Source organism: Brevundimonas sp. (assembly GCF_030704825.1).
Taxonomy (GTDB): Bacteria; Pseudomonadota; Alphaproteobacteria; order Caulobacterales; family Caulobacteraceae; genus Brevundimonas.
Genome location: NZ_JAUYNX010000014.1, coordinates 447039 through 504709, shown reverse-complemented (window position 1 = coordinate 504709; position 57671 = coordinate 447039). Strand labels below are relative to the sequence as shown.

50 protein-coding genes (1 of these 50 only partly in view) are annotated in these 57671 nt (G+C 68.5%); 17 read left to right on the top strand and 33 right to left on the bottom strand.

Features of this window, described 5'->3' with window-relative positions; genetic code table 11:
• Positions 1-60: 60 nt before the first annotated feature.
• The 6 genes from Q8Q71_RS07810 to Q8Q71_RS07785 all read right to left on the bottom strand — a co-directional run bounded on the left by Q8Q71_RS07810 (position 61) and on the right by Q8Q71_RS07785 (position 9021).
• Positions 61-537, bottom strand: coding sequence for a GcrA family cell cycle regulator (locus tag Q8Q71_RS07810; protein WP_292062229.1), 477 nt, complete (start codon positions 535-537; stop codon positions 61-63).
• A gap of 126 nt (positions 538-663) precedes the next feature.
• Positions 664-1083, bottom strand: coding sequence for a single-stranded DNA-binding protein (locus tag Q8Q71_RS07805; RefSeq protein ID WP_305759008.1), 420 nt, complete (start codon positions 1081-1083; stop codon positions 664-666).
• 34 nt (positions 1084-1117) lie between these two features.
• Positions 1118-1474, bottom strand: coding sequence for a hypothetical protein (locus Q8Q71_RS07800; protein WP_305759007.1), 357 nt, complete (start codon positions 1472-1474; stop codon positions 1118-1120).
• A 131-nt stretch (positions 1475-1605) separates the two neighbouring features.
• On the bottom strand, positions 1606-5868 hold the full coding sequence (locus Q8Q71_RS07795) for a strawberry notch family protein (protein ID WP_305759006.1): 4263 nt from the start codon (positions 5866-5868) through the stop codon (positions 1606-1608).
• Between the two features lie 156 nt (positions 5869-6024).
• The gene (locus tag Q8Q71_RS07790; RefSeq protein ID WP_305759005.1) at positions 6025-8067 is read right to left on the bottom strand and encodes a ParB N-terminal domain-containing protein; all 2043 of its coding nucleotides are present in this window, start codon (positions 8065-8067) and stop codon (positions 6025-6027) included.
• 51 nt (positions 8068-8118) lie between these two features.
• Positions 8119-9021, bottom strand: coding sequence for a toprim domain-containing protein (locus tag Q8Q71_RS07785; RefSeq protein ID WP_154726856.1), 903 nt, complete (start codon positions 9019-9021; stop codon positions 8119-8121).
• Between the two features lie 303 nt (positions 9022-9324).
• Between Q8Q71_RS07785 and Q8Q71_RS07780 the strand changes: the two genes are divergently transcribed.
• Positions 9325-11385 (top strand): TonB-dependent siderophore receptor, encoded by a 2061-nt coding sequence (locus tag Q8Q71_RS07780; RefSeq protein WP_305759004.1) that lies wholly within the window; start codon positions 9325-9327, stop codon positions 11383-11385.
• Between the two features lie 161 nt (positions 11386-11546).
• Here the strand turns inward: Q8Q71_RS07780 and radC are convergent, their stop codons facing one another.
• Positions 11547-12257, bottom strand: a complete 711-nt coding sequence (gene radC / locus Q8Q71_RS07775) for a DNA repair protein RadC (protein ID WP_292129805.1) — start codon at positions 12255-12257, stop codon at positions 11547-11549.
• 103 nt (positions 12258-12360) lie between these two features.
• Between radC and Q8Q71_RS07770 the strand changes: the two genes are divergently transcribed.
• Positions 12361-12768, top strand: a complete 408-nt coding sequence (locus Q8Q71_RS07770; RefSeq protein WP_154726936.1) for a nuclease — start codon at positions 12361-12363, stop codon at positions 12766-12768.
• Between the two features lie 499 nt (positions 12769-13267).
• On the opposite strand, the gene Q8Q71_RS07765 is transcribed toward Q8Q71_RS07770, so the two are convergent.
• Positions 13268-13852, bottom strand: a complete 585-nt coding sequence (locus Q8Q71_RS07765; protein ID WP_154726937.1) for a general stress protein — start codon at positions 13850-13852, stop codon at positions 13268-13270.
• 96 nt (positions 13853-13948) lie between these two features.
• Positions 13949-15229 (bottom strand): cyclopropane-fatty-acyl-phospholipid synthase family protein, encoded by a 1281-nt coding sequence (locus tag Q8Q71_RS07760; protein WP_305759003.1) that lies wholly within the window; start codon positions 15227-15229, stop codon positions 13949-13951.
• Positions 15230-15430: 201 nt separating this feature from the next.
• On the opposite strand from Q8Q71_RS07760, the gene Q8Q71_RS07755 reads away from it, so the two are divergent.
• Together Q8Q71_RS07755 and Q8Q71_RS07750 are read left to right on the top strand one after the other, a co-directional pair.
• The gene (locus Q8Q71_RS07755) at positions 15431-16210 is read left to right on the top strand and encodes a 1-acyl-sn-glycerol-3-phosphate acyltransferase (RefSeq protein ID WP_305759002.1); all 780 of its coding nucleotides are present in this window, start codon (positions 15431-15433) and stop codon (positions 16208-16210) included.
• The gene (locus tag Q8Q71_RS07750) at positions 16207-17313 is read left to right on the top strand and encodes a glycosyltransferase family 4 protein (protein WP_305759001.1); all 1107 of its coding nucleotides are present in this window, start codon (positions 16207-16209) and stop codon (positions 17311-17313) included. The genes Q8Q71_RS07755 and Q8Q71_RS07750 overlap by 4 nt, the downstream gene beginning before the upstream one ends.
• 384 nt (positions 17314-17697) lie before the next feature.
• Here the strand turns inward: Q8Q71_RS07750 and Q8Q71_RS07745 are convergent, their stop codons facing one another.
• A complete protein-coding gene (locus Q8Q71_RS07745) occupies positions 17698-18354 on the bottom strand; it encodes a DUF6629 family protein (RefSeq protein ID WP_154726941.1) in 657 nt (218 codons plus the stop codon).
• A gap of 339 nt (positions 18355-18693) precedes the next feature.
• Here Q8Q71_RS07745 and Q8Q71_RS17235 point away from each other — a divergent pair, with 339 nt between their 5' ends.
• From Q8Q71_RS17235 to Q8Q71_RS07730, 4 genes are all read left to right on the top strand, one after another.
• Entirely contained in the window at positions 18694-18873 is a 180-nt protein-coding gene (locus Q8Q71_RS17235; protein WP_371315938.1) for a DUF2933 domain-containing protein, read from the top strand.
• 51 nt (positions 18874-18924) lie between these two features.
• Positions 18925-19182 carry a DUF5676 family membrane protein gene (locus tag Q8Q71_RS07740; protein WP_292100470.1) on the top strand — a complete coding sequence of 86 codons (258 nt, stop codon included), beginning with the start codon at positions 18925-18927 and terminating at the stop codon, positions 19180-19182.
• 262 nt (positions 19183-19444) lie between these two features.
• Positions 19445-19738, top strand: a complete 294-nt coding sequence (locus Q8Q71_RS07735) for a hypothetical protein (protein WP_292026928.1) — start codon at positions 19445-19447, stop codon at positions 19736-19738.
• A 246-nt stretch (positions 19739-19984) separates the two neighbouring features.
• Positions 19985-20491 (top strand): hypothetical protein, encoded by a 507-nt coding sequence (locus Q8Q71_RS07730; protein WP_305759000.1) that lies wholly within the window; start codon positions 19985-19987, stop codon positions 20489-20491.
• Here the strand turns inward: Q8Q71_RS07730 and Q8Q71_RS07725 are convergent.
• Both Q8Q71_RS07725 and Q8Q71_RS07720 read right to left on the bottom strand, forming a co-directional pair.
• On the bottom strand, positions 20476-21834 hold the full coding sequence (locus tag Q8Q71_RS07725; protein WP_305758999.1) for a hypothetical protein: 1359 nt from the start codon (positions 21832-21834) through the stop codon (positions 20476-20478). The two genes, Q8Q71_RS07730 and Q8Q71_RS07725, sit on opposite strands and share 16 nt — an antisense overlap.
• A gap of 49 nt (positions 21835-21883) precedes the next feature.
• A complete protein-coding gene (locus tag Q8Q71_RS07720) occupies positions 21884-23098 on the bottom strand; it encodes an acetate/propionate family kinase (protein ID WP_305758998.1) in 1215 nt (404 codons plus the stop codon).
• 152 nt (positions 23099-23250) lie between these two features.
• On the opposite strand from Q8Q71_RS07720, the gene Q8Q71_RS07715 reads away from it, so the two are divergent.
• The 3 genes from Q8Q71_RS07715 (at position 23251) to Q8Q71_RS07705 (ending at position 25127) form a co-directional block, all read left to right on the top strand.
• Positions 23251-23490: a DUF2933 domain-containing protein gene (locus Q8Q71_RS07715; protein WP_183197577.1), complete on the top strand. Its 240-nt coding sequence runs from the start codon at positions 23251-23253 to the stop codon at positions 23488-23490.
• A gap of 11 nt (positions 23491-23501) precedes the next feature.
• The gene (locus tag Q8Q71_RS07710) at positions 23502-24161 is read left to right on the top strand and encodes an isoprenylcysteine carboxylmethyltransferase family protein (RefSeq protein WP_292072560.1); all 660 of its coding nucleotides are present in this window, start codon (positions 23502-23504) and stop codon (positions 24159-24161) included.
• Positions 24162-24542: 381 nt separating this feature from the next.
• Positions 24543-25127, top strand: a complete 585-nt coding sequence (locus Q8Q71_RS07705; RefSeq protein WP_196066340.1) for an RNA polymerase sigma factor — start codon at positions 24543-24545, stop codon at positions 25125-25127.
• On the opposite strand, the gene Q8Q71_RS07700 is transcribed toward Q8Q71_RS07705, so the two are convergent.
• The 9 genes from Q8Q71_RS07700 to Q8Q71_RS07660 form a co-directional block, all read right to left on the bottom strand.
• A complete protein-coding gene (locus Q8Q71_RS07700) occupies positions 25085-26611 on the bottom strand; it encodes a thymidine phosphorylase family protein (protein WP_230307568.1) in 1527 nt (508 codons plus the stop codon). The genes Q8Q71_RS07705 and Q8Q71_RS07700 overlap by 43 nt on opposite strands.
• Complete coding sequence (locus Q8Q71_RS07695; protein WP_154725713.1) at positions 26608-27966, bottom strand: MBL fold metallo-hydrolase RNA specificity domain-containing protein; 1359 nt, start codon at positions 27964-27966, stop codon at positions 26608-26610. The genes Q8Q71_RS07700 and Q8Q71_RS07695 overlap by 4 nt, the downstream gene beginning before the upstream one ends.
• Positions 27963-30344 carry a xylulose 5-phosphate 3-epimerase gene (locus tag Q8Q71_RS07690; protein ID WP_305758997.1) on the bottom strand — a complete coding sequence of 794 codons (2382 nt, stop codon included), beginning with the start codon at positions 30342-30344 and terminating at the stop codon, positions 27963-27965. The genes Q8Q71_RS07695 and Q8Q71_RS07690 overlap by 4 nt, the downstream gene beginning before the upstream one ends.
• Positions 30345-30540: 196 nt before the next feature.
• Complete coding sequence (locus Q8Q71_RS07685; RefSeq protein WP_230307566.1) at positions 30541-30990, bottom strand: hypothetical protein; 450 nt, start codon at positions 30988-30990, stop codon at positions 30541-30543.
• The gene (locus tag Q8Q71_RS07680) at positions 30987-31481 is read right to left on the bottom strand and encodes a pyridoxamine 5'-phosphate oxidase family protein (RefSeq protein ID WP_305758996.1); all 495 of its coding nucleotides are present in this window, start codon (positions 31479-31481) and stop codon (positions 30987-30989) included. The genes Q8Q71_RS07685 and Q8Q71_RS07680 overlap by 4 nt, the downstream gene beginning before the upstream one ends.
• Positions 31482-31561: 80 nt before the next feature.
• Positions 31562-32023: a DUF305 domain-containing protein gene (locus Q8Q71_RS07675; RefSeq protein WP_230307565.1), complete on the bottom strand. Its 462-nt coding sequence runs from the start codon at positions 32021-32023 to the stop codon at positions 31562-31564.
• A 93-nt stretch (positions 32024-32116) separates the two neighbouring features.
• Positions 32117-33340 carry an MFS transporter gene (locus tag Q8Q71_RS07670; RefSeq protein ID WP_221205260.1) on the bottom strand — a complete coding sequence of 408 codons (1224 nt, stop codon included), beginning with the start codon at positions 33338-33340 and terminating at the stop codon, positions 32117-32119.
• 47 nt (positions 33341-33387) lie between these two features.
• Positions 33388-33747: a heavy-metal-associated domain-containing protein gene (locus tag Q8Q71_RS07665; protein ID WP_154725711.1), complete on the bottom strand. Its 360-nt coding sequence runs from the start codon at positions 33745-33747 to the stop codon at positions 33388-33390.
• A 122-nt stretch (positions 33748-33869) separates the two neighbouring features.
• The gene (locus Q8Q71_RS07660; protein WP_154725710.1) at positions 33870-34919 is read right to left on the bottom strand and encodes a type II glyceraldehyde-3-phosphate dehydrogenase; all 1050 of its coding nucleotides are present in this window, start codon (positions 34917-34919) and stop codon (positions 33870-33872) included.
• A gap of 78 nt (positions 34920-34997) precedes the next feature.
• Here Q8Q71_RS07660 and Q8Q71_RS07655 point away from each other — a divergent pair, with 78 nt between their 5' ends.
• On the top strand, positions 34998-35783 hold the full coding sequence (locus Q8Q71_RS07655) for an HAD family phosphatase (protein ID WP_305758995.1): 786 nt from the start codon (positions 34998-35000) through the stop codon (positions 35781-35783).
• A gap of 14 nt (positions 35784-35797) precedes the next feature.
• Positions 35798-38098 (top strand): glycoside hydrolase family 65 protein, encoded by a 2301-nt coding sequence (locus Q8Q71_RS07650; RefSeq protein ID WP_305758994.1) that lies wholly within the window; start codon positions 35798-35800, stop codon positions 38096-38098.
• Positions 38099-38196: 98 nt separating this feature from the next.
• Here the strand turns inward: Q8Q71_RS07650 and Q8Q71_RS07645 are convergent, their stop codons facing one another.
• The 11 genes from Q8Q71_RS07645 to Q8Q71_RS07595 all read right to left on the bottom strand — a co-directional run bounded on the left by Q8Q71_RS07645 (position 38197) and on the right by Q8Q71_RS07595 (position 52890).
• Complete coding sequence (locus Q8Q71_RS07645; RefSeq protein ID WP_292128226.1) at positions 38197-38658, bottom strand: cytochrome c; 462 nt, start codon at positions 38656-38658, stop codon at positions 38197-38199.
• A 365-nt stretch (positions 38659-39023) separates the two neighbouring features.
• The gene (locus Q8Q71_RS07640; protein WP_305758993.1) at positions 39024-39401 is read right to left on the bottom strand and encodes a copper-binding protein; all 378 of its coding nucleotides are present in this window, start codon (positions 39399-39401) and stop codon (positions 39024-39026) included.
• Positions 39398-42547: an efflux RND transporter permease subunit gene (locus Q8Q71_RS07635; protein ID WP_305758992.1), complete on the bottom strand. Its 3150-nt coding sequence runs from the start codon at positions 42545-42547 to the stop codon at positions 39398-39400. The genes Q8Q71_RS07640 and Q8Q71_RS07635 overlap by 4 nt, the downstream gene beginning before the upstream one ends.
• Complete coding sequence (locus tag Q8Q71_RS07630) at positions 42544-43857, bottom strand: efflux RND transporter periplasmic adaptor subunit (RefSeq protein WP_305758991.1); 1314 nt, start codon at positions 43855-43857, stop codon at positions 42544-42546. The genes Q8Q71_RS07635 and Q8Q71_RS07630 overlap by 4 nt, the downstream gene beginning before the upstream one ends.
• A complete protein-coding gene (locus tag Q8Q71_RS07625; protein WP_305758990.1) occupies positions 43854-45086 on the bottom strand; it encodes a TolC family protein in 1233 nt (410 codons plus the stop codon). Before Q8Q71_RS07625 ends, Q8Q71_RS07630 begins: the two co-directional genes overlap by 4 nt.
• A 770-nt stretch (positions 45087-45856) precedes the next feature.
• Positions 45857-46801 (bottom strand): ribose-phosphate pyrophosphokinase, encoded by a 945-nt coding sequence (locus Q8Q71_RS07620; protein ID WP_154725704.1) that lies wholly within the window; start codon positions 46799-46801, stop codon positions 45857-45859.
• A gap of 157 nt (positions 46802-46958) precedes the next feature.
• On the bottom strand, positions 46959-47996 hold the full coding sequence (locus Q8Q71_RS07615; RefSeq protein WP_154725703.1) for an NAD(P)-dependent oxidoreductase: 1038 nt from the start codon (positions 47994-47996) through the stop codon (positions 46959-46961).
• Positions 47997-48013: 17 nt separating this feature from the next.
• A complete protein-coding gene (locus Q8Q71_RS07610) occupies positions 48014-49117 on the bottom strand; it encodes an ABC transporter permease (protein WP_154725702.1) in 1104 nt (367 codons plus the stop codon).
• Positions 49117-50211: an ABC transporter permease gene (locus tag Q8Q71_RS07605; protein WP_154725701.1), complete on the bottom strand. Its 1095-nt coding sequence runs from the start codon at positions 50209-50211 to the stop codon at positions 49117-49119. Before Q8Q71_RS07605 ends, Q8Q71_RS07610 begins: the two co-directional genes overlap by 1 nt.
• The gene (locus tag Q8Q71_RS07600; protein ID WP_305758989.1) at positions 50208-51914 is read right to left on the bottom strand and encodes an ATP-binding cassette domain-containing protein; all 1707 of its coding nucleotides are present in this window, start codon (positions 51912-51914) and stop codon (positions 50208-50210) included. Before Q8Q71_RS07600 ends, Q8Q71_RS07605 begins: the two co-directional genes overlap by 4 nt.
• A 4-nt stretch (positions 51915-51918) precedes the next feature.
• Positions 51919-52890 (bottom strand): HlyD family secretion protein, encoded by a 972-nt coding sequence (locus Q8Q71_RS07595; protein WP_292072298.1) that lies wholly within the window; start codon positions 52888-52890, stop codon positions 51919-51921.
• Between the two features lie 632 nt (positions 52891-53522).
• Between Q8Q71_RS07595 and Q8Q71_RS07590 the strand changes: the two genes are divergently transcribed.
• From Q8Q71_RS07590 to Q8Q71_RS07580, 3 genes are all read left to right on the top strand, one after another.
• Positions 53523-53729: an isoprenylcysteine carboxylmethyltransferase family protein gene (locus Q8Q71_RS07590; RefSeq protein ID WP_305758988.1), complete on the top strand. Its 207-nt coding sequence runs from the start codon at positions 53523-53525 to the stop codon at positions 53727-53729.
• 21 nt (positions 53730-53750) lie between these two features.
• Positions 53751-56129: a cation-translocating P-type ATPase gene (locus tag Q8Q71_RS07585; protein ID WP_154725698.1), complete on the top strand. Its 2379-nt coding sequence runs from the start codon at positions 53751-53753 to the stop codon at positions 56127-56129.
• 366 nt (positions 56130-56495) lie between these two features.
• Positions 56496-57194, top strand: a complete 699-nt coding sequence (locus Q8Q71_RS07580; protein WP_305758987.1) for an RNA polymerase sigma factor — start codon at positions 56496-56498, stop codon at positions 57192-57194.
• Here the strand turns inward: Q8Q71_RS07580 and Q8Q71_RS07575 are convergent.
• Positions 57152-57388 (bottom strand): hypothetical protein, encoded by a 237-nt coding sequence (locus Q8Q71_RS07575; protein WP_154725696.1) that lies wholly within the window; start codon positions 57386-57388, stop codon positions 57152-57154. The genes Q8Q71_RS07580 and Q8Q71_RS07575 overlap by 43 nt on opposite strands.
• A gap of 281 nt (positions 57389-57669) precedes the next feature.
• On the opposite strand from Q8Q71_RS07575, the gene Q8Q71_RS07570 reads away from it, so the two are divergent.
• On the top strand, positions 57670-57671 hold a 2-nt sliver of the coding sequence (locus Q8Q71_RS07570) for a type II restriction endonuclease (protein ID WP_305758986.1). It continues 1270 nt past the right edge of the window; only 2 of the gene's 1272 nt are visible here; its start codon straddles the right edge of the window (only 2 of its three bases are visible, at positions 57670-57671); the stop codon falls past the right edge of the window.

Below are 57671 nucleotides of genomic sequence, written 5' to 3'. Positions count from 1 at the left end.
GCCTCGGGTGTCGAGGCCGCCGTGATGGCGCCGGACTGGGGAGTTCAGCAACGCGGCGTCTCAGTCCAGACCCGCGAGGGCCATCAGACTCTCGGCGCTCTGGCGGACGGGACGGTAGCCGATCTCCGCATGCGCGGCGCAGAAGGCCCCCCTCGCGATCCGCCTGCCGCACAGGGCGAAGCCGGGGTCTCCGGGATCGCCGTAGGGCCAGCGGCAATCGCGCCGACGCACGGACAGGATGGTCGCCGTCCCATGAGACGGCGCATCCACCCGGCGCGGTGGGCACGACGCCGGACCCGGCGGCGGCGCGGGCCGGGCCGGCCAGGGCCGACGCGCGACCGGGGGCGCGGCGAGGCCGGCGGACCTTGAGGCCGGCGGCCGAGCGGCCGACAGGCCCAGGCGATAGACCTTGCCCAGGACCGCGCTTCTTGTGAGGCCGTGATCCAGATCGCGCGCGATCTGTGCGGCGCTACGGCCTTCGAGCCAGAGGGTCTTGAGACGACCGACGCGGTCGTCGGTCCAGGCGGAGGCGGTCATGGCGGAACTCCGGTGTCAGCGAGCCCAATCGGCTCGCCCGCGCCCGGCCTCGCTTCATCCTCCCGGTCCCCACACAGAAACGGCCCGACGCTCGCGCGCCGGGCCGTTCCGCCTTTCGCCGACGGATCAGAACGGGATGTTGTCGTTCAGATCGTATCCGCTCGCCGGCTCCTGCACCTGCCGGTCGGCGGCGCCGTCGTCCGCCGACGGCCGGTCGCGCCGGTTCTTCAGACGAATGTCGCCGACGATCAGACGCAGATCGTAGTGTTCGACCCCGTCCTTGCCGGTCCAGGTGTCGTTCTCGACGTGGCCCTGGATCACGACCCGGCTGCCCTTGCGGGCGAACGGCTCGATATATTTCCCGGCCGTGGCCTCGTTGAAGCAGATGCAGTTGAAGCCGGTGGTGCGCTCGCCCGGCGTGCCGTCGGCGCGCCGGAAGCGGGTGGTCTCCAGCACGCGGAAGCTCGCGCGCTTCTTGCCCGAGCCCTGGGCCGACAGGATGGACGGGTCGGCGGCCAGATAGCCTTCGAGGGTGAGGGTTTGCATGGTCAGTCTCCTGAAGATGGGATTCGGTTGAGGATCAGGCGGCGGCGCGATCGGTTTCGCGGGCGTCGACGGTGTCGGGGTCGCGGGCCTCGGCCCAGTCGAGGACGGTGAGCCGGTTCACCACCAGTTCCTTGGCGGTGCGTTCGGTCCCGTCCTTGGCGGCGTAGGCCGTGTCGATGAAGGCGCCGACGACGACGGCTTCGCAGCCTTGGGCCAGTCCGCGGGCGATAACCTTCTCGTTGAGCCCCTTCGACCAACTGACGCAATTGACCCCGACGAGCCGGTCCTTGCCGGCGGCATCGACGCCGCGCTTTTCGAGCAGCCGGAACACCGCCTTGGCAAAGTCCGGGCTGATCTGGGGGTCGGCCGCCAACCGGCCGGTGAACACCATGGTCTGCATGTCAGTCTCCTGTTGATCCGAAGCGCCGGGGAGCCGATCTCCCCAATGCCGCTTCACCCGGGACCTCCCTTCCTCCGTCCTCTCCTGCCCGGACGGGGCCTCCGCCCCGCCCGGCGCATGTCTCAGGCGGCCGCTCCGTCGAGGACGGTCTGGACGGGATGGCGGCGCAGCACCGCCTCCACCACCTCAGGCCGATCCGTCGGCGCGAACACCCGGGGCGTAAAGGCGATGATCTCGACGAAGCACCCGAGCGCGACCAGGGCGTCGCGGTCCGTCCGCCCACCGACCACCTCGATCCGCCAGCGGTCCATGACCCGCGACCGCTTGAGCCACAGGCCGCCTTCCAGCGAGAGCTGGACGTTGCGATCCAGCAAGGTGGCGGCGGTCCTCGCCCCGTCCGACCACGCCTCGCCGACATCGGTCAGGCCGAGGCTCGCCTTGAGGCTCCGGGCCTGGACCTGGTCCAGCACACGCCCCAGCCAGCGCCGGCCGTCCGGCGCCCTGACCCGACGCACAGAACAGCCGCGCGCGGGCATCCGACCCCAGATCGGCAGCAGCAGACCGGTCGCGAGCGTGAGCTCGCGCGTCCGCCAGGGGTCGGCTCCCGCCACCTCCTCATCCCAGACGCGGCGCCATTCGTCGGTCGCCGCGGGCTTCCAGGCCGATTCCTCGAAGGTCCTCTCCGGCAGGGTCTGACGTCCATCCGGCCGGACCAGGCGAACGGCGGCGACCAGCCGGTCCTCGTCCGTGGCGGTGGTCAGGCCGAGTTCGGCGACCGCCGCCCGGCCGGATTTGGCGTTTACGACCAGCTGATGGGCGACGTCGGCGGCCCGGGCCAGCGCGTCATGGGAGAGCAGGATGTCGCGACGAACCCTGAGCGAGAAGGTGACCAGGGCGGTTTCAGCGCCGGTCGAGACATCGGTCCGGATGGTTTCCTGGTGCAGAACCGCCAGTTCCTCCGCCTCGATGTCTTCAAGTCCACGGTCCAGATCCCCCGACGCGGCGGCGCGCTCAAGGATGCCCGAGAGAATGCGGTCGAAGTCCTCGAACAAGGCGTTCTGGTCGGCGATCCTGAGCGCCAGCAGGCGGTTGAGGAAGGTGTGGATCGGCGGCAGGTCGTCGGACGGCTTGAGTCCGCCGTCGGCGTCGAGCAGCTTGAGACCCGTCCTGGTCATGAAGGTCTGGAGCGTCATCGCAGCGAGTTCACCGAACGCCAGGGCCCCGTAGAAGACCAGCAGGGCCCGGCGCGCCCATGGGCTTTCCAGATTGTCCTCGGCCCGGAAGAGGCCCGCCCCGGCCGTTCGGCGCTCGCCGCGCGTGAGCGCGCCGAGCGTGTCCAGACGGCGGGCGATGGTCGAGGTGAAGCGTTTTTCGCCCTGGATGTCCGTCGTGACCGGCCGGAACAGCGGGGCCGAGGCCTGGTGGGTGCGGTGGCTGCGACCCAGCCCCTGGATGGCGGCGTCGGCCCGCCAGCCCGGTTCGACCAGATAGTGGACCCGGCGCTGCCGGTTCGCCGCCGACAGGTCCGCGTGATAGCTGCGTCCGGTGCCTCCGGCGTCGGAGAAGATCAGCACCCGCTTGCGGCCGCTCATGAAGGCGTCGGTCTCGGCGCGCGCCGCCGAGGCGCCGCGCCGTTCCACCAGCCTGCGTCCGTCGCGCACGACCACCCGCCGGGACCGCCCGGTGATCTCGGCGACGGCGTCCGCGCCGAGGGCCTCCAACAGGGCGTCGAGCACCCCCGGCACGGCGGGCAGGCAGGCCATCTGTTCGATCAGGCTCTCGCGCCGGGCCAGCGCCTCCTGGCTGACGGCCGGACGGCCGTCGTCCATGACCGGAACCAGGGTGACCTCGCCGCTCTCCCCCTCGACCGCCTCCATCAGGTGGATCGGGAATGCCTCGCGCAGGTAGTCGAGGACATATTCACGCGGGGTCATGTCTATCGAAAGGTTGTTCCATTCCTCGGGCGGGACGGACGCCAGCCGCCGCTCCATCACCGCCTCATTGGTCGAGACGATCTGGACCACGGCCGAGCGATCGTGGCCCAGATCCTCCCGGATCGACGCCACCAGGCTCGGCGCCTTCAGCCCCGCGAGCAGATGGCCGAAGAAGCGCAGCTTGGCGCCCTCGAAGGCGGAATGGGCCGCCGACGCGGCCTGGCCGCTCCTGGGCTTGCCCGTCTCGTCGTTGACGCCGACGGCCTTCAAGGCCTCGGCGAGATTGGCGTGGATCAGCTGGAAGGCGTCGGCCCAGGCGTCCCAGATCGCGATGTCGTCGGACGTCAGGGGATGGACCAGCGGCTGGTATTCGACCCCTTCGAACGACAGGCTCCGCGCCACATAGAGGCCGAGCGCCTTGAGTTCGCGCGCCACCAGCTCCATCGCCGCCACCCCGCCCCGGTCCATGGCGTCCAGGAAATCCGCCCGCGACATGAAGGGCGCCTCCGGCCCGCCCCACAGGCCCAGCCGGGCGGCATAGGCCAGGTTCTCGGCGGTGGTGGCGCCGGTCGCCGAGACATAGAGGACCCGCGCATCGGGCAGTCGGTTCTGCAGCGCCAGACCGGCCATCCCCTGCAGCGACGCCTTCTTCGTTCCCCGCGCGCCCTTGCCGCCACCCGCGGCGTTGGCCATCGCATGGGCCTCGTCGAAGGCGATGACGCCGTCGAAATCCGCGCCGAGCCAGGCGATGATCTGGTCGAGCCGCGATTGACGGGCGCCCCGCGCCGGTTGGCGAAGCGTCGCATAGGTCGTGAACAGAATGCCCCGGTCGAGCCGGATGGCGTCCCCCTGTTTCCAGCTCGAAAGGGGCACGATGTCATGAGCGCCGCCGCCGATCGCCGCCCAGTCGCGCCGCGCGTCCTCCAGCAAGGCGTCGTTCCGTGACAGCCATAGCGCGCGCACCCGGCCCTGGCTCATGTTGTCGGCGATGACGGCGGCGATCTGGCGGCCTTTGCCGCAGCCGGTGCCATCGCCCAGGAAGAAGCCGCGCCGCAGCTGGACGGCGTCCTCCTGGTCCTCGGGCGCGAGCACCATATGGTGGGGCGCCGTGTCCAGCCGCCACTGTCCGGGCAGATGCGCGGCGTGGGCCTCGCCGGCGTAGATGACCATCTCGGTCTGGGCGTCCGAGATCCAGCCCTGGTCGCGCATGGCCGGAGGGAGGACCGGTCGATAGGTCGGCGCCGGCGGCGCCACCGAGGCCATGGGCCCGGACTCGACCAGAGGCGACGGATGCAGGCGGGGCTCGGGCAGAACGATCCGCCCCAGGGCGTGGGCCTGGTATAGCCCGACATCGCGACCCTCCCCCGTCCAGGCGCGAACCTCATAGGTCAGGGCCGCAGCCCCACCCAGAAAGGCCAGCCGGCCGGAGGGCAAGGCCAGGCCTCGCGCGCGTGGTCCCAGCAGGGCGTCTATCGTCACCGGCAGGCGCGTTCGCGGCCTGGCGCCGATCCGCGGCGAAATCGCCCCTGTCATCCGGGCCGCGCTCTGCAGGTCATCAGCGCTCTGGAGCGGCGCGGCGCCCGCGGGACCTTCGGCGCGGTCGATCACCAGCAGACCGGTCTCAACGGAGGTCCCATGTCTGGCGAAACCGCCGGACGGCAAGGCGATGCGGCTCACGACGGCGCCGACCTCGCAGAGGCGGCGAAGCAGCGCGGCGTCCGTCAGGGCGTTCAGGGGGACGATCGCGGCCAACCGGCCATGGTCGGCCAGGGCCTTCAGGGCCGCCGTCAGATGGGCGGCCAGGTTCGAGAACGGCGGATTGCACACCACCACGTCGAATTCGCCCGAGCCCGCGGACAGGTCATGGATATGGCGTCCGTCGTGGCGCGTCCGGTCCGCGCCCGGAAAGAGCCCGTCGAGGAGGTCGGCCCGACCGGTCGCGAGCTCGTTCAGGCTCAGCAGCCCACCGCAGGCCTCCGCGACCGAGGCGATGAGGCCCGTTCCGGCCGAGGGCTCGAGGACGCGGTCGCCGGGACGCACCTGGGCGGCCAGGACGGCGAGCGCGGCCAGATGAGGCGGCGTCGAGAATTGATCGAACGCGACCTGCGCCTCGCTGCGCCGGGACTGGGTCAGCCCGAGCGCCGAGACGGCCGCCAGCAGGGCGGTGATCTCCGCCGGCGCATCTTCCAGGCGGCCGACCTGGGGCGCGAGACGCCGGACCTGCAGGACCGTCGCCGCCTCTATCGCGTCATAGGCGTCGCGCCAGGCCCAGACGCCCTCGGCGTCGGACCCGCCGAACGCGGTCGTCATGATGGCGGCGACGAGCTTGCGGTCGAGCGGACGGGACCGCGCCAGATGCGCCGCCAGCGCCCGGGCGGCAGCGAGGATATTGGCGGCGGCATCGCCGGCGGCCGGATCGGCGAACAGGGACAGGTTGGGGGTCGAGGACATGGCGAAGGCTCCGGCAGCCTGGAGCGGAGGGCGCCTCCCTCCCGGTCCTGCAGGCTCGCCTCGCCCCGCCCTTTCCTCGCCTTTTCCGCGCCAGGGATTCGCACGACTACGCCGCCCCGGCTGAGCCGGGGCGGCGTCCGTCAGGAAGACTGGCGGTCAGGCGGCGGCGGGATCGAGCGCGGCCTCACCGGCCGGGGTGACGGCGAACGCCCCGACCCCGTCGTCGTCGAACGCAGGGTCTTGCTCGTCGATGGGCCGGTCGTCAGCTTCGTCGGCATCGTCCTGCGGCGAGCCCGCCCAGGACAGGCCGGCCGGCGCCCAGGTCCGCGACGCCGCCTGTTCGGCGACCCAGTCGACCAATTCGGCCTTCTTCAGCGACCTGGCGCGGTCGTCCTCGGCCCCCATGGCCTCGAGCATCCCCAGCAGCAGCCCCTTGGAGTGAAGCTGAAGGAAGGGCGCGTCAGGCGTCCAGTGCAGGGTGATGTCCGCCGCGCAGAGCGCGGCCAGTTCAGCCGCTTCCGCGCGGGCGCTGCGCCGGATCAGGGTCGTGCGTTCCTCGCGGACGTCGAGGCTGATCGCGGTCAGTTCGGCCAGCAGACCCATCTTCTCGCCATGCGGCAGCGCATGAACCCAGGCGATGACGGTCTCGCCCGAAGCCTGCCAGGTCGCGCGGCGATCGTCGAGCCGCTGGCGCACCTCTCCGTCCAGGGGTTCGATCACCCGCCCGCCGGCCGGATTGAAGCCGGTGGCGAGGATGGCCAGAGCCGAGTCCGGGCGCGCCACATGGGTGCGCAGCACCAGAACGGTGAACAGGCGCGCGATCAGGGCGGTCAGGGCGGCGCCCGGGTCATCGGCCAGGGCGCGGATCAGTCCCCGCGTCGCGACGTCGGTGCGCACGCCGTGCAGGGCATGGTTGACGCCGTCGATCTCCGGCACGGGCGTCGCCACTTCGGGAGGAACATAGGCCGGCGGCGCGGACGCCTGGTCCGGTGAACCGCTCCCGGTCGAACCGTCCTCCTCGATCTCGGGTTCCTCGGGCGTGTAGCAGCGAACGTCGACGCCCGTGCCGGCGGCGGGCCACATCACCATGGTCGTCACCACCCGCCCGCCGCAGCCGGTCTGGTCCGCCGTCACCCGGGCGCGGATCATGGCGATGATGGCGGCATCCAGGGTCTCGGGGTCGCCCGCCTCCGAGAGAATCCGCCGGGCCGCCTCCGCCCGTTCATTGAACACCTCCCGCTGGGCCCGGTAGCGCGCCATGTCTTCAGCCGGAAGCTGGCCGCCATAGACATAGCCCAGCGCTTCCAGGTCGTCGGGCAGCTCCGGCTCGGGTCCGGCGGTGACATGCACCGCGATCCCCTCGGTCTCGAACACGGCGGCGATGCCGCGCGCCCGTCGGATCCACAGGTCGGTCAGGATGTCCGGATCGAGCAACACCGGCGCCAGCTCCCCGAACAGATCCGCCTCGGTGCGGCCGCCCGCTTCGCCATAGCGGACCGAATCCACAAGGGCGCAGCGGCGGTCCCGGGCGGTGACCCGCCCTTCGTCGAGCCGTTCCGTGATGCGCCAGTCCTGGAATCCATGCCCGTCCAGCGCCGCCTCGGCGAGCTCGGCCTGTTCCGCCTTGTCCGGCAGACGGGCCAGCAGCTTGGCCTGTTTGAGGGTCATGCGCCCGGCCTTCAGGGCCGCGAGGGCGGCCGGGGGTAGTCCGGCCAGGGCGGCCAAGCGCTTGACGTCGACCTCGGCGTAACCGAGGGCCCGGGCGATCACGGACACCGTCAGCCTGGATTTCAGCATCCGGCCGATGGCGGCGATGATATCGGCGACATGGACGGGCACGGCCGTGTTGGTCAACAGGACGGCCGCCGCCTGGCGAGCCGGATCGGTCTCGACATAGACCGTGACCGGGTAGGTCTCGTCGATCTCCCCCGCGTCCAGCAGCAAGCCCAGGGCCAGGCGACGACGGCGGCCGTCCAATGCCATCCAGGGCTCCTCTTTTCTGCCGCGGCCGGGGCGGACGGTGAGGCGCTGCAGCTGGCCGGCGGCCTTCATCGTGGCGGCCAGGGTCGGGATGTCGTCATCCGGCGGCTCATTGAATCGCAGATTCTCGCGGGCGATGCCGATGTCGCCGAGGCGGACGGTGCGTTCGTCGCGCGCGACGACGACCGCGGGCATGCTGACAGGAACAAGGTCGGTCATGGGGACTCTCCTGCCGGGCATCGGGGCCCATCCCCGCCGCTCCGGCGCCCATCAAGACCCTCGCTCCTCTCCTTTCGCCGCGGCGACGGCCACCTCGTTCCAGTCGCCGAACGGCGGGTCTGGAAGGACGATACGGACCTCCAGACCGCCGGGCACGAGGCGGCGTCGAAGCCGCGCCGCGCAGCCCTCGCCCGCGGCTCCCCGGTCGGCGGCGATCAGCACGCGGCGCACCCGCGCGGGCGGCGTCCAGGCCGCGAGGTTGTTCGCCGCCATCAGGGCCCAACCCGGAAGTTGGAAGCGGTCCATGGCGCACAGGGTCGTGACAACGCCTTCCCCGACCAGCATCTCCGCAGCCGCCGAAGCCAGGCGAACGGCGGCGCCGGCCGGAACCAGACCGACCGTCTTTCGCGTCAGTCGCAGGCCCGAGGCGAGACGCCCGTTCCGGTCCAGATAGGTCAGCTCCACCGCCGTCAGCCGGTCCTCTCTGTCGCTGATCCGCGCGATCAGGGCGGGGCGACCCCGGCCGCTGGGTCGGTAGACAGAGATCGGCGTTTCCGGATGGAAGCCGAGGTTCGACGCGGCGGCGACGGCTTGAACGGCGCGCCGATGCAGGTAGCGATCGGCGGGGCCGCCCCCATCCAGCCCCCGACAACCGGCCCAGAGATCCGAGGCCGTCTGGAGACGAAGACGAGGATCGGGCCTTGGGACCGGCGGACCCGGCGGCCCACCGCCGGTCAATCGGCCGGCGACGTCGATGAAGCCCCGGTCGTGCAACTGATCGCGGACGGTCCTCCAGTCCGACCCGCCGAAGCCGTGAATGACGACCCGGTTGTCGGTCAGCAGCAGCGAGACCGAACGATCCTGCGCGCTATGGCCGGGCGCGGGGACATTGGCGCGCCGTCCGCCGGAATAGAGATCGCCGCCCAGGGCGGCGACGATGCCGTGCAATGTCATGGTCGACTCAGCTCAGGCCCTGGTCCCGGCGGGCGTCGCGACACGCGCGGTGGCCGGCGAAGGGCCGATGACGCCCGGCGCGCTCTGCTGGCCGTGAAACGGGTTGCGGTCATCGCGGGCTCCTCGGGGCTCGCCGCGCCATCGCGGCAACCCGACCCGCCCTCCCTTCCCCATTGCCCTGGCGCCCGTAGACGCGCCCCGCGCCGTTCCCCGACGATGCGGTCTGTGACCGAATCTTCTTGCGAATGAGAATGTGTCTCATTATGCCCGCTTCCGACATCGACTCGGGAAACGACAGATCTCATGCGCCTCCTTCTGACCTCGACAGCCATCCTCCTGACGTGCCCGGTCGCCGCCATGGCGCAGGAACCGGCGTCCGAGTTGGAGCCCATCATCGTCACCGGGCAGGCTCGCGGCTACATCGCGATCGACTCGGTGACCGCGACCAAGACCGACACCCCTCTCATCGACGTGCCCCAAAGCATCAACGTCGTGACGCGCGCACAGCTGGACGATCAGGGAATGCACAGCCTCGGCGACGTCCTCCGCTATGTGCCCGGCGCGACCGTCGGCCAGGGCGAGGGCAATCGCGACCAGATCACCTTGCGGGGACAGAACACCACGGCTGACTTCTTCCTCGACGGCGTGCGTGATGACACGCAGTATTTCCGGGGCCTGTATAATCTCGAACGGGTCGAGGTGCTGAGGGGTCCCTACGCCCTGATCTTCGGGCGCGGGGGCGGCGGCGGCATCGTCAACAGGGTCCAGAAGACCCCAAGCGCTGGCGGCGCCTTCGCGACCGGCCGGCTCAGCGCCAACAGCTTCGGCGCCTGGGACGTGTCGGCGGATGTCAACGCGCCCATCGGCGACAGGGCGGCGTTCCGCATCAACGCCATCTACGAGAACCTCGGCAACCACCGCGACCACTACGATGGCGAACGGTACGCCGTGAATCCCTATCTGGCCGCAGAGCTCGGCGGGGGGTGGCGCGCCGGCCTGTCCTGGGAATACGTCAACGATGACCGCGTCGTCGATCGCGGAATCCCCTCATTGGCCGGAGCTCCGTTGACCGGCTACCGCGATCAGTTTTTCGGCGTGCCCGGGATCAACCGGACCACGCTCGACGCCCATATCATCAAGCTGCGGGTAGACGGCGACCTCGCGGACAATATCCGAGCTTCGACCACTGTGCTGTATGGCGACTACGACAAGGTCTACACCAACGTCTTCGCCAATGGCCCCGCCACCTCTCAGCGCGGGATCGTCCCGCTGGCCGCCTATACCGATCCCACCACGCGCCAGAACCTGCTTGTCCAGAGCAACCTGGTCTGGGACGTGACCACGGGCTGGATGACTCACAAGATCCTGTTCGGCCTCGAATACGGGGACCAGCAATCCGCGAACCAGCGCCGTAACGGTGTCCTGTCAAACCCGACCTTCAATCTGGCCGATCCGGTGTTTCCGACCGTCACCTTCCCGGCGCTCAGCCGCGACACGGTCTCGAACGTCGGAACCGTCTCCGCCTATGTCCAGGATCAGATCAGGCTCGGCGACCATTTCGAGCTCGTCGCCGGGATCCGGTACGACCGTTTCGACATCACAGGCGTCGATCTCCAGCCCAACCCCGACCGCCCCTTCGAGCGGGCCGATGACAAGGTCTCGCCGCGCCTGGGCCTGATCTACAAGCCCCGATCGAACGTCTCGATCTACGGCAGTTACAGCCAGTCCTTCCTGCCGCGATCAGGCGATCAATTCCTGACCCTGTCGGTGACACAGCAGAACCTCGAGCCCGAAGAATTCACCAACCACGAGGTCGGCGCCAAATGGGCCATCCGTCCCGATCTCAACGTCACGGCCGCCGTGTTCCGGCTGGACCGCACCAATGCGACGACGCCCGATCCCCTCAACCCGACGGTCACCATCAATGTCGGCGAGACACGGACAGAGGGCGTGGAACTGGCTGTCACCGGGCGACTGCGGCCAGGCTGGCAGATCAGCGGCGGCTATTCCTGGCAGGACGCCCGCCTGCAGGGCAATGACTCGGTCCGTCTGGCCCAGACCCCGAAACAGCAGTTCAGCCTATGGAACCGCTATGACGTCAGCCGCCGGCTGGGTATCGGTCTGGGAGTCATACATCAGGCCAGCCAGTTCGCGGCGATCCGGACCGCGCCGTCCACGACGCGGTTGCCGGCCTTCACCCGCGTCGACGCCGCCGTGTTCTACGAGGTCAACGACACCGTCCAGTTGCAGCTTAATATCGAGAATCTGTTCGACACGACCTATTTCCCGGACGCGCACAACAACGCCAACATCTCGACCGGAGCTCCGCTGAACGCCCGGTTGACCCTGAGCACGCGGTTCTAGCCGGCGCGAATTGACAGAGTCTCCACGCGATCCGGGCCCTCAGAAAGTGCTTTTCGGCGCTTGATGGCTGCTAGCGCCCTCCATGCCGGAGGCATCTTCGGCACGACCGTGGGCAAGCATCGACAGGCGGGGCTCGGTGAGAATGCCTCCTGATCAAGCCCTCAGATCAGGCCGAGGGCCTTGAAGCTGGCCGTGCCTTCCCGGCCGACAACGAGGTGGTCATGGACCTGCAGATTAAAGACCCGCGCCGCCTCGACGATCTGTCGCGTCATCTGGATATCGGCCTGCGACGGCGTCGGGTCGCCGGAGGGATGATTGTGGACCAGGATCAAGGCGGACGCCGACAACTCCAGGGCCCGGCGAATCACTTCGCGCGGATAGACGGGAGCGTGATCCACCGTTCCGTCCGCCGTCATTTCATCCCGAAGCAGGATATTCCGCCGATCCAGAAAAAGGGTCCGGAACTGCTCGCGCGGCTCGTGAGCGAGCGCCGCCCGCACATAGGCCACCAGCGCGGTCCAGGACGTGATGACCGGGCGGCGGCTGGCTTCGGCGCGCGCAAGACGGACCGCGAACTCGCGCAGAAGCGTCAGCTCGGCCCGGAGGGCGGACCCGGCGCTGGACGCCTGGGCCAGTTCGCCGGGCGCCGCGCCGGCGACGCCGCCGAGGCTCCCGAACCGTTCGAGCAAGGCCGCGGCGAGCCGCGCAGGGTCCGTCTCCGGGTCCATCCTCTCCAGTATCAGGGCCAGCAAAGTCTGATCGTCCAGCGCCGCATGGACGAGGGTCGGCGACGCGGGGCGGCGCCCGCGTGGTTCGGGGGCCGGCGCCCGGATCAGGGTCGGGGTCGGGGTCGGGGTCGGGGTCGGTCTCATGGCGGTCTCCTTCTCCGCTCCACCACGGAGCGCCCGCCGTCCGGCCTTCCTTTCTCTCCCTGTCGGGCTTGTCCCCGGCCCGGCGCCGCGCCACCCTGGGCCGATGAAATGGCTTCTGATCACCGCCGGACTCCTGCTGGCGCCGGCCGTCGCCCGGGCCGATCCGTGCGAGGGCCGGCTGCCCGCTCGCGCCGGGGAAGCCTTTGAGGGGATCGTGCGCTACGTCGGCGACGGCGACAGTCTGTGCGTGGGTGACGCCGTCGACCCGGCCGCCTGGATCGAGGTGCGCCTTTCGGACTTCGACGCCCCCGAACTGCACAGCGCCACCGGCCGCGCGGACCGTGACCGCCTGGCTCGCCTCGTCGCCCGCCGCCGGCTCGATTGCGTCGCGGTTCGGGGCCGGAACGGCCGGGTCATCGTCCACGACCGCGTGATCGCCTCCTGCAGGCTGAACGGACGTCGGGTCGGCGACCTCCTCCGCGCCGCCGGGGGCCGGGAGGGTGGAAACTAAGGCCCCGGTCTCCGGTCGCCCGGAGGGGACCGTTCCGCGGATAGACAACCTGTCGAACCCGGGTGGCGCGGCGTGGAGCAGCTCCCGCCTCACCGCGTGGGTGGTCAGGAAAGGCTGGGCTGCTGCGTGGGCTGCGCCAGATCACGCCAAGCCGTCAGTCGTGAACATCTCCGGCTCAATTGGCCGATTGTGCAGAGGCCGGGCTCTGCTTCGATGCGGCCTCTGTGCGGCGCCGGTGCTGGACAAGGAGGTCGAGGAGCTCGCCTTGGCCACGGCCCGCTACAGGGTGCATGCGTCTGTTCACCTTCCCGCCGACCAAGTCGTCGAGATGCCAGCGGGGCGACGGCGCGGGCCGTCGGCGCTTCAAGCGGCCGGGCGATCAGAGGCCCTTCACTCGGCGCATGACGGCGGTCGCCGGCGAATTGCGCCAATCCGGCTCCGTCCCGGATCTCAAGCTGCGGACGGAGCCGGTCTGGCGCGCCGGATCGCCGTTCTCAGCTCAGGCCTTCGCCTCGGCCGGCGCGTGATGGTGCCGCTGTTGGGCCGCGTGACCTTCATGGCCGGCGCAGGTGCCATGATGAACCTGCAAGTCGCTGGGCGCGGCTGACTTCAGCAACACCTGAACGCGCTTGACCTCTTCCGGCGCGCCGTGGGCCAGGACCAGGAATTTGTCCGCCTTGACTGCTTCCTGGTAGCGGATGACCGAGTCCTTCGGGATGCCGATGCCAGCCAAGGCGCCTGCGAGAGCGCTTACGCCGCCGACCAGGAGCGCGCCCTCGACGGCGCCCAGAAGCATGGCGGCGAGATGCCCCAGCACGACCACGGGACCGATCAGCGGCACTGTCATGAAAACGCCGCCCACGAAGAGGCCCCATAGGCCGCCCCAGAAAGCGCCGTTCGCGCCCCAGAGCTTGATTCGATCGCCGACGTTGTAGAAGCCGATCACCTTCTCGTCGCTGTGATAGCCTTTACCGATGATGGTGAGCTGCCGAACTGGAAAGTCCGAGCGGCCGATTTCACGGACCGCTTCCTCGGCTTCGGCATGGTTGTCAAACACCGCGACAGCAACATTTTCTTCGCTCATGGCTCCGCCCTTTGATCTTGCTGTCCGACCCTCTTGGTCCTGACCGGGACAAGACGCGCACGGTCCGGCGGCATTACATGATCCCGGCCAGTCAGCTTAGACAAGCAACCGGCGCTCCTCGTCGATCATGTAGTCACGCGTGGGCGGGGAAGCCTTGATGCTTCGCGTGAGCTGAATCTGGAACACCGTCATATTGCCGCCCCTGAACGCCGCCTCGCAGGCTGCAAGGTAAAACTCCCACATCCGACAGAAGCGCTCGTCGTAAATCTCGGCCGCGCGGGCCCGATGAGCCCGAAACCGCTCGGACCAGCACCGAAGGGTCTCGGCGTAGTGGAGCGGCAGGAGTTCCACATCAGTCACGCGGAGCCCGCTAGGTTCGATCGCGGTGAACACTTCCGACAATGCCGGGCAGTAACCGCCGGGAAAGATATATTTTTCGATCCACGGGTCACAACCCGACGGCGGACCCGTTCTGCCGATCGCGTGGATGACGGCGAGCCCGTCCGGCGCCAGCAATCGATGTACGATATCGAAGAACTCGCCATAGTGCGTCGGGCCGACATGTTCGAACATCCCGACCGACACGATCCTGTCGTAGACCCCGGTCTCATGACGGTAGTCGCGAAGGTGAAACCGCACGTGCGGCTCCAGGCCGCCGTCCGCCACACGGGCGGTGGCGACCTTGAACTGTTCCTGTGAGAGCGTCAGACCATCGACTTCGACGCCGTGCCGGCTCGCCAACTCAAGCGCCAGGCCACCCCAACCACTTCCTATATCGAGCACGCGGGCGCCGGTCTCCAGACGCAGCTTCGCGGCGATGTGACGCTTCTTCTTGGCCTGGGCCAGTTCAAGACTTTCGTCGCCATCCTGGAAATAGGCGCAGGAGTACTGCAGGTCGGGGTCGAGGAAGAGGCGATAGAGTTCCTCGGAGAGGTCATAGTGGTGGGCGACATTGGCCCGAGCCCGGTCGACCGGGTTGGGCCGTTGGGGCTTCTGGGACGGCTTGGCGGATCCACGCGCCGCGAGAGACGATTTGGCGAAATCGCTGGCGATAGAAACACCCATCATCAGGAAGTCGCGCAGGGAACCCTGTTCCAGGACAAGCGTGCCGTCCATATAGGCTTCACCCACGCCCAGCATGGGATCGGCCAGGACGCGTCCCGGGATTCGGGGATCCGTGAGCCGGATGCTCGCCGTTGGCGTGTCGGCCGGGCCGAAGACATGCCGCTGTCCCCAGGGATCGACAACCACGAGCGAGCCCTGCCGTACGGCGCGACCGAGCGCCGTGGCGAGAAGTTGGAAGGCGGTGCGGTCGGGCAGAATGGACCGGAGGGCTTCCTTGATCATCAGGCTCACCGTGGTGGAGAGGGGGCGCACGGTGAGACGCCGGAGTCTGGGGGACATTACAGGCAACGCGGTTTGCGAACCAAACCCAACGTTGAAGCCCATGCCTTGCTATTTTGCGCTCAGGGGCACGGCACGGGCGTGTCACCCCCGACATGTAATGGAAGGACCGCCGCGGCGTCCCTTGTAGTGATTGGAGCGTTCCTCCCAGTCGTCGCGTGAACGGAGGGTCTCGTGTCTGCGCTGCGTTCACTCGCGTTTGGCGGCCTGTGGGGACTCTGGACCGCGCTTTTTGGTCTGGCGATCCCGCTCGTATCGATCGCCGGGTCCCCGCCGACGGCGGTGCGAATGCTGTCGCGGGTCTGGGCCCGCGGCGTTCTGGCCCTGCTGGCTGGCGTCGTCGGATTGCGGCATCGGGAGCGGGGCCGGGAGCACGTTCATCCTGTGCCGGGCCTGATTGTCTCCAACCATCAATCGACCTGGGAAACCCTGGCGGCCCTGATCCTGTTTCCTGATGTTGCGATTGTGGCCAAGCGGGAACTCCTGCGTATCCCGGTGATGGGCTGGTACCTGAGGCACTCGCCCATGATCCTGATCGATCGGGCATCGGCGGCCGCCGCCCTCCGGGAGATGACATTGCAAAGTCGGGCGGCCCTGGCGCTCGGACGCCCCGTGCTGATCTTTCCGGAAGGCACCCGCAAGGCGGTCGGCGAACCGATCGAATTCCGGCGTGGTGTGGAGTTTCTCTACAAGGCGCTCGGCGTCCCAACCCTCCCCGTTGTCCTGGATTCGGGGCGCTTCTGGGGTCTCGGCGGCCTTCCCGAACGGTCAGGGGTCATCACCGTGTCGCTCCTGGAGCCGATCAACCCCGGCCTCAGCGCAAAGGATTTCACCCGGACGGCGCAAGCCGCCATGCAAGCCGAGGTCGGTGCGATCGAGAAGCGGCGAATGGCCATGCCCGGTTTGTCGGCGGGTTGGCTCGCTTCTCCTCAAATGCCGGAGCTCCGTCCATGAAGATCGCCCAGGTCACGCCGCTGTATGAGGCCGTGCCGCCGAAGCTGTACGGCGGCACCGAGCGGGTCGTCGCCCACCTGACCGACGCTCTGGTCGATCTGGGCCACGACGTCACCCTGTTCGCCTCGGCCGACGCCGAGACGCGCGCGCGGCTCATCCCCGTACGCGATCAGGCGATCCGGCTGGATCCGGCGCCGTTCAAGTCGGACCTGGCCGCACACATGACCATGCTGTCGGAGGTGCTGAAGCGCGCCGACGACTTCGACGTCATCCACTTCCACACCGACATGATCCACTTCCCGATGTTCGAGCGGTACGCCGATCGGGCCCTCACCACCCTGCACGGGCGCCTGGACATGAAGGATATCGGCGGCGTCTACGAGCGCTGGCCGCAGTTCGGCCTCGTCTCGATCTCGGACGACCAGCGACGCCCCCTGCCCTTCGCCAACTGGAAGGCGACCGTGCATCACGGCATACCATCCGACCTCTACGCTTTCGCGCCGAAGTCGTCGGGCTATCTGGCCTTCCTCGGCCGCATCTCACCGGAGAAGCGCCCCGACCGGGCCATTCAGATCGCTGCAGCCCTGAACAAACCGCTCAAGATCGCGGCCAAGGTCGATGCGGCGGACAAGGTCTATTGGGAGACCGTCATCAAGCCGATGGTCGACGCCAGTCCGCTGATCGAGTTCATCGGCGAGATCGGCGACCACCAGAAGTCGGCCTTCCTTGGCGGGGCCGAGGCCCTGCTGTTCCCCATCGACTGGCCCGAACCCTTCGGCCTGGTGATGATCGAAGCCATGGCCTGCGGCACGCCGGTCGTCGCGTTCCGCTGCGGTTCGACTTCCGAGGTGATCCAGGACGGCGAGACCGGCTTTCTGGTCGACACGCTTGATGAGGCCGTCGCGGCTGCCGGCCGGGCGCATCTGCTGGACCGCGCGGTGATCCGCGCCCGGTTCGACCTGCGGTTCTCGGCCACGGCCATGGCGAGGCGCTATCTGGACGTCTATGGCGACCTGTCGGCGCAACGGCCTTTTGCCGAACAAGCGATCGACGGCTGTTCGGCGCGCCGGCATGAGCCGTTGAGCTTCGCAGTCTTGGCCTGAGATAAGCCGGCCAGTATCGCTCTTGCCCGGTCCGGCGCTCCGGCCAGAAGTCATGACCGGCGCGCCGGATCATGCGGTTGTGCTGACCTCAGGTGGTCGCCGGCCCCTTCCACGCCCCGGCGCCATCACAGCGTTGGCGGCATGACCGTCGCGAGTGTGACACCGGCGCGGGGCAGGTCAGGGGCGAGTTTGTCACGGGATCCGGCACTGGATCAGTTCTAGGCAGAGGACGGTTCGCAGGATGCGGACGCCGGAGCGCGGCGCGAACCCCTTCCTTACCTCTCAATGAATCGGGCTTTGGCTTCAGCCCCGGGCCGCAGAGTTTCGGGAGTCAGGCGTTGTGAGCGACTGAACGCCTTTCGCGCCCGCATCCGCAACGCCCTGTCAAACAGCGGGCGAGCGAAGCTGTGAGGTCGGAGGTCGCCGAGGGAAGTGCAGCAACACGATGACACTGAGCACTGCCGCGAAAAAGCACCACACGGAGATCAACCATACGGCGTAAAAAACATAGGCCCCGACGAAGGCCACGAAGGCCGCTAGACCAAAGAGCCTGACCTTGGAGTGGCTCGAAAAGAGCATGCTGACGCAGGTGCCGAGGACATATAGCAGCATTACAACGGCGGCATAGAAGTGTGGGGACACATAGGCGATGTGCCCGCCCTGCACCTGCGAAACGATCGGCAGGCTGACGATGAAATACAGCAGGTAGAGGCCTACCGCGGCCCCGACGAACGCAATGGCGAGCAACACCCGGCGACGCCACGGTATGGGCTCAAGCAGCAGAACCGCGATCGGAACATAGACCGGCCAAAGCACGTGCGAGAAAACGGAATAGACCACGGTCAGAACTGAATTCAACACGGGCGCCTTGTCGGGAAACGTCAGCCAGATGGCTCCCTCGATCAGCTGTTGAATGCCAAACAGTACCGGAATCAGGGAAAAGGGCAGCTCGGCGCGCCGCCGCGCACGGCGGACCGTGACGGCGCCGACAATCAGCAGCGCCGCTCCGGCTGAGAAACTGGCCGTGGCTGAAAAACACATGCGTGTTCAATCCCAAACGCTCGACAGTCTCGGGGACGGGTTGGCGGGACTATATCCCGCTGGCCAATAAAGTCTCGAGCCAAAAAACCGGCGGTGATCCATCTCAAACGACACGCGTCCGGTCGGACACCCGGAGACGCGATCTGTCCGTGCGATACGGATCTGGCCCCGGGGCTTCCAAAAGCGACGGCGCCCGAAGCGCTCCCGGCGTGATCCGCCCCTGTTCTGTAAGGAGCCTGGATCGGCCGCGTCATAGGGTTCATCGGAGCGATCCTGACAAGACTTCGGCCATGCCGGAGCTCGGACCGAACGCTCCACCGAAAGATCCAGGAAAGACCGATGAATTGGGTGGTGGACAACTGGCCCTGGCTCCTGTTCGGGGCGGCCTTCGTAGGGCTGCACCTTGTGGGGCACGGCGGGCACGGCGGGCACGGCGGTCATGGGTCGCGCCGAGCCGAGGAGGACAGCGATGGCGGCGTTTCGCGAGAGGACGACCGAAAACCGCCCCATGTCCACTGAGCGGGATCGGGCCCGGCCAGGTTGCAGAAGCATCGAAGGAAACGCCGCATGATGGACACTAGAATTGTGAGCTGGGCCCTCGGCATATGGGCGTCCGTGACGTTCCTCCTGTGCGTGGTCTACGGTTTGATCGCGCCCGAGAATTTGCATGCGCAGGCTCTGCTGGAGCAGCTGTTGCCCGCCTTCCAGTGGCTGACATGGCCCGGATTCCTGTTGGGCCTTGCCGAGAGCTTTCTCTACGGGGCCTACGCCGGATTGGTTTTTTGCCCCGTCTACAACTGGCTGAACCGGCGCTGGGGTCGGGGTTAGATACGGAGGGCCATGGGGCTTTCGGGACTCCCAGGATCGGGGGACGCTTACCGCGCGGGTCACGGGCCCGTTGCAGACCCGATAAGAGAAGCACGAGTGGAAAACCACTGACTGGCGTCGTCATGGCGCCCGTGTCACGACCGTTCACCCTCACCCTCGTCGATGCCGGGTGGCGGCCCCGTAAACTCCAGGCTCGCCGCGCGTCATGGCCAGCACGGGCCGACGATTGTCGACGACCCGACCAACCTCAAGGAGGATCGCCATGACTGAAGCCAAAGTCCTTCCGCGACGCACCCGCCTGCATGTCCTTCGCGTCGCGAGCACGGGCGCATTCGCGACGCTCTGGCTGTTTGTTCTCGGGTGGATATGGGCCGCCCTGGGCCTGCCCGGCGCCGACGCCTTCATCGGCCTGTTCACAACGCAACTCACGGACCAATCCATGGGTTCTGTCGCGGCGCTGGGGATCGGCAGCCTGTGCGCCTTCATCGTGGGCGGAATTTTCGGCGTGCTGATAGCCCACTGCTACAATCTGGCGGGACGGGTGCTCGGCGAATAACGCCGGTTGACGCGCCTTAGTGAAACAAGCGGGCTGGAGCACGCCGCCGAACCCGATGATCAACGGGTGGTGGACTGGGCAGTGATCCATTCGGGCCAGCAGAAGCCGCAATCCGGTTCGAAGCGGTCGTCCGGCCGTGTGGGGACGGAAGTCTTGTAATGTCGGGGCGCGGGCGCGCGTCATTCATCGATGAACGTTCAGTTCCGATCACCGCGAAAAGGCCGGAAGATGTCTGTCGTCCATTCCTTGCGCCACAGGGCGCGCCCGCTCCTGCTGGGCGTCTTTGGGGCGCTGTCGCTGGCGTCCTGCCAGGCTGAGCCCTCCCATGACCCCTCGCAGACCGTGGACGGCCAGTCGCAGACCTTTGACGGTCAATCGCAGACCGTTGACGGGCTGCGACTTGAGTATGGCGTGGTCGATAGCGCCACCGTGGCCGCCCACCCCCGGTCCCACCCCGAGGCCCGGATGCACGAGGGGCCGCCTTCGGGGACCGATCACGTCACGCTCGCTGTGTTCGACGCCGCAACAAACCGGCGCATCGATGACGCCGAGGTGTCCCTGAGCATCAGCGGGCCACATAACCCCGGGCCCGGAGCCGGGCCGCTGGAACTCATGCCCCTGGACGGTTTAGCCACCTACGGCGGCTATGTCTCGCTTCGGCGACCCGGGCGCTACCTGCTGACCTTTCACGTGGCGCGCCCTGGTCGGCGTGATGATCCGGTCAGGGCCGTCTTCGCCTATGAACGGTCGTGACAGGCCGCGCCGGGTGACGGTTTGACGGCGCCGGGGCACTCATCAATGTTGGCCACGGCTGCCGGCAGAACGAGGACCGGCGCGAAACCCCCGCCGGGCGTGCGCATGTTGGTGGTCTGCCCCTGGTAGAGCCGGGCGGCCGCGAGCAGCATCCTCCCCCCGTAGGTGTAGAGGCGCACATCGACCTTCAGACTGACCGGCTCGGCGGCGGGCGGGATGCGTCGTTCCCCCGGAGCGGCGTAGGTCTGGGCGACGTAGGTGGCGTTCCTGATCTCTTCCCAGACCCGCCGGGTGAGTTTGTCGCCGCGGTAGGCCGCCTTGCTGGCGTGGCCCCGGGCCGGCTTGAAGAACCAGTTGCGCCGGTCCGCCCAAAGCTCGGCGGCGTTTTCCGGCCGTACGAGGATGGTGCGGGGAACGGCCGCCGCAAGAACCGCGGCCGGCTCCGCCGCCAGTCCCCAGCTGCGCAGGCTGTCGGGGTCGGACAGCAGGGTGAGGTTCTGCTTGTCCGCGAGGCGGCTATAGATGTGCGGGTTGGGCGTGACCACCACCAGGCCTCGCTCATAGGCCTGCCTCAGGACCGCATGGGTCGGCTGCTCCAGCAGAAAATCGACGAGGCGATTGTAGACGATGTCCACCCGGACGCCGCCGAGCATCAGCGCATCACCTACGATCGTCAGATCGCGAGGGTCCGCGACCAGGGCTTCAAGGCCGGCCGCCCGAAGCTGAGCCTGGGCGAGCCTGAACTCCGGGTACAGCGGCTGCGCCTGCGGATCATCATCGAGGATGGCCACCGTTGCGGGCGTCCCTTTCCCGTTTTGCAGTCGCCACTCTTTACGGAACATCTCGCCGACCTGCTGCTGGAACGCAGCGGGTCCGGGCGTTTCGACACCGGCGACGACGCCGGCGCAACAGATCTGCTGCGAGCGGGCGAGAACCGCGTTCAGGAAGGCGCCTCCGGCGTTGGTGTTGATCTCGATGAGCTTGGGGCCGGACGGCGTGACGTGGAAGTCATACCCCATGAAGACACCATGAGGACCGGGATCCCGACGTGCGAGCGGGGGCGTCCATGCAGCCGCCGCTTCGCGATAGCCGGGTAGCATTACCGCCGTTTCCGCGGCCGCGACCACGGCCATCATCCGGTCGAGCGTCTCCGCGGGCAGGAAGACGGGGGACCGCGCGAACAGCCAGGGGTGGGTTTCCGCCAGGTCCGCGGCAAATCCGGGGATCCCCGTCTCACGATCAAGCGCGGCCGCGAGGGCCGTCTGATCCACCCCCACGCAGAAGCAGCCGCCGTTTAGCTGGTCTGCGCGTACGGAGCCGGCCGAGGGCGACAGGTCGGACATCAATGAACGGGCCTCCTTGTGGTGGCGAACCGGCGTGAACCGCGCCGGGTCACCGGTCAAGGCCGAGCAGCCGCGACGTGTGGCGGGCGATCACGCGTTCTTCATCTGTGCGGATCATCCGGACGGTGACGGGAGCGCCGACCGGGCTCAGGCGTCCAGAACCGCGACGATTGGCGGCCGGGTCGAGTTCGACCCCCAACCAGGCGAGCCGTGCGCAGGTCTCCGCGCGGATCCGCGGCGAATTCTCGCCGATGCCCGCGGTGAAGACCAGACCGTCGAGACCCTCCAGGCTCCCCGCCAGGGCCGCGACCTCGCGCGCCGCCCGATAGACGAACAGATCGACCGCCTCCCGCGCGGCCGGGCTGTCGCTTTCCAGCAAAACCCGCATGTCGCCACTGAGACCCGAGACGCCCAGCAGGCCGGAGCGCCGATAGAGCAGATCGACCAATCCGGCGGCGTCGAGGCCCCCGGCTTGCTGCAGATAGAGCACCACCCCAGGGTCCAGGCTCCCACAGCGCGTGCCCATGACCAGGCCGTCGAGCGGCGTGGCGCCCATGGTGGTGTCGATGCTCCGGCCGTTCCTCAGCGCGCAAAGGCTCGCGCCCGAACCCAGATGGGCCGCAACCACGCGTCCCTCAGCCATCGACGGATCGAGCATCGCAAGCTGTCCGGCCACAGACTCGTAGGACAGGCCGTGGAAGCCGTAGCGGCGAAGCCCTCTGGCTTCCCAGAGCCGGGGCAGACCCAGCCGATCCGCCACCGGTTCGTGACCGCCATGGAAGGCGGTATCGAACGTCAGGACCTGAGGCAGATCGGGACACGCCTTGCGGAGCGCCCGGACCCCCGCAAGTCCTTGCTGCTGGTGCAGGGGCGCAAGCGGGGCAAGGGCCTCAAGGCTCTCGAGAACCGGTTCGGAGGCGGCGACCGCCTGGCTGAAGTCGGGGCCGCCGTGGACCACGCGATGTCCGACCGCGGCCACGGGCCCGGCCAGTCGCGCCTCCACCCAACGCAACAGATCTGACGTCGCGTCGTCGCCCCCGGCGACCCAGGGCGTTTCGGACAGGACGCCGCCGGCGGCGTCCTGGCTCACGAGCCGTCGACCCGCGCCGTTAGATTCGATCCGGCCCCGCAACACCGGTGCAAGGTGTCCCCGGGCGGCTTCGAACACGCCGAACTTGACCGTGGAGGAGCCGACGTTGAGGGCGAGGACAGGCGGCATCCTGGCGTTGACCTCGGGCTGGCGCACGCCGGGCGTGCTGTTCACGTCCTGACGCAGCCAATCCTCGCCCGTTACAGACCCGACCGCGCCGGCCGCCTCGCCGCCCTCACCCTCGATCCGGGCGCGGCGTAATACTTTGCCGCCGGCGGCGTCTGACAGGCAGCGATGTTCAGTCTCTCCCGAAAGGATTCAGCCCCATGGCTTCGAACCGACCAGGACGCATCCTGAATCTCCTCACCTTCGCAGCCTTCGGCGCAGGGTTGGCCTATCTGCTCATCGGGGAGCATCGTGTTCATCTCCTCGGCTGGCTGCCGTTCCTCCTGATCCTGCTCTGCCCGCTGCTGCACATGACCATGCACGGCGGTCATGGGCGCGGGCATCGTCAGGGACCGCCGGGCCCTTCGGCCGCCGATTCCTCCCGTCCGCACCAATCCTGAGCGAGGTTCCCATGCCCGAACCGCAAGCCTACGGCCTCTGGTCCCTCGTCATCCTGAACTCGGTCCTCTTCATCTTTTTCGCCTTCACCTTCTTCAAGCCGAGGACGGGCCGGGACTGGCGCTCGTTCGGCGCCTTCAGCGCCTTCCTGGTGGCGCTCTTCACCGAGATGTACGGCTTTCCGCTCACCCTCTATTTCCTGTCCGGCTGGCTGCAAACGCGCTTCCCCGGCGTCGATTGGTGGTCGCACGACGCCGGCCACCTCCTGGAGACGATGTTCGGCTGGAGGGCGAACCCCCATTTCGGACCCTTCCACATCCTCAGCTTCGCCTTCATCGGCGGCGGCTTCTGGCTCATCTCCGCGGCCTGGCCGGTGCTCTATCGCGCTCAGCAGGAAGGCGCATTGGCCGCCAGCGGACCCTATCGGTCCATCCGCCATCCGCAATACGTCGGCTTCGTCCTGGTGATGTTCGGCTTCCTGTTGCAGTGGCCGACGGTTCTCACCCTGGCCATGTTCCCGGTCCTGGTCTTCATGTACTGGCGGCTGGCAAGGAGCGAGGAACGCGAGACCGAAGCCCGCTTCGGCCCGGAGTACGCAACCTACAGGCGGGCCACGCCGGCCTTCATTCCGCGGCTGCGCTCCCGGGCGGCCCCGGCGCCTTCCCGCCTCTGATATTCCGTTCGGGTCCCGATCTCAAAGCTCCCTACGCCCATTACAGGTCGGCGATTGGCGCCGCCTGCATCCGAAGGGCGCTCACCACACGACCGCAGGATTCGTTTCAGCTTTCGCCGGACGGCCTTGCCTCGCTCACAGAGCCAATACGCGCCGCAAAGGACAATCCCTCGGAATATCGGCTGCAAATATTCTTGATCTGACCGTTTGATCTATCGCAATCCCGGCCGACATTTCGGAACCGATCCTGCTTTCGAGTTGAAGGACGGGATTTGTCAGATGAGCCTGAATTACGCCTCCATATCGACCGCGCCCGGGACAGCGCGCGCTCCGCTTGGCCTTGTCCCGGCGTCGGCCCGTCCCGAGGACACTCACCAGTTCGTGGAACTCCGGCTTCGAAAGGGCCGGGCCGGCCATTTGCGTTTCCTCAGGCGACGCCTCCGGTCCCAGGAAGACGCCGAAGACGTTCTGCAGGAGTTCGCCCTGAAGGCCACCCAGGGTGCAAGACACCTGACCAACCCCGGCAAGATTGATGCATGGCTCGGCATCGCGCTGCGCAACGCCCTGTTCGACCGCTACAGGCGCAATGCGAGCCGTACACGGCTGAATGAGGCCATGCTGTCGGAGTTTCCTGTACCCGCCGCAGATGATGCGCCCGAGGGTCTGGACCGGGCTTTGCAATGCCTGGCGGGAGCACTGGACGACCTGGGGCCGGAGACCGCCCAGCTCCTGCGGCGCGCCGAGCTCCAGGAGACGCCGCTGAAGGTGATCGCCGTCGAGATGCAGCTGACCACCAACAACATCGGTGTTCGGGTCCACCGCGCCCGGGCGGCGCTGCGTGAACGCATGCAGGCGCGTTGCGGCGCCTGCCCGGAGCCCTGCGCCCTCGCGGCGCGGTGGAGGCAAGCCGTCGATACGGCGGGTCAGGCCTCGATATCGATCATCTCGCCATGCGACGCCGCATAGTCGAGCGCATAGGCGAGTTCGCCCGCCGTCTCGGCGTGCACCGTCAGCAATGGCTGGCCCGCTGAGACTTCGGTGCCCAGGCGCACCTGCATCTGGACGCCGGCGGCCTTGCGTTCAGGCGCGCCAGCCAGCTTGGCCAGCGTAGCGACCTGGCGGTTGTTGATGAGGATGACGCGGCCGGATCGGGTCGCCTGGATGGGCGCCCGCTGGGCCGCGACCGGCGGTGTGCGCATGCCCCCTTGCGCCTCGCAGATCCGCTCAAATCGCGCCCAGGCGCGACCATCAGCGAGAACAGCCTCGGCCGCTTCGGCGCCCCGACCGGCTTTCGCCACGCCGGCAAGTTCGAGCGCGGCGCCCGCCAGCAGGCAGGCGCGCTGGCGCAGGTCCTGCGGCGCTTCGGGTCGGTTCTGCAGCACCGCCAGAACATCAAGCGCTTCCAGCGCCGGGCCGATGCCGACGCCGACCGGCTGCTCCCCGTCGGTCTGAACGCAGAGGGCCTTCAGGTCGAACCGGGCCGCGATCTCGACGAGCCGTTGCGCCAACTTCGCGGCCGCCTCTCTCGTCCGCACCTTGGCGGTGGCGCCTACGGGAATGTCCAGCACCACATGGGTGGAACCCGCCGCGATCTTCTTGGACAGGACCGAGGCGATCAGCTGGCCTTCGGTGTCGACGTCGAGGACCCGCTCCACGCGGATAAAGATGTCGTCGACCGGGCTGAGCTTCACAGCCCCGCCCCAGACGACGCAGCCGTTCTCGGCTTCCACCACGCGGCGCATGGCGGGCAGATCGAGATCGACCGGCGCCAGGGTCTCCATGGTGTCGGCCGTGCCGGCCGGTGAAGTGATGGCCCGCGAGGAGGTCTTGGGCGTGACCAGGCCGCAGGCGGCGAGGATGGCGACGACGATCGGCGTCGTGCGGTTGCCGGGAAGTCCGCCGATGCAGTGTTTGTCCATGACGATATCCGACGGCCAGCTCAGGCGGTCGCCGACGTCCACCATGGCCCGGGTCAGCGCCCCCGTCTCGGCGTCGTCCATCGGCAGCACCGATGTCGCGGTCAGAAAGGCCGCGAGATGGATCGGCGTGTATCGCCCGGCGGCCACGTCCCTGACGACACCCCGGATCGCGGCCTCATCCAGCCGCGCTCCATAGATCCGGCGGCGAACGCTGGACATGGATTCGATGGCCGGAGCGTGTCGCACGACGACGGGATCGCCCGGCGCCACCGCCAACTGCCGCCAGGCCTCTTCGGAGAGCGCCGCCTCGTCGAGGCCGAGAACGTCGCCGTCCATCTGGTACAGGGTGGCGTAGACCTCCCGGCCGGCGGCCGAAAGCACCACCTGGGAGCGGGACGACAGGCCTTCGGAGCGGCAGACGTGGCAGTCGCGCCGCATCAGCACGATCGACTCGTGCTGGGCGTACAGGCCGAAGCGGCGCGCCTTGAGGGGCGCCGCCGCATGGGGTGCAGTCTTGACCACTTTGCTCACAGCTCGTGCCGCTCCATCATCTGCGGGATGACGCAGTCCCATCCGAGCCGGTCCTGAATCCGGACCCGTAGGGCGTCCGCCGCATGGGGCTCGCCGTGAACGATGAAGGTCTTGCGCGGCGGTCGCTTGAGGCCGGAAAGCCAGCGCAGGATTTCCTCGTAGTCGGCGTGGGCCGAGAGCATCGGCAGGTTGGCCACCTCCGCTTTGACCTGAACCCACTGACCGTGGATCTTCACCTCCTTGGCGCCCTCGACCATCGAACGCCCGCGGGTTCCCGCCGCCTGGAAGCCTGAAAACAGGATGGTGTTGCGCCGGTCCGGGCCGAAGGCCTTGATATGGTGGAGCACCCGCCCGCCGGTGGCCATGCCGCTGGCCGAAAGGATGACCTTGGGCATGGGGCTGGCGGTGAGTTTCTTGGAGGCGTCCACATCGCGCACATAGGTGGCGATGCCGCAGGCGGCGTCGCACACGTCGGCCGGCATGCGGTGGTCCTCCAGGTGCGCGCACAGGAGGTCGGTGGCGTTGATCGCCATGGGGCTGTCCATATAGATCGGCGTCAGGCCGATCCGCCCCGCCTGCTTCAGCCGCCAGATGTGGTACAGCAGCGACTGGGCCCGGCCGACGGCGAAGGTGGGAATGACCACGGTCCCGCCGCGCGCGGTGGTGCGTTCGATGATCTCGCCCAAGGCTTCCGTGGGGTCCTGGGGGTCATGGAGCCGGTCGCCATAGGTCGATTCCACGACCACATAGTCGGCCTCCGCCACCGGCTCGGGATCGACCATGGTGGCGTCGCCGTAGCGGCCGAGATCGCCGGAAAACAGGATCTTCGTCCCGTTCCAGGTCACCTCGGCGGTGGCCGCGCCGAGGATGTGCCCGGCGCGCCGCAGCGTCAGGCTGGCTCCGCCCGGCAGCTGGACCGACGTGTGGAACGCGATCGGGGTAAAGCGCTCCACCGCGCGTTCGGCGTCGTGCACGCCATAGAGCGGCAAGGCCGGCTTGTGTTTGCCGTAGCCGTAGCGGTTGGCCTGTTCGGCGTCCTTCTCCTGGATATGGCCGCTGTCGCGCAGGATGATCTCCGCGACATCCCGCGTCGCGGCGCTGGCCAGGATGGGCCCGCGAAAACCGTCCTTCACCAGTTTCGGCAGGTAGCCTGAGTGGTCCAGGTGGGCGTGGGTCAGGACCACCGCGTCGATGCTTGAGGGCTCGACCTGGAGGGGGGCCCAGTTCTGTTCGCGCAGGGTCTTGAGGCCCTGGAAAAGGCCGCAGTCGATCAGGATGCGGCGGCCATCGGCCTCCAGCAGGTGTTTTGATCCGGTGACGGTGCCGGCGCCGCCGAGGCTGGTGAGACTGATCACGATGGAGATCCTTCCGGGGGTGAGATTTGCAGGATGCGGGGGTGTGCTTCGCCGCGGACGGCGGCCATCTCCCCGGGTGTCAGGACGTCGGCCGCGTCGGCGCCGAGGAGGTCCGCACAGGCGACCGCGGCGTGAGCCCAGGTGCACCGGTTGGCGAACAGCATGCCGGGGGTGTCGAGCGTCCCGCCACGGCTGAGGTAGCCGAGCGCCCGGGTGCGCTCGGGCCCTCCGTCGAGGCGGCGCAGCAGTCCGAGCATCGGCTCCGGGCGGGTGTGGGTGAGGATCAGACGGGGCAGGCGTTGGGGAAAGAGCGCTTCCAGCGCCTCGGCCGAGACCACGTGCGCCGCCTCGATCTCGTCCCTCGGGGCCCGGAATCGTCCCGGTTCGAGCAGAGCCGTGACACAGGCGCGGCGGCCATGATGCGTGAGTCGCGCAGCCGCCGCCAGCGCCTCCCGCGCCTGATAGGCGCCGACCGCAACGATCTGGATCTCGGCCCTGTCCAGGTCCCCGCCGATGAGCGCCGCGCCGCGCTCCCAAAGATCCTGGGCCGCGGCCCCGTCGAGCACCTGCGGCAGCGTCCGTTTGGGCGTGATCAGACACGCGACCTCTCCGCGCCGGCCATAGACCCCGCGGAGCGCGGCGACGGCGCTGTTGGCGTCCACCGGGAACAGCACCCGGGCGGTGTCCGACATCTCCCCGAGCAGGGCCTCGGCGAGCGTGGGATCCTGGTGCGACTGTTCGTTCTTGCCGTTCTCCCAGGTGTGGGATGTGGCCAGCAACGGGACGGCGAGCCATCCCGGGACCTGGCCGCTCTCGCGCTGATGGCGCGCGAAAATCACCTCCTGGCGCAGGAGACCCAGCATCTTCACCGCAAACGCTTCGTAGCTGACGATGAGATTGAGCCCGCCCTTGTTGCCCAGCGCGGCGCCGGCCACCGCTTCTTCATTGAGGGCGGTGATCACCGCCCCGTCGATCGCCTCGGGAACGCCGGGTTCTGGTCGGTTCACCCGGTGGCCAAGCCGGTCGAGCGTACGCCCCATGCCATTGCTGCGAAGCTCGTCGGGATTGCCGAGGCGGACGCGCAGGCCCGGGTTGGCGTCGACGAATTCCACGAACCAGGCGTCGATCGCCTCCATCGGGGACCTCGCCCTGTCCGACCAGTCCGGAATGGGCCGCACGGGCGGCGGCGGCGCCCGCCGCGCGGCCGGATGGCGGCTTTCCAAAGGCCGGCGCTGCAGGTCATGGGTCGTGAGAACCCCCAGGGCGGCGTCGAGCTCGCTTCCCTGCACGAACAGCGTCGCCGCCGCGGCGTTGAACGCCGCCCGCGCCCCCTCGTCCGTTCGGGGATCGCCCTCCAGTGGCAGGTTGTGGGCGCGGTTCGTCCCGGCGCCGGGAAAGCCGAACCCCTTGACCGCCCGCGCGATCACATAGGGCAACGGCGCCGGATAGACCCGGTCGGGATCCGCTGTGAAGCGCTTCAATCGCTCCTCGGAGTCGAGAATGGCCCACGCCACGGCGGCTGGATCGTGACCGTCGATCTCGATCGGGTCGAAACCGTTCAGACGAAGGTGTCGTTCGAGCCAGCCCGCGCCGCCGTCCTGGGCGATCTCCGTGCGCTCCTCTATGCGCCGCCCGTTGAGGATCATGAGGGGCGTCACCAGGCCGCAGTCTTCCGCCCGCCACCAGCGCGGGGACCAGTCGGAGCCACGCTGCTCCTCGAAGGCGCCGTCGCTCAGGAAAGCGACGAGGCTCTCCCCGCGCAGCGGCATGTGGACATATTCGAGCTCGGCGAAGCCCAGATAGCCGCCCTCCGAGACGGCTCCGGCCGTGTCCGGCCCGGCATGGCTGCCAAGCGGCGCGGCGGGCCGGCCGTCGGCGCCAATGGCGTAGCTGTAGAAGTCCGAAACGAGCTGGGACAGGCCGGCGTCCGAGCGGCTGTACCGACCCTTTTGCCGGGCAGAGACATCGCCGGTCAGCGCGTTGACCGCCTCGATCGCAGCCACGCAGTGCCCCTGGCCCATGATCCAGGACCGCGTGACGCCGGACAGGGCGTTCGCCAGCAAATAGCCGACGAAGGCCGGGACCATGTTCAGCGAGCCGCCGGTATGGCCCTCCGGCAAGTCCTTGAAGGCTTCCGTCGGCAAGGGCGCTCCGGACAGATCCACCCGGCGTACATAGGTCATGTGCGCCACCAGCCACATGCCGGCGCTCGCCAGCCGATCGGCGGCGGCCACCAGACGGTAGACCGACTCCTCGTCCGGCCAGACGCCTCGGCGCACGAGACGCTGCGCCATGTCCTCGATCCGCGTGACGGTGTCGGCTTGCCGGACCAGAGGCCCATAGCCGGGTTTCCACGTTTCAGCCCAGGTGATCGACACGATAGCGCCTTGCCACGAACAGACGGGCGCCGTGCCCGCTCCGGAGATATGACGCCCGCCCCCCGGAACGCTTACATCTGGCGGATAGACGGCCGACAGGATCACCGGCTCCAGGACCGGCGCCTGCCGCCTGAGTGACCGACCCCGGTCCTGACATCCCGGTTTTCATCGCCCACGCCCGGCGCGCCGCGACAGCTCATGCGCCTGGGTCCATGCGCCTCGCGTCGGCCCGGGACAGCGCAAGGGCCACCACCCACGGCAGGGTGAAGGCCAACAGCAGCCATTTGAAATCGGAGTCGATGGCGAAGTTGGTGACGGCCATGCCGCCGATCGATACCAGCCCCGAGACGGCCGCGACCATCGTCGCCCCGGGCCGGGCGGACCGGAAAGTCGTCATCGCGACATGGACGGTCAGCAGACCGGTGGCGAGCATATAGCCCCCCAGCACGCCGAAGACGCGCCGGAGCCACGGGGCCAGCCGGGGCAGGATGTCCTGGATCTGCGCCACGGTGGACCCCATGTATCTGGCGTCTTCAGGCAGCAGCGCCGGTCGCAGGAAGACGAACCAGAGTCCCATGCCGATGAGGATCATTCCCCCCAGGGCGAGCGCACCCGTCGCGAGCGTGCGCAACGTCATCCCGGTCACGGAAGCCGTTCGTCCCGGTGATCGGGCGAGGCTTGACGGTCACCCAGCTCGATCAGATCCGTCTGACCAAAGGATCGGCTGTAGTCCAGAAGCGAGACGATGGTGGGGCGCAGGCGAACGACCGCCACACCCTCCAACACCCCAGCCGGCGCGGGAGGCCCCGGTCGGGGAAACTTCTTCAGAACCAGTCCAGCCACGTTCAACAGCTCCCCGGGGTCCGTAACCCGCTGCGCCACCGCCGCGAGCGAGATCGCCTGGATGGGTTTCGACGTCTCATGCTCGGGGGTGACGGTCGCGGACACCCGGGAGTCCCGGGCGATGTTTTCCAGCTTCTGCGAGTGAAAAGTCGTCCCGAAATAGAGGTCGAGGTCGTCGTTCACGAAACTCACGACCGTCGCCTGCGGCCAGCCGTCTTCACGGACCGTCGCCACGGTCAGGGTGTCTGCCCGGCTGAGAATGGCGAGGATCAACTCCCTCTGTTCAAGGTCCAACTCAAATCCTCCAGATTGCAAGGGGCGTCGGACCGCGAAGGCAGAGGGTGTCGGGACACCGCCGCACCGCCCTCAAGAGTTCAACCGGGATGGCGCTCAAGCCAGGATTCGAGTTCCGCGATTTCCCGTGTCTGCGCGTCAATGACCGCCTGAGCCATGCGGCGGGCTTCAGCATCGGTGGCATCACTTCCCAGCAGAGCCTGCGACATCGCGATGGCCCCCCGGTGGTGGGCGATCATCTTGCGGGCCCACGTGCGCTGTGTGTTCACGTCGGTCGCCATCATCATGGCGCGGTGCATGCCCATCTCGGCCTCGGAGAAGACGGTCCGAGGCATGTTCATCCCCGGCGGCATCGCATGATCCTGGCCCATCATGCCGCTGCTCGAGGCTGACTGTGGCATGCTCATGCCGGCCATCGGCCGATCCGGCATCGCCATACCGGAGTCCGACGCGGTGGCGGCGCACCCGGCGACGGCGAGCAAGAAAAGCGTCGACAAGGCAATGGCGGTCCGCCTGACGGGCCGTTCTGTGAAGGTGAACATGGCGGTGGATCCTTTGGATCGAGCCACCAGCCAACCGGACGTGACGACCGGACCGCGGCGACTGCCATTTCAACGAACACCGGCGCCGTTGGTTCAGTTCGCCAGGCGAGGTGCGCCTGAACTGTCAGCCGGCCGGCGCTGGCCGAGCATCCGGGGCAAGCCGAGGCTGAGCACAACGCCCAAACCGGTCACCGCGGCCATGATGAGGAATGACGCGTCGGGCAACCAGGCGACATCGTACAACAACCCTCCCGCCGCCGAACCGACGGCCGCCCCCAGGCTTGCAGCGGCTGTCTGCTTGCCGAGTTGCGCCCCTTGAGCCTCGCCGGCCTTGCTGGAGGTCCAGTAGGTCAGGATCGGCGCCAGAATGCCGGCGCTGGCCGCCACCGCGCCGATCACCGCGAGCATCAGGTTGAAATCGGTGGCGCGCGGCAGCAGAAACAGCCCGATCCCCAGGACAGCCAGCGCCGGCGCGATCAGCCAGCGGGTCGTCGAGGGTTTGACCCAGGGCGAAAACACCAGGGCCTGCACCACGAGCATGACCAGGCTGCACTCCGTGAACATCAGGGCGATCTGGGTGGGGGTCATGCCCAGTTCCTGTTTCCCGCGCAGCGCCAGCCCGACCTCGAATACACCGACTCCGGCGGCGACGATGAACCCGAGGATCAGGAGATTGGGGATCAGCCATCGGCTTGTCGGCGATACGGTGGGATCCGGACTGGCGAGCCGACCCTGGCGCCGGGTTCGCGGCAGGGCGAAGACGGCGGCGCCGGCGATGGCAAACGCCAGAACGGCCGTCGCGGCCAGCGGAAACGTCAACGACGCCATCGGATCGGCGGTCGCGACCATGTCGGCGCCGGCGCGAGCGATGAAGACGCCCAGCATGGGTCCCAGTAGAAATCCCGAAATCCCCGCCAGGCTGACGAAGGTCAGGCGGCGCGCCCGCGCCTCTTCGGTCGCCGCCAGATCTCCGATGGCGGCCAGCGCCACCGGCGTGACGGCTGCGGCGAACAGGCCGCTCAGGACACGCTCCGCGTAGACGGCGACGAGGCTCTCGACGAAGGCGAAGACCAGCATGGTGGCGCCGAAGCCGATCAGGCCGATCAGCAGGACGACACGGCGCCCATACCTGTCGGACAGGCGTCCCCACATGGGCGCAAAGAGAAACAGCGACAGCATGTACAGGCCGGTCAGCAAGCCTGTCGCCCGGGAGATTTGTCCTGCCTCAGCCCCCCCGCCAAGCAGGCGTTCAATCAGGAAGGGCAGCAGGGGCAGGACGACTCCGAAGCCCATCGACACCGTGAAGGCTGACGCCATCAACACGGCCATCGCCGCGAGAGAGAGGTTTGATTGAGCGCGGCGTTTCACGCCGCCGCCTCCCCGCGAGACGGCTTCGCCCCGGCGGCTGCGCTCCCGGCATGCCCTCGATGCGCCTCGGCCGCCGCGGGTTCGACCGGCTCGGGGGTGCCTTCGGCCGGCGCCGGGTGGTCCTGGCAAACATGTTTGGGCAGGGCCCCTCCGGCGCAGTGAAAGCCGCAGGCCTCGATCGCGGCCCTGATATCAGACAGGCTGGTCCTGGCCGCGTCATAGGCGACCGTCGTGGAGCCCGAAACCGGGTTCACCGATACGCGGCCGACACCGTCGATGCGGCGCAGTTGTCGCTCTATCCCGCGCGCTCCAAGGACGGAAAACAGATTGCCGACGTCGAGTGTGCGGGTGGTCATGGCTGCTTTCTGACTGGTGACGGGACGTCCGAAGGACACCCCGCTCGATTATCTTCCCCCTCCCTGACGGCGACGACCCGGATATCGTTACAAACCTGCTCGGACAGCGGCGACTCCGACGTTCAGACCCGGTTCCCGGCGAACAGGTCGTTGTCGATCCCCATGGCCAAATCCGTCGCGGCGATCGACCGGCGGCCCGATGTCTCGCGTCCGTCTAGAGCCCTTATGGCGTCGATGGTCTCCGGCACGACGATCGCCTGATTGTCGACCATATAGGCGTAGAAGAGTTCATCGCCCTGCACCGTGAGCATGTCGGCCCAAAGCGCCACCTCGTAAAGGTCGCCGCGGGATCGGCCCCGATCCGCCATCAGCTCCTTGACGGCGTTGAGGGCGTCCAGACCATACGCGTCCTTCATCAGCAGGATGCGTGACGAGGATCGGAAGGCGTCGAGCACCTCCTCCTTGTCCACCGGTCGGGTCATCTGGACCGACCAGTAGTGGAGGTGGGCGATCGTCTCAGGCACCTTGACCGCCATGGTCACCACATCGAGGTCCGGATCGACGGTTTGGGCGTCGGGACCCTGGTGACTGGGGATTTCGGGCTCGGGAACGAGGGTGTTCATGATGCCGCCCTTGTGGCTTTCCCACGGATCGGTCGCGCGTCGAAGCAGGGTGCCCCGGGCCCGCTGAAGCAGCCCGGCGCGCTTCAAAGCGCTCAGAGTGCGCACCGTCGCGGTGGTGTTGCACGACACGACCCGGGTCGCCTGACGGCCGACCGCCGTCTCGAAACTGGCCTCCGCGACGAAAGAGTGTCCCGTCACGGCGTGCTTCTCTCCCCCCTGAAGGATGAACTTCAGGCTCCGGGCCCGGTAGAGGGGAACGTTGTCCGCCGCCACGTGCTTGGGCGTGCAGTCAATGATGACATCGACCTCGCCCAACAGATCGTCCAGCTGACCGGCCGTTCGGCGTCCTGCGGCCCGGAGTTCGTCAAATGCCTTGGGCGTGGCGGCAAAGAGCGGCACGCCCTTTGTCTGAAGGACCCGGGTGCGCCAGTCCGTCGCGACGTCGGCCACGCCGATCAGGGTCATGTCCTTCTGAGCCTTGACCGCATCGGCGACGCGTTTGCCGATGACGCCATATCCGTTCACGGCGACCCGTATTGGTTTGATCATAAGGAACTCTCGCTTGGGAGACATAGAACAGGCGATGCACGGCCGGCGCGTTGATCCGGATCAAGGTTCGGCGCGCCGATGCATGTCATTCTGGACGGATGGCGGATGAAGCGGAAGCCCTACACGAATGACCGCAAAAGCCGGATCGTGGGCGGATCGCAGCGAATGCTGACTGCGGGCATCTTCGACGTGGATGGGGTCCTGCTCGCATCGCCTCACGAGCGAGCGTGGCGCGACGCGCTCGGCAGCTTCGCTGAACGCGAGCGCTTCACGACGGCGATGTATCAGTCCCAGGTCGCGGGCAAGCCGCGTCTCGACGGCGCCCGTTCCGCCCTTGAGGCCCTGGGCGTGAGCAAGGCTGAACGCCACGCGGCCATTTACGCCGAACGAAAGCAGGCACGGCTTGAAACGCTGATCCAGACCGGCGCGGTCGCAGCCTTCCCGGACGCCCTGCGTTTCGTCGAGGCGGTCGCGGCTCTCGGCTGGCCCATGGCGGCCGCTTCATCGTCCAGGAACGCCACCGACATGATGCGGCCGATCATCCTCAGCACCGGCCAGAGCCTGCTCGACATCTTCCGCGTCAATGTCTCCGGTCGCGATCTGAAGCGCGGCAAGCCGGACCCGGAGCTTTTCCTGATCGCGGCCGCAGAGCTCGGTGTTTCGCCGGCGCAGTGCTTCGTGGCCGAGGACGCGCCTGCGGGCATTCAGGCGGCCCGCGCCGGCGGCATGGCGGCGCTCGGCGTCGCCCGGCTGGGCGACGCGGACCAACTGTGGGCGGCGGGATCGGTCCTGGTCGTCAAAACCCTGGACGACGTCGCGGTGGTCGATCTCGCGCTGGGCCGTCTCAAGGCTCGGACACCGTGAAGGAACCCAGGACCATGAAACAGGCGCTGGAGCCGACGGCGGATGCCGCATGGGTCCTGAACGACGATGGCTGCGATCCGCTCCGCGAGAGCGATCGCGAAACCCGCTTCACGGTCAGCAACGGTTTTCTCGGGGCCCGGGCCTCCCACGCCGTCAATCGATCGTTCCGGCGCCTCGTTTCGCCGAACTCCTATGTCGCCGGGCTGTTCGATACGCCGGACACGGACCGGCCGGTCCCGGAAAGGGCTTTCGCTCCAGACTGGTTGGACGTCCGCATCGGCCTGGCGGGAGGACCGCTTGTCCACCACTTCGGACAAGGGCCCTCACACCCACTGACGCTCGACATGAGGCGCGGCCTGGCGCTCGCCGAATGTCGCCTGGTGGAAGGAACAGCCGTGAGCGTCCGACTGGGTCTCCTGCGCTTCGTCTCGCTGAGCCGGCGGTCGCTCGGCCTGCAGTTGCTGCATCTGGAGGTCGATCAGGGCGCGACTGACATCACACTGGAAGCTTCTTTCGAAGGCGGCGATCACGACCTCATTTCCGAACGCCTCGAGACCGAATTCGGCCTGTGGCGCACTCATCACTCCGGCAAACGTCTCGCCATGGCGGCAGCCGTGGCCTTGCGGATCGACGGTCAGGATCTGCCGCCGACGGCGCTCGCCCCGCTCAAATGGTCGTGGACCTGGCGCGCCCGCCCGGGGCAAGTCGTCTGTCTCGAGCGGATCGTGACGGTGGCGCGAAGCGACGGTCCCGATCAGGATCCTGGCGCGATTGTACGGAAAGAACTTTCGGACGCCCGACGGTCAGGCTGGCGAAGCGTGATGGAGCAACACGAAACGGCATGGGCAAATCGTTGGTCGTGCAGCGACGTCGAGGTTGAAGGCGACGCCGCGGCGCAGAAGGCGATTCGGTTTGCGGTCTACCACCTCAACAGCGCCGCCAACCCGGACGACCCGCGTGTCTCGATCGGCGCTCGGGGCCTGACCGGCGCCGACTATCGCGGGCATGTCTTCTGGGACACCGAAATCTTCCTGCTGCCCTTCTATATCCTGACCTGGCCCGAAGCAGCCCGGTCCTTGCTGATGTACCGCTTCCATACCCTGGACGGCGCGAGAGCGAAGGCGGCCGAGAGGGGCTGGCGGGGAGCATTCTACGCCTGGGAGTCCACCGACACCGGGCTGGAGGCGACACCTGAGCAGGCCGTCGGTCCGGACCGGCAGATCATCGACATCCTCACCGGCGCCCAGGAGCAACACATCAGCGCCGACGTCGCCTATGCCGTCTGGCAATACTGGCAGGCCACGGGCGACGACGAATTCCTGGTCGCGGCCGGCGCGGAAATCCTTCTCGAAACCGGACGCTTCTGGGCCAGTCGGGCCCAGCCCGAGGCGGACGGCTTGCATCACATCCGCGGCGTCATCGGCCCCGACGAGTATCACGAGGCCATCGACGACAACGCCTTCACCAACGTCATGGCGCGCTGGAACATTCGTCGGGCGCTCGAGGTCGCGGCCATGCTGGGCGAGCGGTGGCCCGCAGAATGGACCATTCTCTGCCGGCGCCTCGACCTGGATGAGGCCGACCTCGGGCACTGGACCGGCGTCGCCGAGACGATGGCGACCGGCCTGGATCCGGACACGGGCCTGTTCGAGCAGTTCACGGGCTATTTCGATCTCGAAGACGTGGACCTGTCAGCTTATGCGGGCCGTTCCGTTCCGATGGACGTGGTGCTCGGCCGCGAGCGAACCCAGCGGTCCCAGGTCATCAAACAGGCCGATGTCGTCGCCCTGCTGGCCCTGTTGCCCGAAGAGTTTGCAGGCGAAACCGGAGCGACCAACTTCCGGTACTACGAGCCCCGTTGCGGTCACGGCAGCTCATTGAGCACCGCCATGCACGGGCTCGTCGCCGCCCGTCTGGGCGATGTCGAGATGGCGCTGGACTATTTCCACAGAACCGCGGCGATCGATCTCGCCGACACCAAGGTGGCGATCGGCGGTGGTATTCATATCGCGGCGCAGGGCGGCCTGTGGCTGATGACGGTCTTTGGGTTCGCCGGGCTGTCGCTGCGAAGCGACGGCATCGGCCTCGCCCCCCATTTGCCGGCGAGTTGGCTCAGCCTGGGCTTCGGCCTCCAGTGGCGAGGCCGAAGCCTCGCGGTCAGGATCGACCAGACCAATCAGAAACTCGACGTCTCGCTGGAATCCGGACAGCCGATGATCATCACCATCTATGGACAACCGCACAGTCTCAGCCTCGACCAGGCCCTTGTCACAGACATCAAGCGACCCCGCCAAAGTGATGATCGTTCGCGGTAACCATCGGCCAAGGCGATATGGATCAATGCGAGGACGCGCGGACTGGCCCTCCTGGCGTGGTCCTCACCGCGCCGCCTCCCTGAACGGCTGCCGGCCGGCTAAGGTCTCGAATGGTTCTGGACGTCCTGAAGATAGGCGATCAGATCCGTAATCTGGTCGCCCTCCAGGGTGATTTCCGGCATCTTAGGATGTCCGTTGGTTAGGCCCTCGGCGAAGGCTTCCTGAAGATCCGTCACGGGATAACGGGTTCCGAGATGACGCAGCGGGGGCGCGCCCGCCACCGGGCTTTCGCCGGTCGGCCCGACGGAATGGCACGCCGCGCACCGGCTCTGCACGAGCGCTCGCCCCCGCGCCGCCGAGGCGAGGTCCACAGCCGGTTTGGGATAGTATTTCGCCGCGTCAGCCGTGCCAGCAGCTTCGCGATATTCGGGACCAGCTGTGCATCCCATCAGCATCAACACGGCAGCAATCGCGATCAACCTCAAGACGCTCTCCATACCGCACATTCGACCAGCCTGATCCTCGACGAAGCGCCCGGCATTGATTTCGATCAATGTCATCGTGGCGCACCCGTTGGACCTTCGATGCTTGTCGGGAGCGGAAACTCCGTGAAAAAATGTCGTCCTCGCTGGCGCGCAGACCCCGCCTTCCGTCCAGGACTCACCTGACCCCGAAGACCTGGTGAGGGCCTTGGTAGAGCGAGGCTTCTACGTCTTCCGTCGGCTCAATGCTCAGCACGCCGGCAAGCATGCTCCGCATGCCGGCAAGGGTGAAAAGATCGTCGCCTCCACAACGCAGGACGTTGCATGGGGCAGACGGGCCGAACCGGTTCCGCCATTTGAGCTGGGCACAACATCGGTGGCCGGCCCGGCGCCATCCTCCAACCTGATCGATGGACCGTCCTCATCGCATGACGCTCCGGGGATCAGTGAGGGTAGATCGCCGTCACCTCTCCGGCTCCGTCCCGTACTGTCAGATCGAACTGGATGCGGTCACCGACGGCGGCCTCCCGCAACACAGCCGGCGAAGCCTTGAACGTCATGGTCATCGCGGGCCATCCGATTGAACGGATGGCCTCGTGGTTGATGGTGATCGTCGCCGCCGCCGGGTCCACGGCTGTGATGACGCCCGCGCCGTCTGCGGTCGTGGCGTCGGCGGTCGGCGGCGTCGAGGCGCCACCCGCGCCAACCGTCGGTGATCCGGGCTGGGCCATCGGGATCGCCGGGCTTACGGGTTCCGCCTGCTGACCGCAGGCGGCCAGAACGGCAGTGATACCGGTCAGCAGGATTATACGGCGCTTCATTGTGTGTCTCCTCGAAGGACGGGGGTCGAACGGAACCTGCGACGTCTCAGCAGCAGATAGCCCGCGGGGATAACGAGCATCGACAGCAAAGGCGCCGTGATCATGCCGCCTATAACGGGCGCGGCGATCCGGCTCATGATCTCCGAGCCGGCGCCGTGGCCGATCAGGATCGGGAACAGGCCCGCCAGGATCACGGCCACGGTCATCGCCTTGGGCCGAACCCTGAGCAGAGCGCCTTCCCGGACCGCTTCCTCGACCTGCAGGGCGTCAGGGTGGGGCCCCCGATCCCTGAGCGCGTGCTTGAGGTAAATCAGCATCACCACGCCGAACTCGGCCGACAGGCCGGCCAGGGCGATGAACCCCACCCCGGTCGCGACCGACTGATTGAAGCCGAGCAGGTAGAGCATCCATACGCCCCCGGTCAGGGCGAAGGGCAGCGTGGCCATGATCAGGGCGGCTTCGTCGAATCGGCCGAAGGTCAGGTAGAGCAGCAGGAAGATGATCGCGAGCGTCGCCGGCACAACGATCTTCAGGCGGTTGGCGGCGCGCTCGAGATATTCGAACTGGCCGGAGTAGGCGATGCTCACCCCGGGACCGAGATCGACCTCCGCAGCGACCGCCCGCCGCAGGTCCCCCACCACCGACGCCAGATCCCGGCCTCGCACGTCGATATAGACCCAGGTTGAAGGCCGTCCGTTCTCGGACTTGAGCATCGGCGGCCCATCGGCGATACGGATCTCGGCCACCGCGCCCAGGGTGATCTGCTGGCCCGCCGGGGTCAGGACCGGAAGATTCCGCAGCTGTTCGGGATTGTCGCGCAGTTCGCGGGGATAGCGGACGCTGATCGGATAGCGCGCCACCCCCTCAATGGTTTGACCGATGGTCTCGCCGCCGATGGCGCCGCCGACGATCGACTGGACATCGGCGATGGTGAGCCCGTAGCGGCCGGCGGCGGCGCGATCGATATCGACATCCACATACCGGCCGCCGGTCAGGCGCTCCGCGATCGCCGAGCTCACCCCCGGCACATCCCCCGCGACCTCGGCGACGCGGCCGGCGATGCGGTCGATCACGGCCAGATCGGCCCCGGAGACCTTGACGCCGATGGGGCTCTTGATGCCGGTCGCCAGCATGTCGATGCGGTTGCGGATTGGCGGCACCCAGACGTTGGCCAGGCCCGGAACCTGAACCGCGCGGTCGAGCTCCTCGACCAGCTTCTCCGGCGTCATGCCGGGGCGCCACTGGTCGCGCGGCTTGAACTGGATCGTGGTTTCGAACATCTCCAGCGGCGCTGGATCGGTGGCGGATTCCGCCCTCCCCGCCTTGCCGAACACGGTGGCGACCTCGGGAATGGTGCGGATCATCCGGTCTGTCCTCTGCAGCAGCGCTGACGCCGCCGCCGCCGACAGACCCGGCTGGGCGGACGGCATATAGAGCAGATCGCCCTCGTCCATGGCGGGCATGAACTCGCCACCGATCTGGCTGAGCGGCCAGGCCGTGGTGGCGAACGCGATGACAGCGATCGCCAGGGTCGTCCGCGGTCGCCGCAGCACCCAGTCGAGCGGGCCGCGATAGATGTGCGTCAGCCATCGGTTGACGGGATTGGACTGCTCCGCGGGGATGCGCCCCCTGATGAGATAGCCCATCAGGACCGGCACCAGGGTGACCGAAAGAATGGCCGCCGCCGCCATGGCGTAGCTCTTGGTGAAGGCCAGCGGCGCGAACAGCCGACCCTCCTGGGCCTGCAGGCTGAACACCGGAATGAACGACAGGGTGATGATCACCAGGCTCAGAAACAGGGCCGGACCGACTTCCGCCGCTGCGTCGGTGATCACCTTCCAGCGGATCTCTCCCGCGAGTGGTTCGTCGGGGTGCTCATGCTCCCATCGCTCGATATGCTTGTGGGCGTTCTCGATCATGACTACGGCCGCATCGACCATGGCGCCCACGGCGATGGCGATGCCGCCCAGCGACATGATGTTGGCGTTCACCCCCTGCAGGTTCATGACCAGAAAGGCGGCGAGCACGCCGAGCGGCAAGGTCAGGATGGCCACCAGGGCGGACCGGGCGTGCCACAGGAACAGACCGCAGACGAGGGCGACGACGATGAACTCCTCGATCAGCTTTGTGCTGAGATTGGCGATGGCGCGGTCGATGAGCTGCGAGCGGTCATAGGTCGTCACCACCTCGACCCCGGGAGGCAATCCGGCCTTCAGGGTCTCGAGCCGGTCGGCGACGGCGGCGATGGTGGCCCGGGCGTCGCCGCCCGAGCGCAGGATGACCACTCCCCCGGCCACCTCGCCCTCGCCGTTCAGCTCGGCGATCCCGCGCCGCATCTCGGGACCGACCTGAACCGTGGCGACGTCGCCGAGGGTGACGGGCACGCCGCCCGCCGCCGTGCGGACGGGGACGGCACGGAAGTCATCGAGACTGGTCAGATAGCCGTTGGCTCTGACCATATATTCGGCTTCGGCCAGCTCCAGCACCGACCCGCCGGTCTCCGAGTTGGCGCGCCCGATCGCCTCGACCACGGCCTGGTGGGTGACGCCATAGGCGGCCAGCCGGACGGGGTCGAGCACCACCTGATACTGCCGGACCATGCCGCCGATGCTGGCCACCTCGGCCACGCCTGGAACGGTTTTCAGCTCATATCGGAGGAACCAGTCCTGCAGGCTTCTCAGCTGGGCCAGGTCGTGGCGGCCGGAGCGGTCGACGAGGGCGTATTCATAGACCCAGCCGACGCCGGTGGCGTCCGGACCCAGGGCGGGACGAGCGCTCTCAGGGAGGCGGGCCTGCACCTGGTTCAGGTATTCGAGAACCCGCGACCGCGCCCAGTAGAGGTCGGTCCCCTCGTCGAACAGGACGTAGACGAAACTGTCGCCGAAGAAGGAGTAGCCGCGCACCGTGCGCGCGCCAGGCACCGACAGCATGGTGGTGGCCAGCGGATAGGTGACCTGGTTCTCGACGATCTGCGGCGCCTGCCCGGGATAGCTGGTGCGAATGATGACCTGGACGTCGGACAGATCCGGCAGGGCGTCGACCGGGGTCGTCCGCACCGCCCAGAGGCCCGCCGCCGCCAGGGCGACGGCGGCCATGAGCACAAGAAAGCGAGCGCGAACGGAGGCGCGAATGAGGGCGGCGATCATTGCGCGGCTCCACCGTGGCCGGCGTGCCCGTTCACCGCGGCCGGCGCAGGGGGCGTGGCGGGTGAAGCCGGAGGCACAGCCGGGCGCTCGCCCGAAATCGCCCGGGCCGCCATCCCGGACAGGCTGGCTTCGGAATCGATCAGGAACTGACCGGAGGCCACGAGGCGTTCGCCCTCCGCCAGCCCGGCCACGACCTCGGTCATCCCGCCGGATTCCCGTCCGGTCCGGACCTCGGCCGGCTGGTAGCGCCCCTCGGGCAGGGCCAGCATGACGAGGGTTCTTTCGCCCGTTCGGATCACGGCCTCGGACGGAACCACCAGCACCTCTCCGCCGCCGCCGCCGAAGGTGATCTGCCCGTACATGCCGGGCCGCAGGAGTCCCGCGCGATTGGCCATCTCGATGCGCGCCGTGAGCGTGCGGCTGTCCCCGGAAACCTCGGGCAGCAGCGCCGTCAGACGTCCGCTGAACCGCTCGCCGGGGAAGGCCGAGAGCGCGACCTCGACGGATTGGCCAAGGCGCAGCCGGCCCGCCTGGAGCTCGGGTATGGCGGCATTCAGCCAGACCGTCGACAGTCCGCTGATCTCGGCCAGGGTCATGCCCGGGGTGACGCTCATCCCGGCCCGAACGCCCAGGGTGCGGATGGCGCCGGCGGACGGACTGACGATGGTCACCGTGGTCCTCGGCCGTCCGGTCCGTTCGACCTGGACGATCAACGCCTCGGACATCCCGAGCAACAGGAGCCGCCGCCGGGCCGCCTCGATCAGGGCCGCGTCACCCGTCCGGCGGACGGCCAGATACTCGCCCTGGGCCCCCGCCCACTCCGGGATGAGCAGGTCGACCAGGGGGGCGCCGGCGGCGATCACGTCCCCGGGCGCGCGGCTGTAGACTCGCTGGACGAAACCGGCGGCGCGGGCCTGGACGATGGCCACGTCGCGCTGGTTGTAGTCGATGACAGCGGAGGCGTTGAGATCGCCCTCCAGCGACGCCCGGCGCGCCGTCGCCAGACGCATGCCGAGATTCTGGGTCAGGGAGGGATCGATGCGCACGCCGGGCGCGCCGTCCGCCTCGTCGGCGTATTTCGGGATCAGCTCCATGTTCATCGAGGAGCGGCCCGGACCCGGGTAGCGTTCATTGGGCAGCATCGGATCGTACCAGTAGAGAATCTCGCGCTCCGTGGATGCGGTCTGGCCGGCGGCGGCCCCATTCGCACGCTCCAGCATGGGGCGGCCGATCAGGCCGGCCGCGAGGCCCACGCCGAGGACCAGGACAGCGCCCGCGACGAGCGCGACGCGAGGGTTGGAACCGGTCATTGGTCGTCGCTCCTGTAGGCGAGGGTGATGCGGACGGTGTCGCGAGCAACGGCGGCTTCGCGGTCGAGGGCTTCCAGACGCGCGTCGGCCAGGGCGGTGAAGGCGTTCAGGACATCCGCCAGGCCCGCCCGCCCGGCGGCGTAGCTGGCGGTTTCCAGATCGGCCTGCTGGCGGGCGGCCGGGACGATGACATCGCGCGACCGGACCCACTGGTCGCGGCGTGCGGCGAGATCGGCGAGGTCGGCGTCCAGGGAGGCGCGCAGTTCGCGCGCCGCGGCCTCGCGCTCCAGCCGGACGCCCAGGGCGTCGGCCGAGCGGGCGGCGATCAGCGGCTCCTGGCGCTGATTGGCGAAGAGCGGCAAACGGACGCTGGCGCCCACCGACAGCATGTCTCCGAACATCGGATCGCGGCGACCGTAGCTGACCTCGAAGGCCCAATCGGGCCGTCGCCCCGATCGGGCGAGGGCGACCTCGGCATCGGCGCGGCTTCCAGCCGCCCGCCAGGCCTGCAGGGTCGGAAGGCGCTCAAGACCCGCCCTCAGACCGGTCGGGTCGATCTCGAGGTCGGGAGCCGGCCCGCTCGCCGCCGGGTCCGCGTCGCCCGTCCAGCGCGTCAGTTCGGCGCGCGCCCTCGCCACATCGGCCATGAGCCTGCTGTGCCTGTCCTGCAGGGCGGCCTGCAGCACGACGGGGGCCAGGGCGCCGGCCGGCCGGTCCGTTCCGGCGGCCACGCCCGCGGGGGCGGCCTCCCAGAGCGGCTCCAGCGCCGACAGCACCTCCTCGAGCGTCGCGAGCCGGCGCCCGGCGTAGTGCAGATCGAGCCAGGCCACGCCGGCGGCCACCCGCGCCTCGCGGCGCGCGATCGCGTCGGCGGCGGCGGCCACGTCGATGTCGGCCTCCGCCATGGCGCGTTCCGCCCGTCGCCGGGCGCGGCTGGGGACCTCCTGCATGAGGCCGATGCGGGCCATGGTCATTTCGTCGTCGCCGAACCGCCCGGCCATGGGGCCCGAGACCGGCAGGTTGTCGATTCCGAACCGGAGCTGTGGATCCGGGAGCCGACCCGCGGCCGCCGAGGCCGCCGAGGCCGCCTCCACGCCGAGGGCGCTGGCCCGCAGCTGCGGAGCGGTGGTTGCGGCGAGCGCGAGGGCCTCGTCGAAAGTCATCGGCTCCGCCGCAGCGGGCATGCCAATGGCGGCGAACAAGCCGATGGCGGCCGCGGCAGCGGCCACCGTTCCCCTGGGGGCGATCCTGGCCAACTGGAGTGATTTTCCGCGATCGGGATCGACCGCGGCGCTCGACATGTGACGGCCTGGAGCCGTCCGATAGCCGGAGTTCATGGGAATGTCCTCGAGCCCCGCGTCGATCACCTTGGTGCGACGCGGGATGCTAGTCGTTCGATCACCGCCCACGCGAGCGCGGGCCATGGTCAGCGAAGTCGGGCTATGCCGGAGACTTGGGAGGGTCGCCCAGGGGCGTCGGCCGCTCCCCTGCACGGGTGTCATCGGCGCTCAATGCGACCTGCTGGCGATGCGGCGCCGACGGCCGGGCCGTGACGCCCGCGTCGGACGGAAGAGGAACCGCGACTGCCGCGCAGGCAGCGAGGCCCAGGCAGTGGGGCCCAGAGTCATCGCAGGGCGCCGGACCTTCGGCGCCTGCCTGCATCATCATTTCGGCGCAATCCGGCATGGCGGCCATGGCGTCTGCGGTCACGCCCGGCCGCTGGGGCGCGGCGAACGCCGACGCCTGGCCGATGGAGCCAGCCAGGGCGAGGGCGAACAAAAGCGTGCGAACGATGCGCCACATGCCATCGACGTTCCGCTTCGCTCTCCGGCGTGTCAAGACGGCGAGCGCTCCGCTCAAACCCCGGCTTGACATTCCGAACGAGAGGGATCTGCGGCCGTGCCGCAAGCTCGCCCGGGCGAGCCTCCGGGCGCCGATGAAGTGGGAACGAACCAGGTTCCACTGTCCGCGTCTCATTCGCCTCTCCCTTGCGAGATGTTCATCCCGGACCCTCGGTGGTCACGGCGCCGGACTCGGACCTGCGGCGGCGGCGGGCCGGCCCCGCTGCGTCAGGTTCACGCAGCGCCGACGCCAGCAGCGGCGCCAGGGAGATGGCGTTGCTCGGATGCGGCACGCTGTCAGTGGACACCACCTGATCGGATATCCGGGCCAGTTCCTCGAAGGCGTTATCGGCGAACACAGCATGCACGACCACGCAGACCGGGGGCTTCAGGCCCTGCGCCTGCAGCCGTCGCGCAGCCTCGATCAGGGTCCGACCCGAGGAGGCGATGTCGTCGATCAGCACAGGCCGTCTGCCGGTCCAGGCGCCGAGATCGGGCAGAACGATCTCGACCTCGCGATCGCCCCGGCGGATCTTGCGCAACACGATGTGCGGGGCTCCCACCCTGGCGGCGACGGCCGCGACCCATTGTTCGCTCTCCTCATCCGGACCTATGATCAGGGCATCCGGAACCTCGGCCGCGATCCAGTCCGCCAGCACGGGCGCCGCATGCAGCGTCGCGGTCGGAATGGCGTACAGCGCCGCCAGATCCGGATAGCGGTGCAGATGGGGATCCACCGTGATCAACCGGTCGAACGCCCCGGACAGCAGACGCGCGAACGGGCGCGAGGTGACCGCCTCTCCGGGCTTGAACCGCCGGTCCTGGCGCATATAGGCGAGGTAGGGCGCGACCAGGCTCACCTGCGCGGCGCCGAGATCCCGCGCGGCGTCGGCCGCGAACAGCAGGCTCAGAAAGCCGGGGTCCGGGCGGGCCAGGCTGCAGACCAGATCGACCGTCCGACCCGCCATATCCGAGAGGTGACGGACGTAGCTCTCCCCGTCCGGAAAGCGCCGGGTTTCGAGACGGCCCAATTCGAACCCGCCGGCCGTGGCGAGCCGTTCGGCGAAGGCCTCATTTCCAGGCAGCGGCACGATCAGTCGCACGAGAACCTCCGATGGACCGGCGGACGGCCGGCAGGCTCTCCGACAGACGCAGGCGCGCGTGAAATCTTACTGCGGCGCCGGACTGATCGCGAAAGCGGGTGTCGGCGAGCGCGGAAGGATGCGGCTCCGGCGGTCGGAACCGCATGTCCGACGACGCTCAGGTCGGCCCCCCCGGCGATGGTGAGGCCGGCGTGACCGCCGTCACCACGTTCCGGGCCGCGCCCGCGGCATAGGCTTCGATGTTGCCAAGGGTGGTCTCGATGATCCTGTCGACCGCCTCCTGGGTATTGTAGGCGATGTGGGGCGTGACCAGGACATTGGGCAGCCGAACCAGGGCGTGATCCGCCAGCAAGGCGCGCAGCCGGGCGGGGTCGACCTGGGCGTCCTGCCGGAAGATCTCCGCCTCATCGCCAAACGCCTGCTCCTCGGCGATGACGTCGAGGCCGGCGCCCGCGAGCCGGCCCGACGAGAGCGCGCGAAGAAGGGCGGCGGGATCGACGGCTCCGCCGCGCGCCGTGTTGATGAGCAGGGCGCCGGTCTTCATGAGTGCAAACTCCGGATCCGACAGGCGCAGGCCGGAGCCGCCCGGGGCGTGCAGCGAAATCACGTCCGAGGCGGCGAGAAGCACCGGCAATGAAACAGCGTGGAAGTCGGGATCTTTTCGCGCTGCGGCGTCCGGAGACGGGTCGGAAGCGAGCGTCCGCATGCCGAAGCCGCGCGCGATCTGGAGCACGCGGCGACCGATCCGGCCGGCGCCGATCACGCCGAGGGTCTTTCCCGTAAGCTCCACCCCGCGGAGGTCCCGCGCCCGGACATCGCCCCGGCGCACCCGCTCCGTCGCCTCCGGAATATGTCGGCACAAGGCCAGCAGCAGGGCGAAGACGTGCTCGGCGACGGTATGATCGCCGTAGTCCGGCACATTGCAAACGGTGATTGCGGCCTCTCGGCAATAGGCGAGATCGACATGGTCGTATCCGGTCGATCGGGTGGCGATCAGCCGCAGCCGGGGCATGCGGGCCAGAACGGCGGCGCCGAGGTTCGAATGGACGAAGGGACTGATCACCTCCGCATCGGCGAAGCGGGCGACGTTGTCCGGGCGGAGTGGTTCCGGAGTGCAGGCCAGGGCATGGGGCCCGGCGAGGCGGGCGCAGGCGGCCGCCTCCCACTGCTCGGTTTCGAAAATCACGATCTTCATTTCGGGCCCTCCCTGTCCTACCAGCGGCGCCTGAAGACCAGCCAGGCGCTCAGAAACATAGCGCCGCTGATGGCCCCCAAGGCCAGCGCCTGCCGCCACAGTTCGGCCAGTCCCGCCCCCTTCAGGAACAGCCCCGATACAATCTCGACATAGTGGCGTTGGGGACTGGCCAGCGAGGCGGTTTGGAGCCACGGCGGCATGCTCTCGATGGGGGCGATGCTCCCGGACAGGAAGAGAAGCGGAAACAGGCCGAAGAAGCCCACGAGCATCGCCTGCTGCAGCGTCTGGGTGATGGCGCCCACAAAGGTGCCGAGCGAGACGGCGCTCAGCAGGTAGACGACCGTGAGAATAAGCAGGATGAACACGTCGCCCCGCATCGGCACGCCCATCAGCGTCATGATGACCAGGGCGGGAAACACCGCGCCGGTGCAGATCACCAGGGTCGGCGTGATCTTGGCGATGAACAATTCGTGGGCGCGGATCGGAGTAACCCGAAGTTGCTCGATGGTGCCTTCCTGCTTTTCCCGAACGATCGCGGCCGCCGGCAGGACCACGCCGAGCATCAGACCGGCCTGGGCCAGCATCGACAGGGCCATGAACCGGGTGTTGGTCAGGTCCGGATTGTACCAGACCCGCACTTCCGGCCGGACGGCGGCCCGCCGATCCCCGGCCGGACGCCGGCTCTCCACGAAGCGGGCGCTCTGTTCGATCACATAGGCGCGCGCGCGCGCCGCGACATTGCCGTTGGATCCGTCGACCACGACTCCGAACGACGCCGGGCGTCCGGCGGCCAGCCGGGCGCCCATGCGCGGCGGTATTTCGACGACCACGTCGAGCGCGCCGCGCCGCAGCCGGTCTTCCGCCTCGCGCAGGCTGGTGAACTGATCGGCGAGCACGAAATTGTCGCCCGTGGTCAATTCCTCGATCAGGGCGCGGCTGACGGCGGAGCGGTCGTGATCGACCACGGCCAGCTTGAGATGCTGGACGTCGAAACCCAGGGCCATGGTGCACATGACCAGTTCGGCCGTGTAGAGAAAGATCACCACGAACAGCATCACCGGGTCGCGCAGAAACTGGGCGAATTCCTTGGTGATCAATCCCGCGAGACGGCCGGACAGCATCAGGCGATCCTCTTGCGGAACCGCCAGGCGGCGAGCGCGAACACCGTCGCGGTATAGGCCGCCAACACGAGGACGTTGGGCCAGAGGTCCCCGAGCCCCGCGCCCCGCAGCACGACCCCGCGTGAGAACTCGAGAAAATACCGCGTGGGCAGGGCTGAGGCGTAGGCCTGAAACGCCGGCGGCATGGTGAAAAGCGGATAGACGAAGCCGGAAAACAGGAAGGCCGGCATCAGGGTCACGATCAGGGCCGTCAACATGGCGGCCAGCTGGGTGCGCACGAGGGTGGAGACGAGCAGTCCGATGGAAACCGTGCAAAGAACGTAGAGAAGCCCCACGGCGAGGAGCAGCCCCACGCTTCCCCGTACGGGCACCTCGAACCAGACTACCCCGCCAAAGACGACGAGGAGAAGTTCCGCATAGGCGATCACGGCGTAGGGCAGCAGTTTGCCGGCGATGAACTCGCTCCCGGTCAGGGGCGAGGCGTAGATCTGGGCGATGGTGCCCAGCTCCTTTTCGCGCGCCACGGCCAGCGCCGTGAGCAACGGCGGAAAGGCCATGAGGATCACCGCGAACAGGCCCGGTACGATGAAGTTGCGGCTGCGCAGTTGCGGATTGTACCAGACGCGCACCTCGGGCCTGAGAGGAAGGCGCACCTCCTCCGGATAGGCGTGGAGGATGGCCCGGCCATAGGCCGACAGGATCGCCGCCGTGCTGGCGTAGGTGCCGTCGACCACGAACTGCACGGGCGCGTCCTCGCCGCGTCCAAGGCGGCCGGAGAAGCCCGGCGGGATGAACAGGGCCGCCCGGGCCGTCCCGCGCATCAGGGCGTGTTCGGCCGACCGTTCGTCCTCCGGCGCCGCCTGGAGGATGAAATATCCCGAGTTGAGAAACCGGGCCTGCAGCTCCCGGCTGGCGGCGGTCCGGTCATGGTCCACCACGATCAGCGGCGCCCGGTCGACATCCAGCGATATGCCGTAGACGAACAGGAACAGCATCATCAGGGGCATGAGCAGCGCCACCCCCATGGTGAAGCGGTCGCGCGAGATCTCCAGCACCTCCTTGCGGGCGAAGGCCAGAACGCGCCGCGCCTTCACGCCGCCCTCCCCTGCCCGGTGCGTTCTCGCTCGATGAAGCCGAGAAAGACCGCCTCGACATCGGGCGTCACGAGTCGAAGCTCGTCGGTCAGCCTCGTCAGCGGGCCCAGGGCGATGAGCCGGCCGTCCATCATCAGCCCCAGACGATCGCAGAACGCGGCCTCCTCCATGTAGTGGGTGGTGACGACGATCCCCACGCCGTCGGCGGCCAGGGCCGCGATCAGGCGCCAGAACCGGAATCTGGACAGGGGGTCGACCCCGGAGGTCGGCTCGTCGAGGAAGAGCACCCTGGGCCGGTGGACGATGGCGCAGGCCAGCGCCAGCCGCTGGCGCGTGGCCCCGGACAGGTCCCGCACCGCGCCCTCCCCCGCGTCCTCGAGACTGGCGCGCGCACTGGCCCAGGCGATTCGGCCGTGCAGTTCGGATCGGGGCACGCCATAGGCGCGCGCGAAGAATGTCAGGTTCTCGCGCGCGCTCAGGTCGGGGTAGAGGGAAAACCGCTGGGACATGTAGCCGATGCGCGCGCGCACCGCCTCGCTCTGGCGCGCCACGTCGAACCCCGCCACCTCGGCGGTCCCCTCCCCGGGCGAGAGCAGCCCGCACAGGATGCGGATCAGGGTGGTCTTGCCGGCGCCGTTGGGGCCGAGCAGGCCGAGGATCTCCCCCTCGGCGACCGTGATCGTCACATCGTCCACAGCCTTGAAATCCCCGAACCGAACGCTGACGCCGCGCGAGACGATCACGTCATTCCGGATGCGCGGCGGCGGCGGCTGCGGGGGCGCGGCGGAGGCCGCGCCAGGCGGCGCGGGCGGGGGCGCCGAGGCGAAGGTGAACACGTCCTCCATGGTGGGAACGGCGGCCTCCGCCACGGCCGCCTCGATCGGCGCCAGCCTCGACCCGTCCCGGACCTGCGCTCGCACTTCCCGGCCCGCGCGGCGCTGGAAGCTGATCACGCCGACGTCGGTCTCGAGCGCCGCCTCGATCCGGTCCAGGGCCGGACCGGTGATCCTGTAGACCTGCCCGGCCACGTCGCGTCGCAACTCCTGCGGGGCTCCAAGCGCGAGGGGCTTTCCATCCCGCAGAAGCAGGACGCGGTCGCAGGCGTCGGCCTCGTCCATGTAGGAGGTCGCGAACACGATCGTCCGGCCCTCGGTTCGCGCCCGGTCGAGGATTCGCCACAGCTCCCGTCTCGACAGCGGGTCCACGCCCAGGCTGGGCTCGTCGAGGATGAGCAGCGGGGGCTCGTGCATGAGGTTGGCGCACAGGGCCAGCTTCTTGCGCATGCCCCCCGACAGTTGTCCCTCGCGGCGGTGCTGAAAGCGGTCCAGCCCGGCCATGCGGAGCAGCTCGGCGCCGCGCACGGCCCGGTCCGGTCCGGTGACGTCGCGGATGTCCGCCGCGAAGGCCAGGTTTTCGGCGACGGTGAGGCGATCGTACAGGGAGAAGCCCTGCGACATGTAGCCGACGCGCGCCTGCACCCCGGCCGGATCGCGCCGGACGTCGCGCCCCAGAACCTGGCATGTCCCCGCGCTCGGGCGCAGGATGGCGGCCAGCATCTGCAGCAGGGTGGATTTGCCCGCTCCGTCGGGGCCGACCACGCCGAACACCTGCCCGGCGTGGACGTCGAGATCGATGTTCTCCAGCACGCTACGGGCGCCGTATCGGCGCCCCAGTCCGCGGGCCTCGACGACAGCCTCGGCCATCCCCCTACTCCGGAACGGCGAGACGGTCGGGCCAGCCGGCGGAGGCGTCCCACAGAATCCATGCATCGGCCGGCATGCCGGGCTTGAGCAGCCCGTCCGGATTTTCAGCCTCCAGAGTGACCCCGTAGACGGTCCGGCCCCGTTCGTCCTGCATGTGAATATCGCGGGGGGTGAACTGGGCCTGGGCGTCGACCCGGGCCACGCGCGCCGCGAAATCCCGGCCGGGAAAGGCGTCAACCCGCAGCCTGGCGGGAGCCCCCAGACGGACCTTGCCCAGGTCCGGCTCCCGAGCGAAGACACGCAGCCTCACCCGAGACAGATTGGCCAGCACCACCACGGGCTGGCCGGCGACGATCACTTCGCCGGGCTCGGCGAGACGCTCCAGCACCGCCCCCGATATCGGCGAGGCGATATGGGTCCTGACCAGCTGCGATCGGCCCAGGGCCAGGGTCTGGGACGCCGCCTCGGCCTGGGCGACGGCCTCGCCGCGACGCGCCTCAAGCAGGCTGATCTGATCCACGGCGGCCTGATGGGCGTTGCGGACAACGTCGAGGCGTTGGGCCGTGACATAGCCCTCACGCGCGAGCGCCTCATAGCGCGACAGATCCGCCCGGGCCGAAGCGGCGTGATGGCGGGCCAGATCGATCTGGCTGCTCACCTGGGCCACGGTCTGCCCGGCGGCGGCGCGCTGGGCGGCGGCGCGATTCATGAGCAGACGGGCGTCGGACGGGTCGATGGAGGCCAGCGGGGCTCCGGCCCGAACCGGGGCGCCTTCCAGGGCGTGGTTCTGCAGTAGACGGCCGGACAGCTCAAACGAGACACGCACCTCGTCGACCTCGATCCGCCCGCTGCCGTAGATGACCTGGGCCGGCGCCGGAGCGGTCTGCAGCCGCCAGAAGGCGACGGCGGAGCCGGCGGCGACCAGAATGAGGCCGACAGCGACCAGCACCGTCAGACGTCGCCCCTGAATCCTCACATCCTGCCTCCGGACGCGCTCGCCTGTTCGATGCGCTGATCCTGAAGACGCCGGGTGGAAGGATTGCTTACGCCCTCGGAAGCCGCCCGCGACGGCGGCTGTGCGCAAGGGGCAGCCGCGCTTCGAGCCGGGAGAGGAGATCCGGCGCCGAAGTCCCCCCAAGCTTCGTCGGACATGATCGCGCCAGCCGGGGGCCCCGCGGTGTGCGTCTCGATCCGGCCGCGCAGACAGGGCGCCAGTCCGCCCGGCCCCTTGGCGAAGACGCCGAATTAGCAGGTCGAGGCCCGCTGTTGGGAGCGACGATGAACGGCTTGCCACGACTGGATCCTTGATCGGACAATGACCTGATGGCCCAGGGTCTGACGCCGGCGACCGGCGGGTCTTACGACCGTCGGCCTTCCGCGTCGGTAATGATCGGTCGGGTGAGGCGTCAGACGGCGGACGGTGTTCAGAACGGAAGGGGCCTCGCATGACCTCCAATTCCCCCGGGATCGGCCGGGTCTTCACGCGGCGAGTTCTGGCTCATCTCCGCCTGGCCGGTGCTTCATCGCGCCCAACGCGAGGGCAGGCTGACGACGACCGGTCCGTGCAAATCCATCCGCCACCCGCAGTAGGCCGGCTTCGTGTTGATCATGATCGGCGTTCTGCTTCAGTGGCCGAGGCTGCTCACCCTGGCGATGTTTCCAGCGCTCGTTGTCCTGTACTGGCGCCTGGCCGTGGAGGAGGAGCGCGAAACCGCCGCCCGCTTCGGCCCGGCCTGGGCCGGATACCGGCGGGCGACGCCGGCGTTCCTCTCCCGACTCGGTCCCGTGTTCCGGCCCGCCCGGCCTGAAGTTTGATTTTCACCGGAGTTCTTCTTGATGCGCACCACCACCATCGACGTTTCCGGATTCCGCACCCCGCTGGATCCGCTCGTGATCGAGAAACACCTGCGGGGTCTGAAGGGCGTGCTGGACGCCGCCGCCAACTTCGGCTCGGCCACCGCCACGGTGCGCTACGACGAGGCCCGTCTCAGCCAGGCCGAACTGGAACAGGCCGTGCGGGACTGCGGCTTCCATTGCCGGGGCGAGGTCGTGCCCCGACACGTCTGCGTCCCGCATGAGGACGCCGTGGACGCCCGCGCCGCGCACCCCCGCCATCCGGCGGCCCCTGCCGCTCCCGACGATCATGCGGCTCGCCCCGGGCACGGCGCCGCAGCCGGTCCCGACGACATGGCCGAGATGGGGCACGGCCCCGGCATGGACATGCAGGCCATGGCCCGGGACATGCGCAACCGCTTCCTGATCGCGCTCGGCTTCACCGTTCCGATCTTCTTCCTCGCCCCGATGGGCATGGACTTCATGCGCGTGGCGCCGCCGTTCGGCCTGCCGCTGAAGCCCCTGCTGTTCGTTCTGGCCAGCGCCGCCATCCTCTACCCCGGCTGGCCCTTCTACATCGCCGCCGTCCGGGCGCTGCGTCGCGGCGTGCTCAATATGGCGGTGCTGGTCCTGCTCAGCGTCGGCACCGGCTATCTGTTCAGCGTCGGAGCGACCTTCCTCTACGACGCGCCGGACTTCTACGAGGCTTCGGCCCTGCTGCTGGTCTTCATTCTCATGGGGCACTGGCTCGAGATGCGGGCGCGGGCCGGCGCCTCGGACGCCATTCGCAGGCTGATGGACCTGGCGCCGCCCACCGCCCGGGTGCTGCGCGACGGCGTCGAGGTCGAGGTCCCGACCTCCGCCGTTCTGGTCGGCGACCGGGTGGTGGTGCGGCCGGGCGGCCGCATCCCCGTGGACGGCGTCATCGAGGACGGTGGATCGGAGGTCGACGAATCCATGCTCACCGGCGAATCCCTGCCGGTGATGAAGGGGGTCGGCGATGCCGTGACCGGCGGCGCCATCAACAAGACGGGGGCTTTCCGCTACCGCGCCACCCGGGTGGGCGCCGACACCGCCCTGGCCCAGATCGTCAAGCTGGTGCAGGAGGCGCAGAACTCCAAGGCCCCCGCCCAGCTGCTCGCCGACCGCGCCTCCCAGTGGCTGGTGCTGGCGGCCATCGTCATCGGCCTGCTCACCTTCGGAATCTGGTTCTGGGTCCTGGGCCAGACCCTGCTGTTCGCCCTGACCCTGACCATCACCGTCTTCGTCATCGCCTGCCCCGATGCGCTGGGCCTGGCCACGCCCATGGCCATCATGGTGGGCACCGGGCTGGGAGCCCGGCACGGCGTGCTGATCAAAAACGCCGCCGCCCTCGAGGATGCGGTCAAGCTGGATGTGATCGTGTTCGACAAGACCGGCACCCTGACCCTCGGCGCGCCGAAGGTCGTCCAGGTCACCCCGGCCGCCGGGGTGGACGAGACCGACCTGCTGATCACGGCCGCGGCCCTCGAGCGAGGGTCGGAACACCATATCGCCAAGGCCGTGCTGGAACGGGCGAAGGAGCTCCCCGAAGTGGCGGCGACCGGCTTCGAATCCTTCGGCGGCAAGGGGCTGCGGGCGACCGTGGACAGGCGCACCGTGCTGTCCGGCAACCGCATGCTGATGGCCGACAACGGCGTCGAGCTCGGCGAGCTGGCCGCGGAATCCGAACGGCTGCAGGGCGCCGGCCGCACCGTCGTCCACATCGCCCGCGACGGCCGCGTCATCGGCCTGATCGCGGTGGCCGACGCCGTGCGGCCGACCGCCGGGGCCACCATCCGCCGGCTGCAGGGCCTGGGCGTCAAGGTGGCCATGATCACCGGCGACAACCTCGGCACGGCGCGGCGCATCGCGGACGAACTGGGCATCGACATCGTGCTGGCCGAGGTCCTGCCCGGGGACAAGGCGCTCAAGATCAAGGAGCTCCAGGGCGAAGGCCACAGGGTCGGCATGGTCGGCGACGGCGTCAACGACGCCCCGGCCCTGACCCAGGCCGACGTCGGTTTCGCTATCGGGGCCGGGACCGACGTGGCCATCGAGAGCGCCGACGTGGTGCTGATGCGCAGCGATCCCGCCGACGTGGTCAAGGCCATCGAACTGTCACGCGCCACCCTGCGCAAGATGCATCAAAACCTGTGGTGGGCCGTCGGCTACAACGTCATCGCCTTCCCGCTGGCCGCGGGCGTGCTCTATCCCTTCACCCTCAGCCCCGAGATCGCCGCGCTGTCGATGTCCGGCAGTTCGGTGCTGGTGGCCGTCAACGCGCTGATGCTCAAACGGCTGCGGCTCGGCGCCGGCATGGGCGCCCGGCAGCCCGCTACGTCAGGGGCGGCGCCGATCTAGCTTCGCCAGTACCGCGTTGTCCCTGGTGACCGAGGCCCGCTGAGCGCCGCAGCGGACAGGGCGGCTCCTCCAGCCGGAGATGCTCCAGCGGTTCGGCGGACGGTGAGGTCGTCCGGGCGGAGCTGATCCGCCACACCGCCCGGCGCCGGTTTGGCTTGACGGGGAACCTCCTGCGGAAAGAGCAGGCGGGGCATCCGACGACATCGGCTGGTGGAAACCGGGTGAAGCGGATGTCTATACGCATCGCCGCTCCGTATCCCTCAACAAAACAGGAGTCGAAGGGAATCTTTTTAAGCACTTGATTCAGCACAAATCTAGACGTTGCTTACTCAGGAATCTTCCCTGACTTCATGCAAGGGACCAACCATGAGTTTACAGAGCCTCGTCACCGCTTCCAGCCGGGGAACACCGTCCACATACCCCCGGCTTGCCGCCTCCGCGACGCCGGCGGCTGAAATTCGCCGCCTCGTCGAGCGCCGTCTGCGCGAGGATCGTCCGACGCATTTGCGCTACCTCGTCAAACGGCTGCGCTCGCCCGAAGACGCCGAGGACGTCCTGCAGGAATTCGCTCTCAAGGTGACCCTGGCGGCGGGCCGGCTGACCGACTCTGGCAAGGTGGACGCCTGGCTCGGGATCGCGTTGCGCAACGCCCTGTTCGATCGTTACCGCCGAAACGCGGCTCGAGCCCGGTTGGCGAACGCCCTGGACGCCGAGCCCCGATATGACGAGGGGAACGGAACTGACGCCGACGTCCACCGCGCGCTGCACTGTCTCGCGCAGGCCCTCGCCGAGCTTCCGCCGGAAACCGCTCGCCTGCTGCGCAAGGCGGAAATGGAAGATGTCCCTTTGGCGGCGATCGCCGGCGAGATGCGACTGACCGCCAACAACGTCGGCGTGCGGGTGCACCGGGGCCGCGCCGCGCTGCGGCGGCAGATGCTGGCGCACTGCCAGGCCTGCCCGGAGCCCTGCGCCCTGGCGGCCGCGGCCACCGCCCGCGCGACGCGGGCCGGGACTTTGGAGCATCAGACATCGACTTCGATCCGGTCGCCATGCGACGCCGCATAGTCCAGGGCGTAATCCCGTTCGCCCGGGGTTTGCGAATGAACCGTGGCCAGGGCGTCGCCGGCCGTCCCTTTCATGCCAAGGCGGACGCGCATCGGCCCGTGCTGGCGGGCAAGCTGTTCATCTTCGCGCGCATGCTGGTCCTGGCGGCCGCAAATCGCGTCCACCTGGCCCCGGATCTCGCCAGCGCCCGTCACATTACCAAGGACTTCCGGCGCGGTCGGACGTCTGAAGCGCGACCTGGTGATGGAAACCCTGCTCGCTCTGGCGCTCCTCGTCGTGGTCGTGGTCGCGGTGGCGCCCTGGCTCCGGTCACGCCCATCACCATGGCGAAGTCGGCATGGCGGCTGGCGCGCGACTCCCTTGCCAGACGACCCCCGCCGGGCCCCGGCGCCCAGCCGCCGCCCGCCTGGCGCCGGTGGCGCTCACGCACCAATCTGACTAGGCTGGGACGGAGATGGAATCCTGAGGGGGCGGCGT

Bases quoted from the DNA above. Each gene is read 5' to 3' on its own strand.
- Q8Q71_RS07810 (WP_292062229.1), bottom strand. From the start codon at position 537: ATGACCGCCTCCGCCTGGACCGACGACCGCGTCGGTCGTCTCAAGACC.
- Q8Q71_RS07805 (WP_305759008.1), bottom strand. From the start codon at position 1,083: ATGCAAACCCTCACCCTCGAAGGCTATCTGGCCGCCGACCCGTCCATC.
- Q8Q71_RS07800 (WP_305759007.1), bottom strand. From the start codon at position 1,474: ATGGTGTTCACCGGCCGGTTGGCGGCCGACCCCCAGATCAGCCCGGAC.
- Q8Q71_RS07795 (WP_305759006.1), bottom strand. From the start codon at position 5,868: ATGTCCTCGACCCCCAACCTGTCCCTGTTCGCCGATCCGGCCGCCGGC.
- Q8Q71_RS07790 (WP_305759005.1), bottom strand. From the start codon at position 8,067: ATGACCGACCTTGTTCCTGTCAGCATGCCCGCGGTCGTCGTCGCGCGC.
- Q8Q71_RS07785 (WP_154726856.1), bottom strand. From the start codon at position 9,021: ATGACATTGCACGGCATCGTCGCCGCCCTGGGCGGCGATCTCTATTCC.
- Q8Q71_RS07780 (WP_305759004.1), top strand. From the start codon at position 9,325: ATGCGCCTCCTTCTGACCTCGACAGCCATCCTCCTGACGTGCCCGGTC.
- radC (WP_292129805.1), bottom strand. From the start codon at position 12,257: ATGAGACCGACCCCGACCCCGACCCCGACCCCGACCCTGATCCGGGCG.
- Q8Q71_RS07770 (WP_154726936.1), top strand. From the start codon at position 12,361: ATGAAATGGCTTCTGATCACCGCCGGACTCCTGCTGGCGCCGGCCGTC.
- Q8Q71_RS07765 (WP_154726937.1), bottom strand. From the start codon at position 13,852: ATGAGCGAAGAAAATGTTGCTGTCGCGGTGTTTGACAACCATGCCGAA.
- Q8Q71_RS07750 (WP_305759001.1), top strand. From the start codon at position 16,207: ATGAAGATCGCCCAGGTCACGCCGCTGTATGAGGCCGTGCCGCCGAAG.
- Q8Q71_RS07745 (WP_154726941.1), bottom strand. From the start codon at position 18,354: ATGTGTTTTTCAGCCACGGCCAGTTTCTCAGCCGGAGCGGCGCTGCTG.
- Q8Q71_RS17235 (WP_371315938.1), top strand. From the start codon at position 18,694: ATGAATTGGGTGGTGGACAACTGGCCCTGGCTCCTGTTCGGGGCGGCC.
- Q8Q71_RS07740 (WP_292100470.1), top strand. From the start codon at position 18,925: ATGGACACTAGAATTGTGAGCTGGGCCCTCGGCATATGGGCGTCCGTG.
- Q8Q71_RS07735 (WP_292026928.1), top strand. From the start codon at position 19,445: ATGACTGAAGCCAAAGTCCTTCCGCGACGCACCCGCCTGCATGTCCTT.
- Q8Q71_RS07725 (WP_305758999.1), bottom strand. From the start codon at position 21,834: ATGTCCGACCTGTCGCCCTCGGCCGGCTCCGTACGCGCAGACCAGCTA.
- Q8Q71_RS07715 (WP_183197577.1), top strand. From the start codon at position 23,251: ATGGCTTCGAACCGACCAGGACGCATCCTGAATCTCCTCACCTTCGCA.
- Q8Q71_RS07710 (WP_292072560.1), top strand. From the start codon at position 23,502: ATGCCCGAACCGCAAGCCTACGGCCTCTGGTCCCTCGTCATCCTGAAC.
- Q8Q71_RS07675 (WP_230307565.1), bottom strand. From the start codon at position 32,023: ATGTTCACCTTCACAGAACGGCCCGTCAGGCGGACCGCCATTGCCTTG.
- Q8Q71_RS07670 (WP_221205260.1), bottom strand. From the start codon at position 33,340: ATGGCGTCAGCCTTCACGGTGTCGATGGGCTTCGGAGTCGTCCTGCCC.
- Q8Q71_RS07665 (WP_154725711.1), bottom strand. From the start codon at position 33,747: ATGACCACCCGCACACTCGACGTCGGCAATCTGTTTTCCGTCCTTGGA.
- Q8Q71_RS07660 (WP_154725710.1), bottom strand. From the start codon at position 34,919: ATGATCAAACCAATACGGGTCGCCGTGAACGGATATGGCGTCATCGGC.
- Q8Q71_RS07655 (WP_305758995.1), top strand. From the start codon at position 34,998: ATGCATGTCATTCTGGACGGATGGCGGATGAAGCGGAAGCCCTACACG.
- Q8Q71_RS07650 (WP_305758994.1), top strand. From the start codon at position 35,798: ATGAAACAGGCGCTGGAGCCGACGGCGGATGCCGCATGGGTCCTGAAC.
- Q8Q71_RS07645 (WP_292128226.1), bottom strand. From the start codon at position 38,658: ATGACATTGATCGAAATCAATGCCGGGCGCTTCGTCGAGGATCAGGCT.
- Q8Q71_RS07640 (WP_305758993.1), bottom strand. From the start codon at position 39,401: ATGAAGCGCCGTATAATCCTGCTGACCGGTATCACTGCCGTTCTGGCC.
- Q8Q71_RS07635 (WP_305758992.1), bottom strand. From the start codon at position 42,547: ATGATCGCCGCCCTCATTCGCGCCTCCGTTCGCGCTCGCTTTCTTGTG.
- Q8Q71_RS07630 (WP_305758991.1), bottom strand. From the start codon at position 43,857: ATGACCGGTTCCAACCCTCGCGTCGCGCTCGTCGCGGGCGCTGTCCTG.
- Q8Q71_RS07615 (WP_154725703.1), bottom strand. From the start codon at position 47,996: ATGAAGATCGTGATTTTCGAAACCGAGCAGTGGGAGGCGGCCGCCTGC.
- Q8Q71_RS07610 (WP_154725702.1), bottom strand. From the start codon at position 49,117: ATGCTGTCCGGCCGTCTCGCGGGATTGATCACCAAGGAATTCGCCCAG.
- Q8Q71_RS07600 (WP_305758989.1), bottom strand. From the start codon at position 51,914: ATGGCCGAGGCTGTCGTCGAGGCCCGCGGACTGGGGCGCCGATACGGC.
- Q8Q71_RS07590 (WP_305758988.1), top strand. From the start codon at position 53,523: ATGATCGGCGTTCTGCTTCAGTGGCCGAGGCTGCTCACCCTGGCGATG.
- Q8Q71_RS07585 (WP_154725698.1), top strand. From the start codon at position 53,751: ATGCGCACCACCACCATCGACGTTTCCGGATTCCGCACCCCGCTGGAT.
- Q8Q71_RS07580 (WP_305758987.1), top strand. From the start codon at position 56,496: ATGAGTTTACAGAGCCTCGTCACCGCTTCCAGCCGGGGAACACCGTCC.